The sequence below is a fragment of the Rheinheimera sp. NSM genome, assembly GCF_052380015.1.
Taxonomy (GTDB): domain Bacteria; phylum Pseudomonadota; class Gammaproteobacteria; order Enterobacterales; family Alteromonadaceae; genus Alishewanella.
Genome location: NZ_JBQTCI010000001.1, coordinates 805193 through 860604, shown reverse-complemented (window position 1 = coordinate 860604; position 55412 = coordinate 805193). Strand labels below are relative to the sequence as shown.

General features: G+C 52.1%; 59 protein-coding genes (2 of these 59 running past the window's edge). 31 read left to right on the top strand and 28 right to left on the bottom strand.

The genetic code is table 11. The features are described 5' to 3' along the window. The 6 genes from argB to metB all read right to left on the bottom strand — a co-directional run. Nucleotides 1-477: the 5' portion of an acetylglutamate kinase gene (argB, locus tag ACTZWV_RS03840; protein ID WP_444785265.1), read on the bottom strand. 294 nt of this gene lie to the left of the window's left edge; only the first 477 of its 771 coding nucleotides appear in the window; the start codon lies at nucleotides 475-477; the stop codon falls past the left edge of the window. Next, complete coding sequence (gene argC / locus ACTZWV_RS03835; RefSeq protein WP_444785264.1) at nucleotides 470-1525, bottom strand: N-acetyl-gamma-glutamyl-phosphate reductase; 1056 nt, start codon at nucleotides 1523-1525, stop codon at nucleotides 470-472. The genes argB and argC overlap by 8 nt, the downstream gene beginning before the upstream one ends. A 139-nt stretch (nucleotides 1526-1664) precedes the next feature. Then, nucleotides 1665-4676 (bottom strand): diguanylate cyclase, encoded by a 3012-nt coding sequence (locus ACTZWV_RS03830; RefSeq protein WP_444785263.1) that lies wholly within the window; start codon nucleotides 4674-4676, stop codon nucleotides 1665-1667. 163 nt (nucleotides 4677-4839) lie between these two features. Beyond that, nucleotides 4840-5736, bottom strand: coding sequence for a methylenetetrahydrofolate reductase (gene metF / locus ACTZWV_RS03825; protein WP_444785262.1), 897 nt, complete (start codon nucleotides 5734-5736; stop codon nucleotides 4840-4842). 16 nt (nucleotides 5737-5752) lie between these two features. After that, nucleotides 5753-8191: a bifunctional aspartate kinase/homoserine dehydrogenase II gene (gene metL / locus ACTZWV_RS03820; protein WP_444785261.1), complete on the bottom strand. Its 2439-nt coding sequence runs from the start codon at nucleotides 8189-8191 to the stop codon at nucleotides 5753-5755. 6 nt (nucleotides 8192-8197) lie between these two features. Further along, nucleotides 8198-9463 (bottom strand): cystathionine gamma-synthase, encoded by a 1266-nt coding sequence (gene metB, locus ACTZWV_RS03815; RefSeq protein WP_444785260.1) that lies wholly within the window; start codon nucleotides 9461-9463, stop codon nucleotides 8198-8200. A 181-nt stretch (nucleotides 9464-9644) separates the two neighbouring features. On the opposite strand from metB, the gene metJ reads away from it, so the two are divergent. Next, the gene (metJ, locus tag ACTZWV_RS03810; protein ID WP_008217699.1) at nucleotides 9645-9980 is read left to right on the top strand and encodes a met regulon transcriptional regulator MetJ; all 336 of its coding nucleotides are present in this window, start codon (nucleotides 9645-9647) and stop codon (nucleotides 9978-9980) included. A gap of 73 nt (nucleotides 9981-10053) precedes the next feature. Here metJ and rpoH read toward each other — a convergent pair whose 3' ends face one another. From rpoH to ftsY, 4 genes are all read right to left on the bottom strand, one after another. Further along, the gene (gene rpoH, locus ACTZWV_RS03805) at nucleotides 10054-10905 is read right to left on the bottom strand and encodes an RNA polymerase sigma factor RpoH (RefSeq protein ID WP_305552431.1); all 852 of its coding nucleotides are present in this window, start codon (nucleotides 10903-10905) and stop codon (nucleotides 10054-10056) included. Nucleotides 10906-11029: 124 nt separating this feature from the next. Next, nucleotides 11030-12013 carry a permease-like cell division protein FtsX gene (gene ftsX, locus ACTZWV_RS03800; protein WP_444785259.1) on the bottom strand — a complete coding sequence of 328 codons (984 nt, stop codon included), beginning with the start codon at nucleotides 12011-12013 and terminating at the stop codon, nucleotides 11030-11032. Continuing rightward, nucleotides 12010-12696: a cell division ATP-binding protein FtsE gene (gene ftsE, locus ACTZWV_RS03795; protein WP_173499388.1), complete on the bottom strand. Its 687-nt coding sequence runs from the start codon at nucleotides 12694-12696 to the stop codon at nucleotides 12010-12012. Before ftsE ends, ftsX begins: the two co-directional genes overlap by 4 nt. A gap of 2 nt (nucleotides 12697-12698) precedes the next feature. Beyond that, on the bottom strand, nucleotides 12699-13844 hold the full coding sequence (gene ftsY, locus ACTZWV_RS03790) for a signal recognition particle-docking protein FtsY (protein ID WP_444785258.1): 1146 nt from the start codon (nucleotides 13842-13844) through the stop codon (nucleotides 12699-12701). An 82-nt stretch (nucleotides 13845-13926) separates the two neighbouring features. Between ftsY and rsmD the strand changes: the two genes are divergently transcribed. Beyond that, nucleotides 13927-14550: a 16S rRNA (guanine(966)-N(2))-methyltransferase RsmD gene (gene rsmD / locus ACTZWV_RS03785; protein ID WP_444785257.1), complete on the top strand. Its 624-nt coding sequence runs from the start codon at nucleotides 13927-13929 to the stop codon at nucleotides 14548-14550. A 30-nt stretch (nucleotides 14551-14580) separates the two neighbouring features. On the opposite strand, the gene ACTZWV_RS03780 is transcribed toward rsmD, so the two are convergent. The 3 genes from ACTZWV_RS03780 to ACTZWV_RS03770 are packed head-to-tail and all read right to left on the bottom strand — an operon-like array spanning nucleotide 14581 to nucleotide 16847. Continuing rightward, nucleotides 14581-15195: a YjaG family protein gene (locus ACTZWV_RS03780; RefSeq protein ID WP_444785256.1), complete on the bottom strand. Its 615-nt coding sequence runs from the start codon at nucleotides 15193-15195 to the stop codon at nucleotides 14581-14583. Beyond that, entirely contained in the window at nucleotides 15176-15529 is a 354-nt protein-coding gene (locus ACTZWV_RS03775; protein ID WP_444785255.1) for a putative signal transducing protein, read from the bottom strand. The genes ACTZWV_RS03780 and ACTZWV_RS03775 overlap by 20 nt, the downstream gene beginning before the upstream one ends. A 1-nt stretch (nucleotide 15530) precedes the next feature. Then, nucleotides 15531-16847 carry a hypothetical protein gene (locus ACTZWV_RS03770; RefSeq protein WP_444785254.1) on the bottom strand — a complete coding sequence of 439 codons (1317 nt, stop codon included), beginning with the start codon at nucleotides 16845-16847 and terminating at the stop codon, nucleotides 15531-15533. Nucleotides 16848-17053: 206 nt separating this feature from the next. Between ACTZWV_RS03770 and ACTZWV_RS03765 the strand changes: the two genes are divergently transcribed. Genes ACTZWV_RS03765 through ACTZWV_RS03755 form a run of 3 tightly spaced genes read left to right on the top strand, consistent with a single transcriptional unit; the run spans nucleotide 17054 to nucleotide 19611 of the window. Then, nucleotides 17054-17443 (top strand): DUF2721 domain-containing protein, encoded by a 390-nt coding sequence (locus ACTZWV_RS03765; RefSeq protein WP_444785253.1) that lies wholly within the window; start codon nucleotides 17054-17056, stop codon nucleotides 17441-17443. Between the two features lie 30 nt (nucleotides 17444-17473). Beyond that, nucleotides 17474-19000 carry a DUF3369 domain-containing protein gene (locus tag ACTZWV_RS03760; protein ID WP_444785252.1) on the top strand — a complete coding sequence of 509 codons (1527 nt, stop codon included), beginning with the start codon at nucleotides 17474-17476 and terminating at the stop codon, nucleotides 18998-19000. A 17-nt stretch (nucleotides 19001-19017) separates the two neighbouring features. After that, a complete protein-coding gene (locus ACTZWV_RS03755) occupies nucleotides 19018-19611 on the top strand; it encodes a DUF4136 domain-containing protein (protein WP_444785251.1) in 594 nt (197 codons plus the stop codon). A 29-nt stretch (nucleotides 19612-19640) separates the two neighbouring features. Here ACTZWV_RS03755 and ACTZWV_RS03750 read toward each other — a convergent pair whose 3' ends face one another. Continuing rightward, nucleotides 19641-20225 carry a DUF3833 domain-containing protein gene (locus ACTZWV_RS03750; protein WP_444785250.1) on the bottom strand — a complete coding sequence of 195 codons (585 nt, stop codon included), beginning with the start codon at nucleotides 20223-20225 and terminating at the stop codon, nucleotides 19641-19643. A 138-nt stretch (nucleotides 20226-20363) separates the two neighbouring features. On the opposite strand from ACTZWV_RS03750, the gene ACTZWV_RS03745 reads away from it, so the two are divergent. Genes ACTZWV_RS03745 through ACTZWV_RS03735 form a run of 3 tightly spaced genes read left to right on the top strand, consistent with a single transcriptional unit; the run spans nucleotide 20364 to nucleotide 22430 of the window. Then, nucleotides 20364-20924 carry an RNA polymerase sigma factor gene (locus ACTZWV_RS03745; RefSeq protein WP_444785249.1) on the top strand — a complete coding sequence of 187 codons (561 nt, stop codon included), beginning with the start codon at nucleotides 20364-20366 and terminating at the stop codon, nucleotides 20922-20924. Next, entirely contained in the window at nucleotides 20899-21546 is a 648-nt protein-coding gene (locus ACTZWV_RS03740; RefSeq protein WP_444785248.1) for a hypothetical protein, read from the top strand. The genes ACTZWV_RS03745 and ACTZWV_RS03740 overlap by 26 nt, the downstream gene beginning before the upstream one ends. Continuing rightward, on the top strand, nucleotides 21543-22430 hold the full coding sequence (locus tag ACTZWV_RS03735) for a hypothetical protein (protein WP_444785247.1): 888 nt from the start codon (nucleotides 21543-21545) through the stop codon (nucleotides 22428-22430). The genes ACTZWV_RS03740 and ACTZWV_RS03735 overlap by 4 nt, the downstream gene beginning before the upstream one ends. A 233-nt stretch (nucleotides 22431-22663) precedes the next feature. Here the strand turns inward: ACTZWV_RS03735 and ACTZWV_RS03730 are convergent, their stop codons facing one another. Then, nucleotides 22664-23287 carry a flavin reductase family protein gene (locus ACTZWV_RS03730; protein WP_444785246.1) on the bottom strand — a complete coding sequence of 208 codons (624 nt, stop codon included), beginning with the start codon at nucleotides 23285-23287 and terminating at the stop codon, nucleotides 22664-22666. Between the two features lie 105 nt (nucleotides 23288-23392). On the opposite strand from ACTZWV_RS03730, the gene ACTZWV_RS03725 reads away from it, so the two are divergent. From ACTZWV_RS03725 to ACTZWV_RS03710, 4 genes are all read left to right on the top strand, one after another. Beyond that, entirely contained in the window at nucleotides 23393-24025 is a 633-nt protein-coding gene (locus ACTZWV_RS03725) for a 2OG-Fe(II) oxygenase (RefSeq protein ID WP_444785245.1), read from the top strand. Nucleotides 24026-24044: 19 nt separating this feature from the next. Next, nucleotides 24045-24440, top strand: a complete 396-nt coding sequence (locus tag ACTZWV_RS03720) for a hypothetical protein (RefSeq protein WP_444785244.1) — start codon at nucleotides 24045-24047, stop codon at nucleotides 24438-24440. 62 nt (nucleotides 24441-24502) lie between these two features. Further along, on the top strand, nucleotides 24503-25732 hold the full coding sequence (locus ACTZWV_RS03715; RefSeq protein WP_444785243.1) for an efflux RND transporter periplasmic adaptor subunit: 1230 nt from the start codon (nucleotides 24503-24505) through the stop codon (nucleotides 25730-25732). 11 nt (nucleotides 25733-25743) lie between these two features. Further along, nucleotides 25744-28857 (top strand): efflux RND transporter permease subunit, encoded by a 3114-nt coding sequence (locus ACTZWV_RS03710; RefSeq protein ID WP_444785642.1) that lies wholly within the window; start codon nucleotides 25744-25746, stop codon nucleotides 28855-28857. Between the two features lie 190 nt (nucleotides 28858-29047). Here ACTZWV_RS03710 and ACTZWV_RS03705 read toward each other — a convergent pair whose 3' ends face one another. Genes ACTZWV_RS03705 through ACTZWV_RS03695 form a run of 3 tightly spaced genes read right to left on the bottom strand, consistent with a single transcriptional unit; the run spans nucleotide 29048 to nucleotide 30927 of the window. Beyond that, nucleotides 29048-29488, bottom strand: a complete 441-nt coding sequence (locus ACTZWV_RS03705; RefSeq protein ID WP_444785242.1) for a DUF192 domain-containing protein — start codon at nucleotides 29486-29488, stop codon at nucleotides 29048-29050. Continuing rightward, nucleotides 29489-30361 carry a 4-hydroxybenzoate octaprenyltransferase gene (gene ubiA / locus ACTZWV_RS03700; RefSeq protein ID WP_444785241.1) on the bottom strand — a complete coding sequence of 291 codons (873 nt, stop codon included), beginning with the start codon at nucleotides 30359-30361 and terminating at the stop codon, nucleotides 29489-29491. Continuing rightward, nucleotides 30358-30927 (bottom strand): chorismate--pyruvate lyase family protein, encoded by a 570-nt coding sequence (locus ACTZWV_RS03695; protein WP_444785240.1) that lies wholly within the window; start codon nucleotides 30925-30927, stop codon nucleotides 30358-30360. The genes ubiA and ACTZWV_RS03695 overlap by 4 nt, the downstream gene beginning before the upstream one ends. A gap of 142 nt (nucleotides 30928-31069) precedes the next feature. Between ACTZWV_RS03695 and ACTZWV_RS03690 the strand changes: the two genes are divergently transcribed. Next, nucleotides 31070-31465 (top strand): flagellar basal body-associated protein FliL, encoded by a 396-nt coding sequence (locus tag ACTZWV_RS03690; protein ID WP_444785239.1) that lies wholly within the window; start codon nucleotides 31070-31072, stop codon nucleotides 31463-31465. A gap of 16 nt (nucleotides 31466-31481) precedes the next feature. Here ACTZWV_RS03690 and glpG read toward each other — a convergent pair whose 3' ends face one another. Together glpG and glpE are read right to left on the bottom strand one after the other, a co-directional pair. Further along, nucleotides 31482-32297 (bottom strand): rhomboid family intramembrane serine protease GlpG, encoded by an 816-nt coding sequence (gene glpG, locus ACTZWV_RS03685; RefSeq protein WP_444785238.1) that lies wholly within the window; start codon nucleotides 32295-32297, stop codon nucleotides 31482-31484. After that, the gene (gene glpE, locus ACTZWV_RS03680; RefSeq protein ID WP_444785237.1) at nucleotides 32290-32616 is read right to left on the bottom strand and encodes a thiosulfate sulfurtransferase GlpE; all 327 of its coding nucleotides are present in this window, start codon (nucleotides 32614-32616) and stop codon (nucleotides 32290-32292) included. The genes glpG and glpE overlap by 8 nt, the downstream gene beginning before the upstream one ends. A 177-nt stretch (nucleotides 32617-32793) precedes the next feature. Between glpE and ACTZWV_RS03675 the strand changes: the two genes are divergently transcribed. The 8 genes from ACTZWV_RS03675 to ACTZWV_RS03640 all read left to right on the top strand — a co-directional run bounded on the left by ACTZWV_RS03675 (nucleotide 32794) and on the right by ACTZWV_RS03640 (nucleotide 40767). Continuing rightward, on the top strand, nucleotides 32794-33384 hold the full coding sequence (locus ACTZWV_RS03675) for a LemA family protein (protein ID WP_444785236.1): 591 nt from the start codon (nucleotides 32794-32796) through the stop codon (nucleotides 33382-33384). A 17-nt stretch (nucleotides 33385-33401) separates the two neighbouring features. Then, nucleotides 33402-35249: a M48 family metallopeptidase gene (locus ACTZWV_RS03670; protein WP_444785235.1), complete on the top strand. Its 1848-nt coding sequence runs from the start codon at nucleotides 33402-33404 to the stop codon at nucleotides 35247-35249. Nucleotides 35250-35383: 134 nt separating this feature from the next. Next, nucleotides 35384-35848 carry a hypothetical protein gene (locus ACTZWV_RS03665; RefSeq protein WP_305552404.1) on the top strand — a complete coding sequence of 155 codons (465 nt, stop codon included), beginning with the start codon at nucleotides 35384-35386 and terminating at the stop codon, nucleotides 35846-35848. A gap of 89 nt (nucleotides 35849-35937) precedes the next feature. Further along, entirely contained in the window at nucleotides 35938-36810 is an 873-nt protein-coding gene (locus tag ACTZWV_RS03660) for an HDOD domain-containing protein (RefSeq protein ID WP_444785234.1), read from the top strand. A gap of 4 nt (nucleotides 36811-36814) precedes the next feature. Next, on the top strand, nucleotides 36815-37762 hold the full coding sequence (locus tag ACTZWV_RS03655; protein ID WP_444785233.1) for a tRNA-dihydrouridine synthase: 948 nt from the start codon (nucleotides 36815-36817) through the stop codon (nucleotides 37760-37762). A gap of 105 nt (nucleotides 37763-37867) precedes the next feature. Further along, on the top strand, nucleotides 37868-38995 hold the full coding sequence (locus ACTZWV_RS03650) for an NAD(P) transhydrogenase subunit alpha (protein ID WP_444785232.1): 1128 nt from the start codon (nucleotides 37868-37870) through the stop codon (nucleotides 38993-38995). 35 nt (nucleotides 38996-39030) lie between these two features. Beyond that, nucleotides 39031-39345, top strand: a complete 315-nt coding sequence (locus ACTZWV_RS03645; protein WP_444785231.1) for an NAD(P) transhydrogenase subunit alpha — start codon at nucleotides 39031-39033, stop codon at nucleotides 39343-39345. Between the two features lie 3 nt (nucleotides 39346-39348). After that, nucleotides 39349-40767: an NAD(P)(+) transhydrogenase (Re/Si-specific) subunit beta gene (locus tag ACTZWV_RS03640; RefSeq protein WP_444785230.1), complete on the top strand. Its 1419-nt coding sequence runs from the start codon at nucleotides 39349-39351 to the stop codon at nucleotides 40765-40767. A 40-nt stretch (nucleotides 40768-40807) separates the two neighbouring features. On the opposite strand, the gene ACTZWV_RS03635 is transcribed toward ACTZWV_RS03640, so the two are convergent. Together ACTZWV_RS03635 and ACTZWV_RS03630 are read right to left on the bottom strand one after the other, a co-directional pair. Further along, on the bottom strand, nucleotides 40808-42244 hold the full coding sequence (locus tag ACTZWV_RS03635) for an aminotransferase-like domain-containing protein (RefSeq protein ID WP_444785229.1): 1437 nt from the start codon (nucleotides 42242-42244) through the stop codon (nucleotides 40808-40810). 16 nt (nucleotides 42245-42260) lie between these two features. Continuing rightward, nucleotides 42261-42869, bottom strand: a complete 609-nt coding sequence (locus ACTZWV_RS03630; RefSeq protein ID WP_444785228.1) for a LysE family translocator — start codon at nucleotides 42867-42869, stop codon at nucleotides 42261-42263. Nucleotides 42870-43216: 347 nt separating this feature from the next. On the opposite strand from ACTZWV_RS03630, the gene ACTZWV_RS03625 reads away from it, so the two are divergent. From ACTZWV_RS03625 to ACTZWV_RS03610, 4 genes are all read left to right on the top strand, one after another. Beyond that, entirely contained in the window at nucleotides 43217-46195 is a 2979-nt protein-coding gene (locus ACTZWV_RS03625; protein WP_444785227.1) for a di-heme oxidoredictase family protein, read from the top strand. Between the two features lie 160 nt (nucleotides 46196-46355). Further along, nucleotides 46356-47771, top strand: coding sequence for an Mbeg1-like protein (locus tag ACTZWV_RS03620; RefSeq protein WP_444785226.1), 1416 nt, complete (start codon nucleotides 46356-46358; stop codon nucleotides 47769-47771). Between the two features lie 97 nt (nucleotides 47772-47868). Further along, nucleotides 47869-48597: an ankyrin repeat domain-containing protein gene (locus ACTZWV_RS03615; RefSeq protein WP_444785225.1), complete on the top strand. Its 729-nt coding sequence runs from the start codon at nucleotides 47869-47871 to the stop codon at nucleotides 48595-48597. Nucleotides 48598-48751: 154 nt separating this feature from the next. Next, the gene (locus tag ACTZWV_RS03610; protein WP_444785224.1) at nucleotides 48752-48997 is read left to right on the top strand and encodes an EF-hand domain-containing protein; all 246 of its coding nucleotides are present in this window, start codon (nucleotides 48752-48754) and stop codon (nucleotides 48995-48997) included. A gap of 136 nt (nucleotides 48998-49133) precedes the next feature. Here ACTZWV_RS03610 and ACTZWV_RS03605 read toward each other — a convergent pair whose 3' ends face one another. Further along, nucleotides 49134-49235 (bottom strand): GrpB family protein, encoded by a 102-nt coding sequence (locus tag ACTZWV_RS03605; RefSeq protein WP_444785641.1) that lies wholly within the window; start codon nucleotides 49233-49235, stop codon nucleotides 49134-49136. A 426-nt stretch (nucleotides 49236-49661) separates the two neighbouring features. Here ACTZWV_RS03605 and ACTZWV_RS03600 point away from each other — a divergent pair, with 426 nt between their 5' ends. Beyond that, nucleotides 49662-49883, top strand: a complete 222-nt coding sequence (locus ACTZWV_RS03600; protein ID WP_444785223.1) for a hypothetical protein — start codon at nucleotides 49662-49664, stop codon at nucleotides 49881-49883. A gap of 162 nt (nucleotides 49884-50045) precedes the next feature. Further along, nucleotides 50046-50753 (top strand): PepSY domain-containing protein, encoded by a 708-nt coding sequence (locus ACTZWV_RS03595; RefSeq protein ID WP_444785222.1) that lies wholly within the window; start codon nucleotides 50046-50048, stop codon nucleotides 50751-50753. On the opposite strand, the gene ACTZWV_RS03590 is transcribed toward ACTZWV_RS03595, so the two are convergent. After that, on the bottom strand, nucleotides 50750-51340 hold the full coding sequence (locus ACTZWV_RS03590; protein ID WP_444785221.1) for a YqaA family protein: 591 nt from the start codon (nucleotides 51338-51340) through the stop codon (nucleotides 50750-50752). The genes ACTZWV_RS03595 and ACTZWV_RS03590 overlap by 4 nt on opposite strands. Nucleotides 51341-51539: 199 nt before the next feature. On the opposite strand from ACTZWV_RS03590, the gene ACTZWV_RS03585 reads away from it, so the two are divergent. Next, nucleotides 51540-52229, top strand: coding sequence for a hypothetical protein (locus ACTZWV_RS03585; protein WP_444785220.1), 690 nt, complete (start codon nucleotides 51540-51542; stop codon nucleotides 52227-52229). 15 nt (nucleotides 52230-52244) lie between these two features. Here the strand turns inward: ACTZWV_RS03585 and ACTZWV_RS03580 are convergent, their stop codons facing one another. Continuing rightward, the gene (locus ACTZWV_RS03580; RefSeq protein ID WP_444785219.1) at nucleotides 52245-52538 is read right to left on the bottom strand and encodes a CcdB family protein; all 294 of its coding nucleotides are present in this window, start codon (nucleotides 52536-52538) and stop codon (nucleotides 52245-52247) included. Beyond that, the gene (locus ACTZWV_RS03575; RefSeq protein WP_444785218.1) at nucleotides 52538-52768 is read right to left on the bottom strand and encodes a type II toxin-antitoxin system CcdA family antitoxin; all 231 of its coding nucleotides are present in this window, start codon (nucleotides 52766-52768) and stop codon (nucleotides 52538-52540) included. The genes ACTZWV_RS03580 and ACTZWV_RS03575 overlap by 1 nt, the downstream gene beginning before the upstream one ends. An 89-nt stretch (nucleotides 52769-52857) precedes the next feature. Between ACTZWV_RS03575 and ACTZWV_RS03570 the strand changes: the two genes are divergently transcribed. The 3 genes from ACTZWV_RS03570 to ACTZWV_RS03560 are packed head-to-tail and all read left to right on the top strand — an operon-like array spanning nucleotide 52858 to nucleotide 54097. Continuing rightward, complete coding sequence (locus tag ACTZWV_RS03570) at nucleotides 52858-53103, top strand: Rho-binding antiterminator (RefSeq protein ID WP_444785217.1); 246 nt, start codon at nucleotides 52858-52860, stop codon at nucleotides 53101-53103. 38 nt (nucleotides 53104-53141) lie between these two features. Next, nucleotides 53142-53573 (top strand): hypothetical protein, encoded by a 432-nt coding sequence (locus ACTZWV_RS03565; protein ID WP_444785216.1) that lies wholly within the window; start codon nucleotides 53142-53144, stop codon nucleotides 53571-53573. Continuing rightward, complete coding sequence (locus ACTZWV_RS03560) at nucleotides 53546-54097, top strand: DUF6843 domain-containing protein (RefSeq protein WP_444785215.1); 552 nt, start codon at nucleotides 53546-53548, stop codon at nucleotides 54095-54097. Before ACTZWV_RS03565 ends, ACTZWV_RS03560 begins: the two co-directional genes overlap by 28 nt. A gap of 159 nt (nucleotides 54098-54256) precedes the next feature. Here ACTZWV_RS03560 and ACTZWV_RS03555 read toward each other — a convergent pair whose 3' ends face one another. Beyond that, complete coding sequence (locus ACTZWV_RS03555) at nucleotides 54257-54802, bottom strand: hypothetical protein (protein WP_444785214.1); 546 nt, start codon at nucleotides 54800-54802, stop codon at nucleotides 54257-54259. 127 nt (nucleotides 54803-54929) lie between these two features. Next, nucleotides 54930-55412: the 3' portion of a hypothetical protein gene (locus ACTZWV_RS03550; RefSeq protein WP_444785213.1), read on the bottom strand. Its footprint extends 69 nt past the window's final position; the window shows 483 of its 552 coding nt (coding positions 70-552); the start codon falls outside the window, past its right edge; its stop codon occupies nucleotides 54930-54932.

Genomic DNA, 55412 nt, shown 5'->3' with positions numbered 1-55412 from the left:
AGCATTTACATTTAATAATTGCCCTTGCTCACCGTGGCCAATTGAGCTGAATACCGGCGTAAAGCCGCCAGCCAGTATATTTTGCAGTAAAGTGCCGTCTTGCGGTTTAGCCACACCAACAGCACCCAATTTAGTATTTAATTCAAAGCGGCAGCTGTTACCGGCAGACAGCGTTAACCCGACCGGTTTTAAGCCCTGCAATGCAGCACGCGCCACCATATGGGCATTTACCGCGCCGGCTAAGGCACCGGTAATCACCGGCATTTGCTCAGCCGGTGAAATACGCTGGCCATCGAGTTTTTCAGTATGAAACCCAAATTTGGCCAGCCACTGATCAACCTGATCGCCACCGCCATGCACCAGCACCATCGGATACTGCTGCTTTAATTCGGCGCACACTGCCAGCAAAGCATCCAGCGCGCTGTCGTCCTGCAACAGGCGGCCGCCCATTTTCAGTACCAGAGGCGTATTATTCATGGCTCACCCCGGCATGACTCACTCCGGTAAATAAGCCCGCCGTTTCCGGCTTAGCAAAACGCACATTAGCTGCTTGCATTGCCTGGGCTGCCGCACCTTTTAACAGGTTATCGATGGCCGACACCACCACTAACTGCTCACCATCCTGCTGCCAGTGAATATCGCAATACGGCGTACCGGCGACATCAGCTACATTGGGCGAATGCGTAACTAACCGCACTAACGGCTTACCGCTATAGGCGTGAGTGAAGGCAGCAGTTACCTGCTCTGGCGTAACACCGGCTTTTAGCGTTACTACGCTGGTAGCCAGAATGCCGCGTTTAAAGTTACCCAAATGCGGCGTAAACACCACTTTGCGGCCCAGGTTTTGCTCTATTTCCGGCCGGTGCCGGTGTTTAAAAAAGCCATAAGCATTTAAGCCGACTTCACAAAATGAAGTGCTCAGTGCAGCCTTGCGGCCGGCACCGGAAACACCGCTGGTAGCGTTGATTACAGGAATACAGTTATCTGCCACCAAACCGGCTTTAATCAGCGGCAACAGCGCTAAAGTACAGGCAGTTGGGTAACAGCCGGGTACCGAGATTAACCGTGGCAAAGGCGTGCTCTGCCATTCCATTAAGGAATACACCGCCTCCTCTAACAATTCAGGATGCTGATGTTCATAGCCATAATACTGCGGATACAGCTGCGGTTGCTTTAACCGGAAGGCACCGGATAAATCCACTACATCTATACCCTGCGCTAACAACAGCGGTGTTACCGCTTCACTGGCTTCATGCGGCAGGGCTAAAAAAGCCACATCAATCTTGCCGTTCAAGCCTGCAGCCAGCTCATCCGTCCACGGCTGAACCAGTATGTCCAGTTGCTGTTTATAGCGTGGGTAAAGTGAAGAGAACGGCTCTGCCGCCCGGCCAGCCGACGCATAGGCGCCCACCAACTCAAAATAAGGGTTGCGCGCTAAAATTACCGCCAGCTCAGCACCGCTGTAACCGGCAGCACCTAATACAATGCTGCGTACTAAAGAAGAAGATTTGTCAGTTGATAACATCGGATACGGCTCTCGAACAGTAAATAACGTATAGGTATAGCACGAAACAGCCGCTAGTGTAGAACGGCCACCATGCACTTTCAAGAATTATTATTCTATTTTTGTGAATTTTTATACAATTAAAAATTGGCTACTACGGCTATACCGCAATGTCGATCCGGTTACGGCCACTTTGCTTGGCACGGTACAACGCACTGTCTGAGCGCGACAGCAGTTTATCGTGCTGTGCTTCACCGGCAAAACCGGCAATGCCCATACTGACGGTAATATGCAAATCAGCGGCAAGAGTACTGCAATCTGTTTGCATTATCGCCAGCCGGATCCGTTCACAAATATCCTTTGCAGCATGTACAGAGGTATTGGGTAGTAACACGGCAAACTCTTCGCCGCCCCAGCGTGCTACGGTATCGTCTTCACGGCAATGGCGGCAAATAGTATCAGCGACTAACTTCAGCACTTCATCGCCAATGCTGTGGCTAAAAGTATCATTCACCAGTTTAAAGTGATCAATATCCAGCAACACCAGACACAGCGGCAATTGAGTGCGCCTGGCTCTGGCGCACTCGCGCGCCAGCGACTCATCAAAAGCCCTGCGGTTAGCCAAACCGGTTAGGGCATCCAACCTGGCCTGCAAAGCAAACTCCTGTGCCTGGCGCTTTATTTGCTCCAGCAATTCGGAGCGCTCTTTATCAACGGCGCGCAAATGGTCAGTTTGTTGTTGTAGTTCAACGGTCTTCTCTGCCACCTGCCAGCGCAGCAGCTGTTCACGCCGGCGCAAGGTGTTAAGACGCCAGCGCAGCAGAATGCCGGCGAATAACAAGCCGGCCCCGGCAAAAATCAGCCAGAAACCGGGCCGTTGCCAAAAATAGGGGGCAATAACAAAACTAAAGTTGGCTTGTTGCGCACTCCATTCGCCCTGCGGATAAGATGCCCGCACGCTGAATTGATATTGTCCGGGTGGCAGGTTGGTGTATTCAGCGCTGTTATTACTGCCGCGTTCAACCCAATCAGCGTCAAAGCCGTGTAGTTTGGTGCGGTACTGAATGCGTTGCGGCATAATATAACCCAAACCGGCGAACTGCAGCTCTAAGCGATTGGCGCCGGCAGCTAACCGCAGCCCTTGCTGCAACGCCACGGTTACGCCGTTTACTTTCAGCGCCTCTATTACCACCGGCGGTATATTGGCGGCAAAACGCTTTAATGCCGTGGGTTGTACCGTACTGGCACCCTTGGATGTGGCAAACCAAAGGCTGCCATCTGCAGCCATTGCCGCGGCCGGCATCGAACCACCGTTGGCCTGGGCACTTTGCATACCATCGCCTTCACCAAACAGTTGATAATCCAGCGAGCTGCGTTTGGCGGCCAGTATCTCGCTAAGCTGGCTGCGTTCAAAGCGCAAAATACCGCGGTTGCTGCTCAGCCACAGGTTGTGTTGCCGATCTACCACTGCCTGAAACACCTTATCAAGCGGCAAACCGACATTACGCCCCAACATTTGCAGGCTGCCGTTGCTGAGATCATAGGCTACCAAACCGCGATCTGTGGCCATCCACAATATCTCCGTCAGGGGATCAGGCGTAAAACCAAAGGCGTATTCAGCGCCGTCCAACGCCGGCAGATCCAATACCGAAATCTTGCCGTCAGGGTGACGTATGGCCACACCACCACCGGTGCCGATAAACAGCCGGCCATCTTTGTGCAGATACAATGCCATCACAAAAGGCGCCGGCAAGCCCTCTGCTGTCGCGAAGTTTTGTATATCGCCTTGTGCAGAGAGGTAGTTCAGCCCCTGACCGCTACCGAACCACAAGCCACCGCCGGCGTCCGGTAAAATGGCGCGAATTTCGTTCGCCAATAAGCCTGAAGTTCTGTCGTATTGGCGCACCACGCGGCCATCGCGCCACTGCAACGCACCATCAGAATAAGTGCCGACCCAAACAGAGCCGTCTGCCGCTTCTGCCAGGCTCAGCACCGATTGGCCACGGCTGGCCTCTGCCAGATTAATATGCTCAATGCCTGTGGCTGAGTAGCGGCTGATCCCCTGGCTGGTGCCTATCCAGACGGAACCATCAGAGTGCGGCATCACAGCGCGCACATAGTCACCCACCAGGCCATTTTCAGCTGTATAGGTAACAAAAGGTGCATCCCGCAAGCGGAATAAACCACCGTTAGTGCCAACCCAAACACTGTTTTCCCGGTCAAGGTATAACGATAAAATGCGGTTGTTCGGCAAACCACCGGCCATACTCAGTGTTTCCAGCCCCAACTCGCTGTAACGCAACAAACCGCGATCTGTAGTGCCAATCCACACTTGTTTGTCCTGGATCAGTAAGGTTGATACCGGCATATCCGCCAAACCGGCAGCAAACAGCTCTACTGTGCCCTGTCGCCAAATATACAGACCGCGCTCAGTGCCAATTAACACACTGTCACCATACTGTTTAAGCACAAACACCGGCACTGCCGGTAAGCCGCGGACCGGCATAAACCGGGCCTGTGCCGCCGCGGTATCCAGCCACATTAAACCCCGGCCGGAGCCAATCCATAAGCGGTCATGGCTGTCTGTCAACACGCTGTGGATCACGTCGCTGGCTAAACCATCAGCAACTCTGTACTGCGTTCTGCGCCCATCCGCAGTTTGCTGAAACAGCCCCTGGCCTTCAGTGCCCAGCCACAAACTGTCATTGCTGCTTTGTGTAACAGCATTGATCAACACATCAAACGCCGGCCAACTGTACCAGCCGTCGGCCGAGCGACGGCTTAAACCGCCACGGGAGCCGGCCAGCAGCAAATTGCCGTTGCGGTCTTTAGTCAGGGTACGGATGCCGGAGTCCGGCAGGCCGGTCAGCTCGCCACGGCCGAACATGTCAAATTCACGGCCGTTAAAGCGCGTAGCACCTTCCCAGGTGGCTATCCATAAATAGCCATCAGTGGTTTGATTAATACTGTTGATGGTGTTGTGCGGCAAACCGTCGCGGGTGGTCCAGTTTTCCTGGAAATAATCAGCTAAGCGAGCCGGTGCGGCGACGCTGCTATAAACGAAGAAAATATTGCCGCAAATCGCAGCCAATAGCAGCAACAATCGCTGCTGCCGTAAAGCAAATTGTATCGTTCGGGCCATTACCTTAGCCACGGCGGTTACTTCTGACATCTCAGCGCACCCCTGGTCCTTCAGCATTTGCTAATGCAAATTTTTTCCTGCAGCTTACCGTAATTCACGGCAACCGCCAATCAGACTATAAACGAAAGTGCGTGACATTTGATACCAACAGGCGGGAATAATCACGCCCGCCTAAAGCGGGCGTTTGGCTTTATTAAGCAACTTGTGGTCTGACACCAAGCAAGTGGCAAATCGCATAGCTCAGCTCGCTGCGGTTAAGCGTATAAAAATGGAAATGATCGACGCCTTCACGGCTTAATACTTTTACCATTTCCATGGCAATATTTGCGGCCACCAGATTACGCGTAGTGGCATCGTTATCCAGACCGTCATAGGCTTTATGCATCCAATGTGGTACAGCTACGTTAGTCAGGTCAGCGAACTTCTTCAGTTGCTGGAAATTGGTTACCGGTAAAATGCCGGGAACAATATCAACATCAATGCCAATGGCGGCACAGCGGTCGCGATAACGCAGAAATTTTTCAATATCAAAGAAAAACTGCGTAATAGCACGCGATGCACCGGCGTCCACTTTACGTTTTAAGTTCAGTAAATCAAACTGGGCATTAGGTGCTTCCGGGTGTACCTCCGGATAAGCTGCCACTGAGATATCAAAATCAGCGACAGAACGCAGTATTTCAACTAAATCTGCGGCGTATAAATCCGGCTTTGACGTACTGCCAGGCGGTAAATCACCGCGCAATGCCACTATATGGCGAATACCGTTCTGCCAGTAATCTTCGGCAATGGCAATTAAATCGTCCTTAGTGGCATCAACACAGGTTAAATGCGGCGCGGCAACTAAGCCGGTGCGCTGTTTAATCGACTTGATAATATCGTGCGTGCGGTCACGCTCGCCGGAGTTAGCACCGTAGGTAACAGAGACAAAAGACGGCGCCAACGGCGCCAGCCGTTCAATCGACTGCCACAGTGTTTGTTCCATCTGCGGCGTTTTTGGCGGAAAAAACTCAAAACTGACGTTAACCTTGCCTGCAACATCCTGCAGGTTGCGATTTATTGCTTCTAAGTATTGTGCATTTGCAAATGCCATAACGACTCTCTTTCTGTTACGTCAGTGGCGCCGGCGTTGCGGCCGGACCAATAAATTGATTAATCAGTTGCGCCAAATCTGCATGAAGGCCGCCGGCCGTGACCACCTTACCGGCGCCGGGGCCTTTTAACACCAGCGGGTTACTGTCATACCACGCAGATTGGATCGCAAAAACATTGTCACAAGGCGCTATAGCGGCCAGCGCATGTTGTGGCGATACGGCCTCAAGTGCCACTTTGGCCACCGGTTTACTGTGCTGCATGGCTAAGCTGGCAACATAACGCAGCACCTTGCCTTCAGCCTGAGCTTTGGCAAACAATGCTGCTATAGCGCTGTCCAACTGCGCACGTTGTGGCCAGAATTCCTGCCAACTGCCCTGCTCCAGCCCGGCGGGTAACAGAGGTTGCAAGGCAATATCGTCCAGCTCCAGCGCAATGCCCAGTTCCCGCGCCAGCACCAGTAGTTTGCGCTGTACGTCCTTACCGGATAAATCATCACGCGGGTCCGGCTCGGTTAACCCGGCTTGCTGCGCTTCGAGCACAAAATCTGAAAACGGTTTGCTGCCATCATACTTACATAATAACCACGACAGGGTGCCGGAAAAAATACCGCTGACTTCAGTGATCCTATCACCGGCGTTCAATAATTCCTGCAAGGTGCGCTGCACCGGAATACCGGCGCCGCAGGTGGTGTTACTCAGCCATTGCCGCTGATGCTGTACCAAGGCGTGCTTGATCTGCCGGTACTCAACACCAGGCAAGGTTACGCCTTGCTTATTGGCGCTGATAATATCGCAGCCGGCCGCAATTAACGCCGGATATAACTGTGCGAAGTCGCGGCTGGGGGTAATATCCACCAGCACTTTGGGCGCCGGCAACGCCTGTAAATAAGCGCTTAATTGCTCTGCGTGCCAGCTATCGCCGGCGGCCAGGGCTGTTTGCCAGTCAGTAATGGCTATGCTGTCCTTCAGCGCAGCACGGCGTGAGTTCAACACCCCGGCTAAATTCAGTTTAAGTTTAGTGGCACAGCGTTGCTGCTGCGCTGCCAGCATGGCGAGAAACTCAGCGCCAACATTACCGGTACCGGCGACAACGATCTGTAACTCCGGCTGCACCATTGGCTGTACCAGCGGCGCAGGCTGAATTAAATACTGATGCAGTTGCTCCAGCGCCTGTGCCGGCAGCGGCTTCGCCAATAACCAAATCAGCTGCTGTGCGCTTTCGTAGCGGTGCAGTACGCCGCGCTGCTGCAACAATTGTTCTGCCGGCTCAGTATGCGCAGAACTTTCTGCCTTTAACCAAGCCAGCGCATAGTAACGCTGCGTATCCCACACCGCATGAATATTTAATCCGGCCAGGTAGTCCAGCGCCTGCTCAGCGCATACGGCCGGCAATAACCAACACAAATTGTCGCCTTGCTGCGGCAGCGCAATCACCGGCTGTTGCAATTCCAACGCCAGCTGTGCTGCGCTGACAGCGATATCCTGATGCAGCGTCAGCAAGGTAACGTTATCCAGCTCGGTAATAAAACCCTGCTCAGCACTTTTCTGCTGAGCATTTTCCTGTTGAGTACTATCTTGCTGTACCACACGACAACCGGCGTGTTCCGGCTGATAGCTGCTGCGCACCCGCAACGCCGTTGCCGTGCCGGTTAATGGAGACAAGGTGCGGGCATGCAGCACCGGGTTACCCAGCTGTGCTAACTGACAAGCCTGCTGCCAGCTTACCTGCCGGTACGGCAACGCTGTCTTTACCTTGCGCGGGTCGGCGCTGTAAATGGCTTTTACATCGGTCCAGATAGTGACGTCGGCAGCGCTGAGCAGCGCGCCTAATAAAGTAGCAGAATAGTCACTGCCGTTACGGCCCAGCGTAATGCTGCGGCCTTTTTCATCGCGGGCAATATAGCCGGTAACCACATGCACGGTATCAGGCTGCGTCAGCTCTGCCAGCAATGTGGTCGATTGCAGCCAGTCCGGCTGATGCTGTTTTAAGCGCAGAAAATCGCGCGCATCCAGCGCAGCGGCGTTAAGCCCACGTTGTTTCAGCACTTCACTTAATAACAAGGCCGATAAGCGCTCACCAATTGCCAGTACATCATTTGGCTGCTGTTGTACCAGCGCATCCGGTACAGCGGCCAGCCATTGCAGCAATTGTCCGGTGACCGCTGCAGCGGCATCTGCTGCTAATGTCTGCGTAACCAAAGCACTCAGCTGAGTTTGCAATGCCGCTAAGGCGGCGTCGCGCGCTGTGGTATTCTCTGCGGCGGCAATAATGGCCAGCAAGGCATCAGTAGTACCACCCGGAGCCGATACCACTACCCACAGTGCCTGCTGCCGGTTTTGCTGCAGCAGAATATCGGCCACTGCGGCAAAACGCTCTGCACTGGCTAAGCTGCTGCCGCCAAATTTATGGACCTGCGCTGCCGCGCTGTGTTGTGCTTTTACTTGAACGTGCATAATTAATTACCAAAAAGCGCTAAATGCCGGATTTAACCGAAACTGCTGTTGTTGTTCAGGCTCTTGCTTTACAGCACCACCGGCCTTGCCGGTGCTATCGGCCTGCTGGCTGGCCTGTGCCACCGCATTAAAGGCCTGCTGTAAATCTGCCAGTAAATCATCGCTGTTCTCAATACCTACTGACAAACGGATTAACGTCGGGCCTATACCGGCGGTTTGCTGCGCTTGCGCATCCATAGAGGCATGCGTCATGCTGCCCGGATGGCAAATCAGGCTTTCAATACCACCAAGCGACTGCGCCAGCGTAAATAAACGCAGTGCAGAGAAAAATACCGGTAACAAAGCTGCATCGGCGGCCAAGTCAAAACTGCACATGGCACCAAAGCCGCTTTGCTGCGCGGCAGCAATAGCGTGGCCCGGATGCTGGGGTAAGCCCGGGTAATATACTTTTGCCACCAGCGGTTGCTGTGCTAAAAACGCGACTACCCGCGCGGCATTGTCTTGCTGCAGACGAATACGCGGCTCCAGCGTACGCAAGCCCCGTAGCGTCATATAACTATCAAAGGGCGCGCCGGTAATACCAAGGCAGTTGGCCCACCATTTTAACTCGTCACCCAGCTGTTGGCTGTTGCACACCAACACACCACCAACAATATCGCTGTGGCCATTAATGTATTTGGTGGTGGAATGCACCACTATATCGGCGCCCAGCGCCAGCGGTTGCTGCAGTACCGGTGATAAAAAGGTATTATCTACCACCACCAGCGCCCGCAGTTTCTTCGCCAGCAGGCATACTGCACGCACATCGGTAATTTGCAATAACGGGTTAGACGGCGTTTCCAGCCAGATCATTTTTGGCCTGGCTGCGCTGATTTTCTCTGCCCAGCCCGGTTGCTGGAAATTTACCACTAACAACTTAAAGGCTTTTTTGCGCTGGGCTAAGTTGGTGAATAAGCGGTAGCTGCCGCCATAACAGTCATGCGGGATCACTAAGGTATCGTCCGGTGTTAATAATTGCAGCGCCAACAAGCATGCTGACATGCCGGTACTGGTGACAATAGCCTTAACACCACCTTCCAGCTCGGCCAGGGTTTCGGCTAATAAATCCCGTGTTGGGTTGTTTGAGCGTGAGTAATCATACTGGCCCGGTTGCTTAAAGGCGGTTAATTCGTAGGTTGAGGTTAAATACAACGGTGGTGTAACCGCTGAAAAAGCCGTGTCCTGGGCAATACCGGCTCGGGCAGCGATAGTTGCGGCATGACGCTTTGACATGATGAAACCTCATTTAGATGTTTAGACGTCTAAAAGTATAATGATAGAAAAACAGATGTCAAACCATTTAGCCGTCTATAATGATTATTTGTTGCACACTATTTGACTGAGCGGCATAACACGATAGAATTTCGCCACTTGCGCAAGCAATACAACATAATGACTAATACAAGGTAACCATATGGCTAAGTGGAATGGGGAATATATTCACCCGTACGCGGAACACGGTAAAAAATCAGAGCTGGTAAAAAAAATCACCGTATCTATTCCGCTGAATGTTTTAAAGGTGCTGACTGACGAACGCACCCGGCGCCAGGTAAACAACCTGCGACATGCAACTAACAGCGAATTATTGTGTGAAGCGTTTTTGCATGCGTTTACCGGCCAGCCACTGCCTGCCGATGAAGACTTACGTAAAGACAACCCGCACCAAATTCCGGCCGAAGTGCGCCAGATCCTCACCAGCATGGGCAAGCCTATTCCTGTGATCATCGAAGCAGACAGCGACGAAGAATAAAACTTCGCTACTGCAGACATAAAAAAACCGCCAACCGGCGGTTTTTTTAGCACTTTAAAACGGTGACTCAGGCTTAGCTCATAGCCGCCTGCAGCTTTTTCATCGCATTCTTTTCTAACTGACGTACACGCTCAGCAGATACGCTGTAACGATCAGCCAGCTCTTGCAGTGTCAGCTTGTTATGGTCCAACCAACGGGCCCGCACAATGTCCTGGCTACGGTCGTCCAGGGTGCGCATGGCCGCTTGTAACCGGTCTACGGCAGCATTGTCCCACTGATCTTCTTCTACACGGTGGGCTAAATCAGAGGCTTTATCCTGCAGATAATAAGCCGGCGCCGTATAAGCCGCTTCGTCGTCATCGTCCGGTGCATCAAACGGCATATCGTAGTTACTCATACGTGATTCCATCTCACGCACTTCATGCTCCGCAACACCCAACGACTCTGCTACGTTTTTCACTTCTTCCTGGTTAAACCAGCCTAAGTGTTTCTTCGCTTTACGCAGGTTAAAGAACAATTTACGTTGCGCTTTGGTAGTGGCAATTTTTACGATGCGCCAGTTTTTCAGCACATACTCATGAATTTCGGCTTTAATCCAGTGCACAGCAAAAGATACCAGGCGCACACCTACATTAGGGTCAAACCGCTTTACCGCCTTCATCAGGCCGATATTGCCTTCCTGAATTAAATCGCTGACCGGTAAACCGTAGCCGGAATAACTGCGGGCTATGTGCACCACAAAACGCAGGTGCGACATAATTAATTGCCGTGCCGCTTCTAAATCACCGTGTTGGTGTAAGCGTTCAGCCAGGCTGCGCTCTTGTTCAGCGCTAAGCATGGCGATGGAACTGACAGCATGAGTGTAAGCTTCCAGACTACTGCTGGCCGCTACCGGTAGTGACATCATTTCTGCTGTATCGCTCATTTGAGTGTCCTTGCTTAACTAAGTGCATCGATATTAGCACTCTTTGACAGAGAGTGCTAATTTTAGTTGCTGCAGTTTTTAGATCTGCTTATTCTAAAAACTGAGGATTAATAATTAAACGCTATTAAGGGCCGGTTGGTTCAATGGCGCTGATATGCCGCCGTACCGACAGGTAAGAACCGCTTAAACCCAGCACTACGGCCAGTAACATTAAGCTGAAAAACTCACTGACGCTAAGCGCCATTAAGCGAAACTCGCTACCGTATAACGAGGTAACACTGACAATGGCGCCCTGTAGCCACCACAACATGGCCTCAACAATCAAAAACGCCAGCAAGCCGCCAAACACGCCATACCAAATACCGCTGTATAAAAACGGCCGCTGAATAAAGGCGTCGGTGGCGCCTACCAGCTTCATTACTTCAATTTCATCTTTCTTGTTCATTATCGACAAGCGGATAGTATTGCCGATGATCAGCAGCACAGCCCCCAGCAGCAAGATTGCTATTACCAGCACGGCCTGGCGCAATAAGCTGACAATAGCATCCAACCGGGTCAGCCAATCAATATCCAGCTTGCCGAATTCCACGATGCGCTCTTTTGATAGCCGCTCCAGCAATTGCCGCGCGCTGTCGGCCGCGGTATTTTTCGGTAGTACCAACAACACATCCGGCAGCGGGTTATCCGTTAAATAGTTCAATGCGGCACCAAAGCCTGACACCTGGCCAAACTCTTCCAACGCTTGTTGCTTGCTGATATGGCTTACCCGCGCTACGGCATTATCTGCCTGCAGAATTTTATGCAAGCTGCTGATTTGCGTTGCGCTGGCGTCTGCTTTAATAAACAGGCTAATCTCCGCCGCCTGGGTAAAGCTGTCACTAACCTGCTGCACATTCTTTACCAGCAGGTGTAAGGTGGCCGGCAGTGTCAGGCTCACACCTAATACGCCAATAGTCAGAATTGATGCCGACGGTGTACGCCACAGCTCACCAAGGCTGAATAAGGCCTGGCGCACATGATTAACCCAAAACATTATAAAGCGGCGGCCGGGGCTGATTTTATGCGCTGAGGCGCCGCTGGTTACCCGGCCGGAAAACAAAATACTCATAGCGGGTCCTCCTGATACTGCAGCAGGCCGTCGTTAATCATCTTGCCTTGTTTTAACGTTAACGTGCGGTACTTCATCCGTGCCACCAGGCCCAGATCGTGCGTTGCTACCAATACCGACACGCCCACCTGATTAAAGGCTTCAAACACCCGCATAATATCTTTGGATAAATCCGGGTCAAGGTTACCGGTCGGCTCATCGGCCAACAACAGCGGCGGCTTGTTGACAACAGCACGCGCTATACCCACCCGCTGTTGCTCACCACCGGATAAGGTGTGTGGCAGGCAACGTACTTTGTCCAGCAAGCCCACTTTATCCAGCGCGGCATGCACCCGCTTGACCATATCTTTACCGCTGAAGCCTTCAATTACCAGCGGCAACGCCACATTGTCAAATACGGTGTGGTTCATCAGCAAACGGTGGTTCTGGAAAATAATACCCACGTCGCGGCGCACATAAGGGATATGGTTACGCCGGATCCGGCTTAAATCGACATCATTAATCAGCACGCGGCCGACACTGGGACGTTCAATCAGGCTGATCAGTTTTAACAGGGTACTTTTACCGGCGCCGGAATGGCCGGTTAAAAACGCCATTTCACCTTTTTCCAGTTTAAAGCTGACGCGATCCAGCGCAACAAAGCCGCCGGGGTAACTTTTACTGACCTGATCAAACTCGAGCATAGTTAAAGGTCCCGGTTAAACAGCGCGCGGATAAAATCCTGACTGTTAAACACGCGTAAATCGTCGATACCTTCGCCAACACCAATGTAGCGCAGCGGTACTTTAAATTGATCAGCAATGGCAAAAATAACCCCGCCCTTCGCGGTACCATCCAGCTTGGTTAAGCTGATCCCGGTCAGTTGCACTGCTTCATTAAACACCTTAGCCTGATTCAGCGCATTTTGGCCGGTACCGGCGTCCAGTGTCAGCATCACTTCATGCGGTGCAGTCGGGTCTATTTTCTGCAGTACACGGACAATTTTTTTCAGCTCTTCCATCAGATGGGCTTTGTTCTGCAAACGCCCGGCAGTATCGGCAATTAATACATCTGCCTTACGCGCTTTGGCAGCCTGATAGGCATCAAATATAACCGAGGCACTGTCGGCACCGGTATGCTGGGCAATAACCGGAATGTGGTTACGCTCACCCCAGACCTGCAATTGCTCTACAGCGGCAGCGCGGAAGGTATCGCCGGCGGCCAGCATTACAGATTTACCCTGTTGCTTAAACTGCTGCGCCATCTTACCGATAGTGGTGGTTTTACCTACACCGTTTACACCGACCATCAAAATGACAAAAGGCCCGCTAGCCGTTACCGGTTGCAGCGGCTGCTCAACATCTTTTAGCAACGTTGCCATATCCTGCTGTAATTTTTCAAACAGCAGGCCGGAGTCTTTCAGTGATTTACGATCGGCATGTTGCTCCAACTGACGGATCAGCTTTTGCGTGGTATCTACGCCAACATCTGCCAGTAACAACTGGGTTTCCAGCTCTTCGTACAGCTCATCATCTATTTTGCGGCCACTGAATAAGCCCGCCAGGCCAGAGCCTAAATTTTGGCTGGTTTTTGCCAGGCCCTGCTTTAAACGGGAGAAAAAACCGGGTTTCTTTGTTGTGTCAGTGTTGTCGGCCGCTGCAGCAGGTGCAGCTTCAACCACAGCCTCAGTATTGATAGCCGGCGCAGTATTAACCGGCGCTGCCGTTGCAGTGTCTGCGCTATCGTCGCTTTGTGTAACAACGCCTGGCTCCGGCTGCTCTGCAGCGGTGTCGGCGGCGCTGTCATCTTTACCAAAGCCAAGCCAGGAAAACAGTTTATTTTTTTTGCTCATAAGCCCAAGTGTATGCAGATAAAAACTAAGGTAAACTTGGCCGTTATACTAACACCTTTGTGTTAAAGGCAAAACGGATTAGATGAAACAAGCAAAAAGCAATGTAAAACGCCAGGGCGTTAACAGCAAACGCCTGCCGGCTGTCAGTGGTGCGCCAGGTGAGGTGCGGGTAATTAGCGGTAAATGGCGCGGTCGCAAACTGGCGGTATTAAATGCTGAGGGTTTACGCCCCACCACAGACCGCGTAAAAGAAACCCTGTTTAACTGGTTAATGCATGATATTAACGGCGCTGTAGTGCTGGATTGCTTTGCCGGTAGCGGCAGTTTGGCCATAGAGGCGCTGTCTCGCTATGCTGCCGGTGCCACCCTGGTGGAGCGCGACAGCGCTTTGGCCAGGCATCTTAAACAGAATTTGCAAAAGCTCAGCTGCGACAGCGCCACGGTAGTTAATCAGGACTGCCTGAGCCTGCTGTCGGCCCCGGCTACACAACAATACAGCCTGGTGTTTATTGATCCGCCGTTTCGCAAAGGCCTTGCCATACCTTGCTGTCAGGCATTGCAGCAACAGGGCTGGCTAACGGATAACGCGTTAATTTATCTGGAAACCGAGAAAGAACTGGCGCTGACAGAGATACCGGCCGGCTGGCGTTTGTTAAAAGAAAATATTGCCGGCCAGCTGGCTTACCGGCTTTATCAGCGCGGCTAATATGTACCAGCCAGTACCGCGCCGGGCAGGTTATTCTGCGCCGTCGAGTTCCATGCCCAGATTGGTCAGGCCCTGCTGTTTTACCCAGTTTTGCAGCAGTTGCCGTTCTTCACGGCCAAACTGTTTAATCGCCGCCACTAACTCAATCAGTTCGGCCAGGCAGTCCATTTCGTATTGCATCAACGGATGTTCACGGACAATTTTTTTCAACTCAGCTTCAGTAGTAATATCATCGTCGATGCTGTCATGCTCAATTAAGCGCGCCACGGTGGCCTGAGAGATTTTCGCTACATTAATAAATTCGCCGGCGTCCTGCTGGGCAATGCCGCTTAGCATCATATCCAGTGCAGTGGCACAATCTACCGCCGGGTAAACGCCAAAAATATCAAAGTCACTGACTTGGGGCGTAATAAGCTCCAGCTCTTCCGACAACTTTTCGAAATTAATTTTGGCTTTTTTAACCGTTAGCCACTCCCACACCAGGGTTAAAATATGCCGCGGTAGTTCCGCATCGCCGGTTTGGCTAACTTCGGCAAACAACTGATAGTTAGGTAGCATACGTTCGAGCAAGGTGGCAGCAACTGCGGCCTGCTGATAGAAAGTCAACTCGCGCATGGCTTGGAAATTATTGGCTTTTTGTTTCATCTTTGTCCTGAAGACATGACCAGCACATATCGAAACTCTGATAGTTCAGTTCGCCGCAGCTGCATAGCCACTGCGCCGGCTCATGTTGTAGTTGTTGTAAATAGCGGCTGATTATACGTTGTGCGGTGGCAAATTGCTGCTGTGGAACCCAAAGTTGTACACCGACGTCGTTCAGAGGCAGCTCACCGGCAGCGCCGGCCAGATACTCGCCGCTTAGCCTTACGGTTACTGCCGCTTGTTGCAACAAGCCCTGCACCAGCCCGGCTTCAAAAGTGTTTGCCGCCTGGTACAGCCGCAGCCACTGCTGCACATCCGCCGGGTGCAGCAGCTCCACGTTAGCCGGTAACCTGCAGTTGTTTTTGCGCGTATTCAAACTTCAGTTTGAATTCCATCATCCGCTCTTCCAGCGCCTGTACTTGTGCCTGATGCGTTTCCTGTTGCTGCTGCAACTCGGTACGCAGGGTACGGATCAGCTCACGGCTATTGTCGGCTTCTTGTTGTTGTTTTTGCTCTGCGGCAAACTGGCGGTTTTGTGCATGTTCCAGTTGAGCTTCCAGTTTCTGGCTTTTTTGCTGTGTCTGCTGATGTTGCTCAGTTAAATTCACATAATCGGCCTGCAATTTGGTTAGATCAGAGCCCAGATCACCACTTTGCTGCTGTACAGCTGCCAGTTGTTGTTGAGATTCACTAACCTGCTGCTGCGCTTCGGCTAATTGCTGCTGCAACTGCTGTTGCTGCGCACTCAGCTGTTCGGCGTGCTCTGCTGCCTCTTGCTGTAATTGCTGAATTTTTTGTTGCTGCAATTCCTGCGTTTTTTTCCGGTCCTGCACTTCCTGCTGCAACCTGGCTATAGCCTGCAGCTTATCCTGCTGAGAATGCTCCAGCTCTGTGAAGTGCTCACGCTCGGCGGCAAAATCATCAGCCTGGGCGGCCAGTTGCTGCTGCAGCTGCTCCAGTTGTTGCTGATACTGCGCTTGCAAATCATTGATCTGCTGCAGTTGTTTCTGTTGTTGTTCGGTCGCCAGCTTTAATTCGGTTTTGCTTTGCTGCACTGCCAGTTTCAGTTCATGCGCGGCGGCTTTTGCCTGCTGCGTATCGGCTTCGGTGCTGGCCAATTGTTGTTGCAACTGGCTGATTTGATGTTCAGCCTGCTTCAGTTTTTGCTCTGCTGCGCCGTTGTCGGTACCGGCTTGCTGCAAACCGGCTAACTGCTGTTGCAACATTTCTAACTGCTGATGCTGCGCATCATACTGTTGCTGCGCCGCTGCATATTCTTGCTGTACCGCAGTGAACTTCGCCGTTGTTGTTGCCAACTCGTCGGTCAGTAACTGATGCTGCTGGCGTAACTTAGACAGCTCCTGGTTATCGGCGCTGGCCACCGGCACAGCCAAATCCAGTTGTTGCTTGGTTTGCTGCCAATCTTTAAACAACTTTTGGTAAGCTTGTTCCTGTTCAATTAAACGTTGCTGCCATTGCTGCTGGCTATCGGCCAACACTTTGGCAGCAAACTGCTGTAGCTGTTGCTGTTGGGTAGTTAACAGCTGGCTGGAAAAATCGACCAAACTGGCTTCCAGCTGTTGTTGTGCCGCTTGGGTTAATTCGGCAATAACTTGCTGCTCGTTTTTATTATTGTTCTTTTTCACTGCATTCATTATCAGCTCTCGCTTTACTCCGGCAGCGCTTGCGCTCAAAGGGCTGCAACCGCTACAACGTCAACAGATTAGTTAGTCCGGCTCACACATTATCACGTATTTACGCCATGACATACTATGCCGGTATTTAGTGTAATATGACTTGCCACTGATAGCTAACGCTATTGAAACTCCGCCATTTAATTTCTCATTACAGGAACTTAAAGATGATGGACCTGACGACACCCGCGCTGCTGTTTCCGGCTATTTCGTTGCTGTTATTAGCCTACACCAACCGTTTTTTGGTGCTGGCACAGCTGATCCGCGAGCTAAACCAACGCGAAGGCGACAATGTGCGCGATTTGGCCAAACGGCAGATTTCCAATTTACGTAAGCGCATCGTGCTGATCAAAACCATGCAGGCCTTTGGTGTGCTGAGCTTTGTATTGTGTACTGCAGCCATGTTTTGCTTATTTATGTTATGGCAAATTGCCGGCCAGCTGTTGTTCGTTGTCAGCCTGATTAGCTTATTAATCAGTCTGCTCTATTCTTTATATGAGATCCAAATCTCGTGTGACGCGATAAATATAGAACTGGAATCACTGCAAAACGGCTGACCCCCGTTGATGCCGGCACCGGATGACAATATGAGCAACGACGACTTTCTGTTTAATGAAGACATCGCTGACAGTAGCGACAGTGCTGCCGTGAACACTGCGCCGCCCTGGTTGGTGCTGGTTGTCGATGATGACAGCAGCATCCATCAGATAACCTCACTGGTGCTGAACAACTTTGAGTTTGAGCAACGACCACTGCTATTACTGCATGCTCACAGTGCCCGCGAAGCAGAACTGATGATTCAGCAACAGCCGGATATCGCCCTTGCAATCATTGATGTGGTGATGGAAACCCAGCATGCCGGGTTGGAGCTGGTGAAGTATATCCGCCAGCAGCTGAATAACCGCCGCATGCGTTTGGTATTGCGTACCGGCCAACCGGGCGAAGCACCGGAAGAACATGTGATTCGTGATTACGACATCAACGACTACAAAAACAAAACCGAAGTCACCGCTATTAAGCTGAAAACCCTGCTTTATGCCGGGCTGCGCGCTTACCGCGATATTTGCATTATTGAACAGCACAAAGCAGGGCTGGAAAAAATTATCGGCTGTACTACCAGCTTTTTGCAATGCAGCTCCTTAAAAGAGTTTGCTTCGCTGATCCTCGGACAAGTGGCCTTTTTGCTCGGGTTGGAGCGCGAGCAAATTTATTGCTGCGCCGCGATTAACAGCGCCAATCAGCACAACTTGGCGCTGGATGTGATTGCCAGCAGCAGCCCGGGTGGCGTTAAAGGCTTGTCGGCAGAGGTTATTGAAAAAATCACGCAAGTGCAGCAACAAAAGCAGTCGTATCATGGCGCAGATTGCTTTATCGGTTATTTTACTACCCATAAAGGCAATGAAAACTTCCTCTATGTTAGTAAAAGCAGTAAGTTAGAACAAAGCGATCATCACCTGTTAAGCTACTTTTCGCATAATATCGCCATAGCCTATGAAAATATCCGCTTGCGCGAGCTGATGCGTGACAGCCAGCGTGAGTTGTCGTATATCCTCGGCGAAGCAGTAGAGAAGCGCTCAAAGGAAACCGGCAGCCATGTAAAACGGGTGGCCAATTACAGTTATTTGCTGGCGATTAAAGCCGGCTTATCTGAGTACGATGCCGAAGTGATCAAGCTGGCGTCGCCACTGCATGATTTGGGTAAAATTGCCATTCCGGACCATATTCTGAATAAACCGGGCAAACACGACGCCGACGAATGGGCTATTATGCTGCAGCATGCAGAGTTGGGTTACCAGATTTTACAACATTCCACTAACGAGATCCTGCAGATGGGTGCCATCATAGCGCAGCAGCATCACGAAAAATGGAACGGTAAAGGTTATCCTCAGGGCTTAAGCGGGCATAACATTCATATTGCCGGCCGCATTACCGCGCTGGCCGACGTATTTGACGCCCTGGGCAGCGACCGTTGCTATAAAAAAGCCTGGCCGCTCGACGAAATTATCGAACTTATCCGCCGTGAAAGAGGTCAACACTTTGATCCTGCGCTGGCAGATATTTTATTAAACAATCTGGATGCCTTTGTTGCCATACGCGACGCCTACCCGGATTAAGCCATAGGAAGATATATATGCTAAGCCAAACCCTGAAACGTCTTATTATCGCTTGCACCGTAATTACCAGCCTGGTGATTGCCGGCTGCGCTACCGGGCCAAAAGTACGCAGCGATGCTGCGGCAAACATTAACTTCAGCAGCTACAAAACCTTTGGTTTTATGCCGGAGCCAGCCACCGACAAAGCCGGTTACGCCACCTTGGTTACCCAGCATTTTAAAGATGCGATCAGCGCAGAAATGACCGCCCTGGGTTATCAGTTTGCTGAAAGCAACGCCGATTTGCTGATTAACTTTAATTCTAATGTAGAAAGCCGCACCGACGTGCGCTCTATGCCGTCTGCCAATTTCCACTATGGTTACTACCATTACCGCCGTGGCATTTACGCCGGCTTCCCTATCTACACTACCGATGTTGACACCGTGCATTATAAAGTGGGCACGGTAAACATTGATGTGGTAGATGCGGCGAAAAAGCAACTGATTTGGGAAGGCGTGTCTGAAGGCACCTTGAAAAGAAAAGACTTAGAGCAACCCAAGCAAGCTATCGCCAATGTGGTTGGGCTGATTTTCCAGCAATATCCTACCCGTCAAACGATACCGCAGTCCTAACACTGCGGTAACTCGTCCGGAGGTGGAGATTAGAATGTAGTACCCGGCACCATCCGTTGTATTTTTTCTTGTAACGCCGCACAGTCGGCGTTTTTATTTTGCTGCTGAATAGACAACGTTAGCTCGCCCACCGTTAAACCAAATTTGTGTAAAGTGGTGCGGTTAAGCAGGTTTTCATTGTCAATTAAGTACAGCCAGTCTTTTACTTTTACATCCAGCGTATCGCCGTCATACGGAATGCGCAGCGTATACTCCCAATACAGCGTGTTCCCGGCTAATTGCCCGCTGGCTTCACCCACTACGTCGCCGGCACTGCCACTAATGCTGCCATCGGCATTTTGCTGTAATTGCCAGTGCCGCTGCTCAATACGGCCGTCACTGAAGTAAAACAGCTCGTACAAATTGCCGTTACTGCCCTGCCAACTGCCACACAGCTCAGCGGTAAAGCGCACGCTTTGCTTGCCTTGCCAATCATGTAACACGCCCCAGGCGCGGCTTTGGCCCTGAAAGAACTGATCCAGCTTTAACAGCGGGGTCTCGTTGCTATACTCCGACACCGACTGACTGCAACCCGACAACATAGCCGCAATGGCTATTAACGCAAATTTTTGCATAACACCTCCTCTATTGAACAAACTTACGGCAGATAACACTGGGCAGCTCAAAAAAATGCAAAAATACTTTGCCGGCGGCAAACTAAATTTGTTGTCGGTCCGACTTAACAGACAAAACCAGCAGAGAATAACAATATCGTGTTTAAACGCAGTGACGAGAGCTTAATTGCCAAAGCGTTAAATGGCGACCAACACGCCTGGCAGCAACTGGTAAACCGCCATCAAAGCGCGCTGTTTTACTTTGGCCTGCGTCTTCTGGGCTCGAAAGAAGACGCCAGTGACCTGTTACAGGATGTGCTGATGGTACTGTGCCGTAACCTGGGCCAATACCGCGGCGACAGCAGCTTTAAAAGCTGGTTATTTGGTATCGCCAATTACCGCGCCATGGACATGCTACGTAAACGTAAGTACAGCGACAATGATGACGCTTTGGCAGAGCTGCCGGACGACGCGCCGGAGCTAAGCCAACAACTGGCCAACAACCGGCAGCAACAACAGGTACGTAAGCAGTTACTTACCTTACCACCAGAACAACGGCTGGTGATGGAGCTGAAGTTCTATCAGCAATTTACCTTTGATGAGATTGCCGGCCAATTGGCAATTTCCAGTAACACCGTTAAATCGCGCTTTTATGCCGCGCTGGATAAATTACGCCTGCAGTTGGAGGACGACCATGTCGAACAATCAGCAAATTTTTGAACACTGGCTTGAGGGTAAAATAAGCGCTGAGTACTGTGCGCAGCAACTGCAACATGATCCGGTGTGGTATGGCCGGCTGCAAAATGCCCTGGCACTGCAGGCTGATGCCAACTTGCCGCAGTTTGAAGCCATCCCCGCCGTGGACAGTAGCGCCCTGTTTGCCAGCCAGTGGCAGCGGCCGGCACCCAAACGCAGCTGGTGGCCGCAAGTCAGCCTGGCGTTATCGTGCGCCGCCATGCTAATCAGCTTGTCGCCGGCGCAATTACGCCTGCAGGATGGCAGCCTGACCCTAAGCTGGCACAACCCTAAGGCTGAAGTGGAAGCAGCCGTCAGCACAGCACTGACAGCCTATCAGCACCAGCAGCAACAATGGCTGGCGCAGCAACTGGATTTTCAGCAACAAAACACCAGCTCGCAGTTGGTGCTGTTAAAAGACTACTTACAGGATGAACTTAAACGCGACCAGCGCAGCGATATGCTGCAACTGGTGGAATACCTCAACCAGCAACGCCAATCCGACTGGCAATACTGGCAGGAAAACTATCAACCGATGCAGGCCGGTTACCGGCCTGCCGACAGCTACTATTTAACCCCAACTGACAGCGGAGTGGTAAAACCATGATTGCATTACGTCGTACCTCATTACTTGTTGCAGCTTGTGCTGCTGTTATCAGCCACAGCCCGCTGCTTGCTGCAGAAGTCAGTCCGGCGCTGAAGAAAAACGCCGATATCTTGCAAACTATCTTGCACACTGCCTTTAAAGAAGGCGAGTCAAGCCGGTTATCGTCGCTGCAGTACAGCTACCTGTCTGGTCAGGGCTTACTGTTTCAGGCCAATTCGGTCCGCAGTAGCCGCCATGTGTTTCACTTTAGTGGCTCTGGTGCCGCACCGGTAGCACCAATGCCACCAATACCGCCGCTGCCCAATACTGACTTTGAGTTTGAATTTGACAGTGAAGAAATTGAACGCCTGACCGAAGCCGCACAGGATATGGCCGAGCAAATGCGTGATCAACACCGGCAAAGCTACCGCATTGCCGAAAAACAGCGGGCGATAGAGCGTGAGCTACGCGATGTAGAGCGGGAAACCCGTGATATTGAATTTAATAAATCGCTCAGCAAGCTGGATAAAGAACAACAGCAAGAACTGGAAATGCTGAAGCAAAAAGCTAAATTGTTACAGGAAAAACGCGCAGAAGTGGAAAAAGAAGCGTCGTTAACCCGCAAACAATTAGAAGAGCAACGGGCTAAGCAATTGGCCGAACAACAGCAACAAACGGCGGCCATGGTAAAAACAGTTGGCGAAAAGTTCAGCCAGGTACTGTGTGATTATGGTGCCAGCTTGCGCGATATGCCCGATAGCGAATATGTTACGCTGCAGGTTAATAATCGCGGTAACGAAGGCCGTTACTACTGGGTGGTAAAAAAAGCCGATATTAACCAATGTATGACCGGTAAAATTAAGGCGAAAGATTTACTGGCTAAAGCCAATAGCTACCAGTTCTGATATTTGCCGACACCAATACTACCGGTCAGCTAACGAACCGGCTTGCCCACGCCAACGCGCCGTGAACCCATCCCTGGGGGCTCGACTATGAACTTCATCCATGAAGTTCATCCTGCGGACCAGCATAGCTGTTCAAATTCGCTCCCGGCGAATTTGTCAGCATCCATGCCTTCAACGGTTGGCTTAGGGCAAGCCGATTCTCACTGAGGTGCCAGGATTTAAACCTACGTGTATCAAACCTTCGGCCGGTACATCTGAAACCGCGTTGCTGCATCTGCCACAAAGTAATCGGCCGGGCCACCGCCGCGCAGTACCGGCTGTGCTGCTGCCGTATCGTAAATGCCGTCTACCAGTAAATGCCGCGCAATATGCACGCCGACCACTTCACCAAACACCATCCAGGTGGTGATCTTACTGCCATCAGCCGCGGTTAACTGTAATACCTGGCTTAGCTTGCATTCAAAGGTTACCGGACTTTCGGCCACATGCGGCACCTTAATAAGGTTCGAGGCTTTGGCAGTCAAACCGGCCAGGGCAAATTCATCTACTTCCGGTGCCACAGCAGCACTGGTCTGGTTCATCGCTTGTGCTAAAGGTTTAGTCACCAGATTCCAGCAAAACTCGCCGCTTTGCTCAATATTACGCACCGTGTCTTTGTAGCTGGTGCTGGCAAAGCCAATAATCGGCGGCGTGTAATTAAACGCATTAAAAAAACTGTACGGCGCCAGATTTAGCCGGCCTTCGCTGTCTTGTGAGGAAATCCAGCCAATCGGCCGCGGCGCCACCAGGGCATTAAAAGGGTCGTGCGCCAAGCCATGGCCTTTGGCCGGTTCATAAAAATAGATACTGTCGGACATTATTATTTGCAAAGTTAACCTGGGGGCTGCCAGCCTAACAAAATCTGCTATGGCTGCGTACGCTTTTCAGCGACAATAGCCATAACTTTTCTGCCGAGCCTTGTTATGTCCGGTTCTGTGTTAGCCAGCGATGCGCTGAATTTCGATGCCATTATTGCCGCCTTTTATCAGCATGGCTGGGTTTGGCTGCCAAATTTTCTCAGTCATGAGCTCAATGCTGCCTTGTTGCACGAAGCGCAATATGAAGCACAGCTGACACCGGCTGGCATTGGCCGCCTCGGCGATCATCAGCTAAACCAGCAAATCCGCCGCGATGCTACCCAGTGGTTTGATGGCCAAAGTGCCGCCCAGCAACAGTATCTGGCGTTAATGGCCCAGCTGCAGTTGGTATTTAACCGCCGCTGTTTTCTCGGCTTGTTCGACTTTGAATGCCACTTTGCCCGCTATAACCAGGGTGACTATTACCAAAAACACCTCGATGCCTTTAGCGGCCGTTCTAACCGCGTACTTACCACCGTAAGCTACTTAAATAGCGTAAGCGCCGGTGGCGAGCTGGCGCTGTATGATGAACACGACCAACTGATAGACAAATTTCTTCCCACCGCCGGCAGCCTGGTGTTATTTGAAAGCGAGCGTTTCCCGCATCAGGTGCTACCCGCCATCGATACCCGCTACAGCATTGCCGGCTGGTTTCGCAAAAATACCAGCATTAACGGCGTGCTGGACCCGGCAAGTTAAAACGCCTATGATTAGCGCCATGCGCACTGTATTCAGTTATTTGCTATTGCTTATGTTGGCACTATCCGGCCTGACCGGATCGGTGCAAGCTGCGCATGCTTATACCCTGGCCGATGCTCTAAGCCATAAAACGACTCAGCCGCAAATTGCTGACACAGAGCATGACATGCCGTGTCACAGCGCAAAAAAAGCCGCCGTTGCAGACACTGTAGCCGACACTGAGCACGACTGCTGCGACCAACCTCAGCACCAATGTAAAGGCGATTGTTGTGCCAAGCATTGCGCCACCAGCGGTGCCTTGCTGGCCACTGAATTATTCCGCTATATTCGTCCCGATAACGCTATTGCACAGCAAAGCGTGCGCCTGCCGCAGTGGTTATTTGCCGAAGATCCGCCGCCACCGATAAACGCCTGAAACCGCGCCACCGTTAATGCCGTGCTTTAGCACGCCGCCAGGTTTTGTTTCAGGAAAATTATATGCATAAGTTATATTTACCCGCTCTGCTGGTGTTACAGGCTGCGTTTAGCCTGTCCGCTCAGGATCACAGTGAGCATCAGCTGACAACTGCTGATAAGCCGACGGCACAGCACAGCGTATTGCCGCAAGCCAAACCCTTGTATGTCTGCCCGATGCACCCGCATATTCAGCAACATGAAGCCGGCAACTGCCCGATCTGCGGCATGGATTTAGTGTTGCAGCGTCAGCAAACAAGTTCTGTCGTCGCAGTAAACGGCGCCATGCAACAGGCGCTGGCTATCCGCACCGAAGCGGTCTCAGCGCGTACCTTGTGGCGTTTTATCGAAACCTTTGCTCAGGTGCAATACCCGGAAGATGCCATTCACCACAGCCATATCCGCGCCGAAGGCTGGATAGAGCAGCTGTATGTACGCAGCCTTGGCCAACGCGTTAAGGCCGGCGACAAGCTGTTTAGCTACTACGCGCCGGATTTACTGGTAGCCCAGGACGATTATCTGCAGGCGTTATCGGTTAGCAAACAAAATGGTGAGCGCAGCAGCAGTTTGCTTAAACGTGCCGAAACCCGGTTGCGTCTGCTCGGCCTGACCGATAAAGACATTACTCAGTTGCAGCAAAGCCGGCAAAGCCAATATCAGATCAGCGTGTACGCGCACCAGGACGGCGTGGTAACCATGCTCAATATACGCGATGGCATGTACATTAAACCCGGCGACACCCTGATGGAGCTTACCAGCCTGAACCGCGTCTGGCTGCTGGCCGACGTACCCGAAGCACAGCAAAGCTGGCTGTTTGACGGCATGAGCGCCGAAGTGGACATACCCTCACAACAGGTTAGCGCCATTGAAACCAAGGTTGACTACATATACCCGGCATTGGATGCACAAAGCCGCAGCAGCAAGGTGCGCCTTAGCATGGAGAACAGCAAGCAGCTGTTAAAACCCAATATGCTGTTGCCGGTGCGGCTGTATGGCGGGCCGCTTAAAGATGTGCTGAGCATACCGCGCGATGCAGTGCTGCTAAGCGGCAACAGCAGCCGCGTGGTGGTGCAGGATGGTGATAACTTCAGTGTGCGGCAAATTAAAACCGGCAGCAGCGCTCAGGGCTATGTGCAGGTATTATCCGGTCTGCACGAAGGCGAGCAGGTAGTGGTATCCGGCCAGTTTTTACTGGATGCCGAAGCCAGCTTAAGTCAGTTGCCGCCAGGCACAGCTGACAACCATAAGCATTAGGAGAAGGCGTGATGATTAAAGCCATTATCCGCTGGTCAGTGCAAAATTCGCTGCTGGTGCTGCTCAGCACCCTGGCGCTGGCGTTGTTTGGCTATCAGGCCAGCCAGCGACTTAAACTCGATGCGCTGCCGGATTTATCCGACGTCCAGGTCATTATTAAAACCAGCTACCCGGGCCAAACGCCGCAAACCATTGAGCAGCAAGTTAGTTATCCGTTGTCAACAGCCTTGCTGGCCGTGCCCAAAGCTAAAGCGGTACGCAGCTTTTCGATGCCAAACGACAGCTACCTGTATGTCATTTTTGAAGACGGCACCGATCCCTACTGGGCGCGTTCACGGGTACTGGAATATCTGCAAACCGTTAGCCTGCCCGCCGGCGCTAAAGCCAACTTAGGCCCGGATGCCAGCGGCGTCGGCTGGATTTTCCAGTACGCACTAACTGCGCAAGGTGCTGATATTTCGCTGGAGCAACTCAGCAGTCTGCAACAATTTTACCTGACCCCGGAGCTGCAAAGCGTCGCCGGCGTAGCCGAAGTCGCCAGTATTGGCGGTATGGCCCTCACTTACCAATTGCAGCTGGAGCCACGCTTAATGCGGGCCTATAACGTCACGCTGGCACAGGTGATCAGCGCGATAAACAGCCATAATCAGCAACAAGGTGGCAGCATTATAGAAGTGGCCGAAACCGAGTTGCTGGTGCAGGCCGGTGATTATATTCAGTCACTGCAGGATTTAGCCGCCGTGCCGCTGGGCGTGCGCAACAGCGCCGACTACCCGTTAACCCTGGCCGATATCGGCACCGTGCAACAAGTGCCGGCAGCGCGCAGGGGCATTGCCGAGCTTAACGGCGAAGGCGAAGTGGTTGGCGGTATTATTGTTATGCGCCATGGCGAAAATGCCCTTAGCACCATAGCAGCGGTTAAACGCAAACTGGCTGAGCTGCAAAACGGCCTGCCCGAAGGGGTTGAGCTTGTAACGGTGTACGACCGCTCGGAGCTGATTGAAAATACTGTCAGTAATTTAAGCCGGAAGTTGCTGGAAGAAATGGCCGTAGTGGCGCTGGTGTGTTTATTGTTTTTGCTGCATGCCCGCTCCGCTCTGGTTGCCGTGATAAGCCTACCGCTGGCACTACTGGCGAGTATTTTACTGATGCAGTTGCTGGGCATAAACGCCAACGTAATGAGTTTAGGCGGTATCGCCATCGCCATCGGCGCCCTGGTCGATGCGGCTATAGTAATGGTAGAACACGGCCATAAAAAGCTCGAACAGGCCAGAGCCGATGGCAGGCAGCTGAGCAAAACCGAGTTTCGCCAAACCATTATCGATGCCTGTCTTGATGTCGGCCCGGCGCTGTTTTTTTCCTTGCTGGTGATCACTGTCAGCTTTTTGCCGGTGTTTATGTTAGAAGCCCAGGAGGGCCGTTTATTTGCACCGCTGGCTTACACCAAAACCTTTGCCATGGCATCTGCGGCTGTGCTGGCGATTACGTTAATTCCGGTATTAATGCTGTACTTTTTACGCGGCAAACTTCCGTCTGAGCACAGCAACCCGTTAAGCCGGGTCTTGATAGCGCTGTATACGCCGCTGCTAAAGCTGTGCCTGCGCTTTCCGACAACCCTGGTGCTGCTAAGCGTGCTGGCGCTGGCATCCAGTCTGCTGCCGTGGCAGCGTTTATCCAGCGAATTTATGCCGGCCTTTGCCGAGGGCGACTTATTGTATATGCCCACCACTTTACCTGGTTTAAGCCCGGCCACGGCAGCGAAACTGCTGCAGCAAACCGACCGCTTAATCAAAACCGTGCCCGAGGTGGAAACCGTGCTGGGTAAAAGTGGCCGCGCTAATACTGCTACTGATCCGGCGCCGCTGACCATGCTGGAAACCAGCATTAAGCTTAAACCGCAAAGCCAGTGGCGCGCTGGTGTTACGCTGCAGGATATTATTGCGCAGCTCGACGCTGCTGTGCAGGTGCCGGGGCTTACCAATGCCTGGCTGCCACCGATTAAAACCCGCATTGATATGTTGTCTACCGGCATCCGCACTCCTGTTGGCGTTCGCGTCAGCGGGCCGGATTTAACGACTATCTCAGAGGTAGCACAGCAGCTTGAAGCCGACATTAAGCAGCTGCCGGGCAGCCGCTCGGTATTTGCCGAGCGCGCAGAAGATGGCCTGTACCTGCAAATCAGCCCGGATTTAAAACAACTGGGCCGCTATGGCATCACCTTAACCGAACTACAGCAATACGTTGCTTTTGCCATTGGCGGTGCGCCGGTAGCGCAAAGTATTCAGGGCCGCGAGCGCTACGATATCAGCCTGCGCTTCCCGCGCGACTACCGCAGCCACCCGGATGATATTCGCAAACTACCGCTGCAAAGCCGCGATGGCGCTTACCTGCTGCTGGAACAGGTGGCTAAGGTAGAAGTGGTAAATGGCCCGGTGATGATCCGCGCCGAAAACGCCCGCTTAACCAGCTGGGTGTATATCGACTTACCCGCTGAAACCCAGCTTGGCGCTTATATCGCACAGCTGCAACAGTTGCTGGCAGAGCAACGTTTTCCGCCACAAGTTAGTGTGAGTATTGGCGGCCAGTATGAATATATGCAGCGCGTAACACAGCGGCTGCAGCAACTGGTACCCTTTACTGTGCTGTTAATTGTGATTTTACTGTACTTAACCTTCCGCCGCTTTAGCGACGTGCTGTTGGTACTGGTGACCTTGCCGTTTGCCCTCAGCGGCAGTCTGTGGCTACTGTATCTGCTGGATTATCAGCTGTCGGTAGCGGTTGCTGTGGGCTTAATTGCGTTAAGTGGTGTGGCAGCCGAGTTTGCTGTGGTGATGCTGTTGTATTTAAAGCGGGCAATCGACGATATCAAGCCGCAAAATCAGCAGCAGCTATGGCAGGCTATTATGCAGGGCGCGGTGCAACGGGTGCGGCCCAAAGCGATGACAGTACTGACGATAATTGTCAGTTTATTGCCGATTATGCTGGGCAGCGGCGCCGGTAACGAGGTGATGCAGCGCATTGCCGCGCCAATGCTGGGTGGCATGATAGCGGCGCCACTGGTGTCGATGCTGCTAATGCCGGTATTGTACTTCCTGATGCTGCGAAGAACATTGCCGGTAAACTGATACTGAAACAAAGCAGAGATAGTTGCCGATAGCGCAGCCACAGACTTTTTCGCGTTAGCGAAGGCGGATAACAAATTCGTCCGGAACGAATTTGGTCAGCGCAGCTGGTCCGCCTGGTGAAAGGCAGGATGCCCGTAACCCCACTGTGGCGAGCAGAGCGGCAACTATCTCGTACTACGAAGCTGGTAAGTTAGTTCTGGTGTTGCGGCAGCGCTACCTTTTGCCCTACCACCACGCCATGTTTAGCAAACCAGCCACGTGGCATTTCCAGTGCAGCAATCACCGGCTGCTGCGACGGCACTGCTGTGGTATCAAAGGGCTCAAGCGTAATCAGTTCGGCGATAGTCCAGTCCGCGCCAATATAAGCCACATCCAACGCCATAGCAGTATTGGCCATCCACAAAGAGATTGCCGTTGGCTCACGATATAGCAATAACATACCCGGGTCGGCGCTTTGCTGAAACATCAGGCCCTGAGCACGTTTTTGTGGTGTATCAGCCAACTGCACGTCAATAAGCGTATCGCCCACCTGCAACGGCACCAGGCTAAAGCTTTCCCGCGGCTGCTCTGCAGCACAAGCCATTAATGGCAGCAGCAGCGCCAGCATTACAAACAATCGGTTTATCATCATTTATCCCTGCAACAGGTAGCTTAAAGCAATGCCGGCAAATACCAGCATGCCAACGTAGTGGTTATGCAAAAATGCCGCGAAGCAGCCCTGGCGGCTGGCACGGGCGATGCGATATTGATACAAAAAGCAGGCGGCAGCACCCAACAGGCTTAAATAATATACCCAGTGCAGCTGCGCCAGATAACCCACTGCCCCCAACAGCAACAGTGTCAGCAGTTGCAACAGCGCAATAATGGGTAAGGCATAGCGGCCAAATAAAATGGCGGTAGATTTAATGCCCACTTTGACATCATCCGGCCGGTCGACCAGTGCATAGTAAGTGTCGTACGCTACTGTCCACAGTAAGTTAGCCAGATACAGCAACCACAATAGCGGCGGCAACTTAAGCTGAATCGCCATAAAGGCCATCGGCATGCCCCAACTGAATGCCGCACCTAACACGACCTGCGGCAAATGCGTGTAGCGCTTCATAAACGGATACACCGCCGCCAGCAGCAACGCGACCAATGACAACAACACCGTTTGCCAGTTTAAAAACACTAACAAACCAGCCGACAACGCCAACAACAGCACAAACAACTGCAAAGCTTCTGTGCCCGTTACCGCCCCACTGGCCAGCGGCCGATGCTGAGTGCGCTCCACTGCGCCATCCCAATGCCGGTCAGCGTAATCATTAATCACGCAGCCGGCAGCACGCATTGTTACCACGCCAAGGCTAAACACCAACAGCAAATGTAATGGCGGCACGCCCTCTGCAGCGAACCACAGCGCCCACCAGGTCGGCCACAGCAGTAAATAAGTACCAATCGGTTTTTCCAGCCGCATCAGCTGCAAATAATGCCGCCGGTTACGCCAGCTTAACGCCGGGCTCATAACGGAGTTTCATCCAGTAACGCCATCGCCGGTAAAAACGCTTCAGCAACCAGTAACGGCAAGCCGCTTAGCGTAAACACCGAGCGTCTGGCATAGCAAGGCGCAGCTATTGATAGCTGTGGTAAAGCAATATCCAGTTGAGTCGCTTCAATAATGCCGCGACGTAAACCCGGCTGCTGAAAAATATAATCACCCAGCGGCCGCTCACCTAAATCTGCCAGAGGCCTTAACCTATCAATAGTGCATTGCGGCAACCAGCTTTGCGCGTAAACACAAGGCTGCCCGTTGCACCATAGAATTACCTCACGCAACTGTGCAGTATGGGTTTCCGGCAATAAAGGCTGTAAAAAAGCCGGCAATGCACAGCGCTGTTCGTTAAGGACCTGCACCCGAAACTGCCGGCTGTGCCGTTTTAACCGCGCCGTTAGCGAAGCGGGTTCTAAGATCCATGGTGCCAACTGTGGCGGTAACGGCTGCGAGCCGGCAGCCTGCCAATCAGCATTAAGTGAAATAAGAGGTGTCGTCACAAAAGCACATTCTGTACTGAATAAGTCTGGCGGCATCATAACAACTCTGCAGTGTTTTTTCAGCCGTAATAAGCACAGAAAACGGCTTACCGCTGACAGCGTTAGCTGGTAAAATGCCCTGCTTAACGCTAAGGTTAGTGTCCTTGCTGGCCTATTTTTTTATCAACCAAAAGTGATACTTATGATCAAAAGCCTGTTGCTTAGCCTGCTGCTGTTAGCCACCTTGCCAGCGTTGGCACAGAATCAACCGAAGGAAATCGTCTATTACGGCTTCGACCCGGATATTGTTACCAACTATATTTCCGGCAACCGCCGCAGCTTAGGTTATATCCGCGTCACGGTTGAACTGATGATCGAAGACAAACAGTACTTACCGGCCATAGAGCATCATGAACCGTTGATCCTTGACATTATTATCGGCATTTTCAGCAAGCAGCCGGAAGACAAAATTAAGTCGTTAACCGGCCGTGAAGAAATCCGCCTGGCTATTCTGGACAAACTGCAACAAACCATGAAAAAGGAAGCCGGTGAACCCATGATCCAGGATCTGCTGTTCACCAAATATCTGTATCAGTAATAACCATTAACGCTAATTAACGCGCGGGCCTGTTACGCAATAACCAGGCCCAGGCCATACCGGCAACCAGGCCACCCAAATGTGCCCAATTGGCCATACTAACCCACAACACGTCAAAGAAACCCAGCACCAGCCACAGCAACATAAAACCAATTAAGCCGGGGCTTATCTGCAGCCCCTGCGCCGGATTCAGCCGGCCGGCAATCCAGAAATAGCCGAACAACCCATATACCACGCCGGACAAACCACCAAAATGCGGGCTCACCATAAAATACTGCGCCGCATTAGAAATCAGCGCTACTGACAAGGTCAGGTTAAGCAATAAAGCTGCCCCCAGCCGCTGCTCAAACCGGCTGCCAAGATAAAACCACCACGCCAGATTAAACACCAGGTGGGTTAGCGAAAAATGCAGCAGCATCGGTGTAAACCAACGCCACAGCTCGGTGGGGTTACTCAGTTGCAGCCAGCCGCTACTGCTGCGCCAATCCAGCTGCTGCCAGCCATACACCAACAAACACAATAGCAGCAGCAACACGGTAAGCGGTGCCTGGCGCCATAACAAACCCGGGCTGAATTGCGGAAAAGCCAGCCCCGGACTAACGGTCACCGGCTGGCTCAGCTGCCAGGCCGCTGCCTGATAACGCGGATGGCCGGGTTGTTGCAAAAACTGCGCAAACTCCTGCTCAATACGGCCCAGCTGTTCAGCCTCTGCATACAGCTCTGCCAGGTCGGAGCGCACCACTACGGCGCTGACGTCTAACCCCTGCGACACACAATAGCCGGCAAACAACTGTGCCGCCTGTGCCGAATTCAACTCAGCAAATTTATGCACTATCACTGCTCACTACAGGTTGCTGCTGACGCCAGCTCTCTACGCCGCCGTCCATACTGTATACCTGTTCAAAACCTTGTTGCGCCAAATACTGCGCCGCGCCCTGGCTGGAGTTGCCGTGATAACACACCACCACCACCGGCTGGTCAAACTCAAATTGCTGCATAAAACCGGTTAAGCTGCCATTGGTTAAATGATAAGCGCCGTCTATATGGCCGGCGGCAAAGCTTTGTTCATCACGGATATCGGCAATGACAATTTTGCCGGTAGCCAGCAACTCTGCGGTTTGTGTAACAGAAATATGTTGAAAATCGCTCATACTTACCCCTTAGTTTCAGCGGCAATATGATACCGCAGCCCGACCAAATTAGCAGCACCCTGGCGGAACAACGCAAATCACCGTACTTTAGTGTTAGTTTGACAAGAAACGCTGGACACTGATTAAACTATTGTTAACAATAGCAACCAAAGTTACCCCTCTAATACCGGAGTTAGCATGACCAGCCTGATTATTCTGGCGATCCTTGTTGCGATAGTGTTCTGGGTTATCAGCATTTTCAATAATCTGGTAAAACTGAAAAACCGCTTTCAAAACGCCTTTGCCCAGATTGAAGTACAGCTTAAACGTCGCTATGACCTGATCCCCAACCTGGTGGAAACCGCTAAAGCCTATATGGCACATGAGCGCGACACCTTAGAAGCCGTGATCAACGCCCGAAACGCCGCCTTAGCCGGTCTGAAAGTAGCCGCCAACAACCCCGGCGATGCCGGCGCTATTAACGCGCTGGCCGGAGCCGAAGGCGCGTTACAAAGCGCAATGAGCCGCCTGAACGTGGTAATGGAAGCTTACCCGGACTTAAAAGCCAATCAGAATATGATGCAGTTATCTGAAGAGCTAACCAGCACGGAAAACCGCGTTGCCTTTGCCCGCCAAGCGTTTAACGATGGCGTAACTGAATACAACAGCTACAAGCAAAGCTTCCCGCCGGTTATTTTTGCTGCCAGCTTTGGCCATGCCGCCGATGCTAAATTGCTCGAATTTGCCGACAGCGCCGCTATTCAGGCTGCGCCTAAAGTCAGCTTTTAAACGCTAACAGGGCAAATATGAGCAGTAATTTTTTTGCCCAGCAAGACCTGGCGCGGCGCAATACCCGCGTACTGGTTGTGCTGTTTAGCCTGGCCGTACTGATGTTACTGCTGCTAACCAATATCGTCGCGCTGGTTAGCCTTGGTTTTATTGATCCCGGCTTTTTCTCCGCCCCCCGCAATTGGCAAAGCCTGCCCTGGCATCTGGTGGCTTGGGTTAGCCTGGTCGTGCTGGCTGCTGTTGGCATTGCTGTGCTAATAAAATGGCAGCAACTAAAAGCCGGCGGCAAGGTAGTTGCCGAATCACTGGGCGGCGTGCGCTTATCACCCGATAGCAAAGAGCCGTTGCAACGGCGCTTACTTAACGTGGTAGAAGAAATGGCGCTGGCTGCCAATACCCCGGTGCCGGCGGTGTATTTATTACCCGAGCGTGGCATTAATGCCTTTGCTGCCGGCTACAGCCCGGCAGATGCGGTAATAGGCGTAACCCAAGGCTGCCTGGAACAACTGAACCGCGATGAGTTGCAAGGCGTAGTGGCGCATGAGTTCAGCCATATTTTAAACGGCGATATGCGGATGAATATCCGCCTGATTGCGATCTTAAACGGCATCTTATTTTTGGGCCATATTGGCTATTATATGTTGCGTGCCGGCAGCAGAGGCAGTGCCATCCGCGCCGGCACCAGCCGCAATAATAAACAAAATGCCAGCGGCCTGTTATTTCTGGCTCTGGGTTTAGTCGTCATCGGCTATATGGGCTCGTTCTTCGGCAATCTGATTAAAGCTGCCGTCAGCCGCCAGCGCGAATTTCTGGCTGATGCCTCCGCCGTGCAGTTTACCCGCAATCCGCGCGGTATTGCCGGTGCGTTAAAAGCGATTGGCAGCCACAGCAGTTCCAGCCAAATCCGCAGCCAAAACGCCGATGAAAACAGCCATTTATTTTTTGGTGAAGCCATCAGCCGTTGGGCGGCTATTTTTGCTACTCATCCACCACTGGCAACACGGATTAAACGGCTGGAACCGCATTGGAACGGCAAATTTCCTACGCCACGCGGCGCACAAACCGCTGCAGAAGCTACAACAGACAGTGAAGCCGCTCCGGCCAAGCCAACCAATGCCGAGCGCTTACAGCAAGCCTTACCGCTGTTGCTCTTGCACAGCAGCCGGCAAACTGAACCGGCCACTGCCCTGGTCTGCTGTCTGTTACTGCAACAGGACGACGGCATACGCAGGCAACAGCTGCATCTGATCAAAGAAATGGGCTCTGCCACTTTGTTGCAGCAAGTTGACCAGCTCTGCGACGCCGTAGCCATGCTAAACGAAGTACAACAGGTACAACTGTTGCAACGGCTGGTGCCGGCATTGAAAAGCTTAACTGAAGCGCGCTTTGTGCAGTTCGAACAACTCTTGCAAGCACTGCTGCAGGCGATACCGGATGCCGGCCTTACGCCCTGGCTGGTCAGTCAGTTCGTTGAGCACAGCGTGGCCGTGCAATACGACCAAACACAAATAGTACGCAAAACCTCGGCTAAACCGCTGGCACAGTTGCAGCCGCAGGTATTGCCGTTACTGGCACTGATCAGCAGCGTGGCCGGCAACGAAGCGCAGCAGCAACAAGCCTGGCAGGCGGCACTGGCGCAATTAGCGTTAGCCGCCGACACCGCCAAACCGGCTACCGACTTAGCCGCACTAAGCCGGCATTTGCCGCTGTTGCTGGCTGCCTCGCCGCTGGTTAAACAGCAACTGTGGCAGGCGATAGAGGCCTGCGTACGGGCGGATCAATTGATTGTGCAACAGGAAAAAGCCCTGCTGCTGGCATTAGCGCTGCTGCTGGAAATCCCTTATCAGGCTGAAGCAGATAATTAATGCTGCCAATACAGGCTATTAGTCGTTAAAGCGCCGGCGATGGTCGCTAAGCTGTGGATTATTAGCCGCTACCCTTTAGCATTGCCGTTATTTCAGGTAGAATTAGCGCCCGTTTTTTCAGCAGGAATAGCGTCATGACCGATAATCGATTGTTTCTGATGTACGATACGTCATTTGACGAGATGGATGCTGAAGGCAGCCCCGGTTTTGGCTACGTGCTGGTCTTTAACGAGCAGGACGCCGAACAATATCAGGCCGGAGAAAACCCGTCTTGCCCCGCCGTATCAATGTTATTTACTGACCATGCTGATGAGAGCATCAGCGGTGATCTGCTGGGTTGGGCCCATCTGGATGCCGAAATTTTCCAACAATTTCCGCTCGGACACTTTTTGCTGTTAATGGAACAGGCTGCTCAGGTCGCTATTAATGCTTATCGCCAGGTAGGCCAAGTGCCGGACCGGTTAATTGCCCAGCATTTAGATGACGAAGAACTGATTCAGTTTGATGTGCAGTTTAATGACTTGCAGCTTACCGAGCAGCAAACCGAGCAACAATTAGCCCAGCAATTAATGCTTGGCCGGCCCTATCTGGATTCATAACAGCGCGGCTGTGTAAAACAGCTTTGCATTTCACTGTGGCGGCTTTTACTATAGCCTGGCAGTCAGCAGTTTATCCCGGAGAAAGCGTTATGGCTCATGCCATTGATATGTCGGCAATTGAACAAGCGTTAAACGGCTTTACCATACCGCCGCAACCGGAAATTCTGCAGCATATTCAACAACAGCTGGACTCGCCCGAGCCCAGCATTAAGCGCATTGCCGCGTTGATTAACCTCGACATCGGCATTGCCGGCTTTACCTTAAAAGTGGTTAACTCATCGTTTTTCGGCCTGCGGCAAAAAATCACCTCAGTAGAACACGCCTGTAAATTTCTCGGTGTTAACCGCGTGCTGAAACTGGTACGCAGCGTATTACTGCGCTTTACCCTGGCAGAAGGCCGTGACGATAAATTCAGCTTAAAGCTGTGGTCCAGTGCGCTGCAAACCGCCAATATTGCCATGACACTGGCCAAACATTTTAACTTTGCTCAGGATGTCCAGGACGACTGCTACAGCCTGGGTTTGTTTCACAACGCCGGCATCGCGCTTATTCACCAACAAACCACGCAGTACGAGCACATTATGCAGCGCGGCTTACAGGCACAGCAGGGTTACAGTGAAATTGAAGAGCAACACTTTCATACTTGCCATGAAGTATTGGGTTTTTTGATTGCCGAGTCCTGGGGCTTAACGCCACAACTGTGCAATGTTATTGCTTATCACCATAGCCCGGCATTAATGCTGGAGTCTGACTGCGACACAGAAAAGCAGCTGTTTGCGCTGTTAAAACTGGCCGAGCATTTCGCCGGCGAAAGCCGCCAGCTGTTTGACATTAATCTTGACCCGGAATGGGAGCAGTACAAAAGCGCCATGCTCGAAGTACTGGAAATAGAACTATTGCAGCTGCCGGAGTTGGCAGAACTACTGCACCGGCAGAAGATCAACACGGTTTATTCGGTCTGATATTGTGCAAATAATTCTCGCGCCGATGGAAGGCGTGGTCGATGCCCTGATGCGCGATATGTTGACGCGGATTGGCGGTTACGATTTATGCATTACCGAATTTATCCGCGTGGTAGACCAAAAGCTGCCGGCCCGCGTTTTTACCCGTTTATGCCCTGAGCTGCTCACCGGCGGTAAAACCTTTGCCGGCACGCCGGTACGGGTACAATTGCTGGGCCAGGACCCGCACTGGCTGGCCGAAAACGCCGTACGCGCGGTCGAATTGGGCTCGCCGGGCGTCGATTTAAACTTTGGCTGCCCGGCCAAAACGGTGAATAAAAGCCGCGGCGGCGCTGTGCTGTTAAAAGAAACCGAACAGTTGTACCGTATTGTTAAAGCCGTACGCGATGCCGTGCCAACGCCATTCCCGGTCAGTGCCAAAATCCGCCTCGGTTATGATGATACCTCACTGACGCTGGATAATGCTGCTGCGATAGCCGCTGCCGGCGTCAGTATGCTTACCGTACATGCCCGTACCAAAAGCGATGGCTACCGCCCGCCGGCTTACTGGCCGTGGATCGCTAAAATTAAACAGCAAGTGAGTATACCACTGGTGGCCAATGGCGAAATCTGGAACGCCACTGATGCCGCCCTGTGCCGGCAACAGTCGGATTGCAGCGATATTATGCTCGGCCGCGGCGCGCTGGCACTGCCCAATTTAGCCCGCACTATCCGCGATGCTGATGCCGTTATGCCTTGGCCACAGGTACTTGAACTGCTAATGCAGTATTCTGAATTTGAAATGTGCGGCGATAAAAGCCAGTACTACAGCAACCGGATTAAACAGTGGTTCAGTTACTTAAAACTGCAGTACCCGCAAGCCGCCGACTTATTTGTGCAATTACGCGTGCTGCGTAAAAGCAGCGATATTCTGCATACTCTGCAACAGGCGTTGCGCAGCCCTGCAGCATAACCCACCTTATAAACCGGCGAAATGTCAGCCATCATTGCTGACAATCCGGTAAAGCTTGTAATAAAGACTATACTCCTCAAACAGTTAGTTTAAGGAGAACGCTTTATGTCAATACAGGTCGCCGTGCTGCAGGAAAGCCGGCCGGGAGAAAAACGCGTAGCCATGGTACCTGCCGTGGCCGACAAACTCAGCAAACTCGGCTGCAGCATCAGCATGCTAAGCGGCGCCGGCCTTGGCAGTAAACTGCCCGACAGCGCTTATGCCGGCGTTACCATCGCGAATAGCGAGCAGCAATTGCTGACCGGTGCTGCTATCGTACTGGCCGTGCAGCCGCCAACCCCGGCGCAAATTGAATTGCTGCAACCGGGCACTATTTTGCTCAGTTTTATTTACCCGCATAAAGAGCCCGACCTGACCCGTTTATTACGTGATAAACACATCACCTGCTTTGCTATGGAGCAGGTACCGCGGATCAGCCGCGCCCAGGCGATGGATGCCTTATCATCTCAGGCTGCGCTGGCCGGTTACTACGCTGCGCTGCTTGGCGCCACTAAGCTTGCCCGCATTCTGCCGATGATGACCACCGCAGTGGGCTCTATCCGGCCGGCACGTTGCCTGGTTATGGGGCTGGGAGTCGCCGGTTTACAGGCGCTGGCCACCGCACGGCGTTTAGGCGCCATTACCGAAGGCTATGACGTACGGCCGGAAACCAAAGAGCAGGCCGAGTCGTTGGGCGCCAAATTTGTCGATACCGGCGTTGATGCCCGCGGCGAAGGTGGCTATGCGCGCGAGCTGACTGCAGAAGAAAAAGATAAAATTGCCGGCGTAGTCACGCGGCATATTCAACAAGCCGATATTGTCATTACCACAGCAGCCATACCGGGCCGGCCGTCGCCGAAACTGATTAGCAAGGCGCAGGTCGATGGCATGAAACTGGGCGCGGTAATTATTGATTTAGCCGCTGAAGGCGGTGGTAACTGCGAATACAGCGTACCCGGGGAAACCATCGAACAGGGCCAGATCACCATAGCCGCACCGTTAAATGTGCCCTCGATGCTGGCCGAACACGCCTCAGAGCTGTACGCCAAAAATCTGCTGAATTTATTGCAGCAGTTCATTATTGACGGCGAAATTAAGCTGGATTGGGATGATGAAGTACAGGCCAAAACTGTGCTGACGCATCAGGGCGAGATCAAACCGGCAGCAGTAAAAACTGCACTGACAGCAGAATAATAAACTGTTATTAATCAAAAATATTGGGGGATCTTATGGACTACACCACCACCATCTTAACCGGCTTTGTCGCGCTGTATATCTTTATGCTGGCCGCCTTTACCGGTTTTGAAATTATCGGCCGCGTACCGGCCATTTTGCACACGCCGCTGATGTCCGGCTCTAACTTTATTCACGGTATTGTCGTGGTCGGCGCGCTGTGGGCGCTGTTAAACGCCAGCTCGTTACCCGAGCAAATCATCGGCTTTCTCGGCGTGCTGTTAGGCGCAGGCAATGCCGCCGGTGGTTATGTGGTCACCGAGCGCATGTTGCAAATGTTTAAACCCTCAAGCAAAACCAGCAAGGAGTAAGGCATGAACGCAGCTTTACTCATCGACAGCAGCTATTTTATCGCCGCCTTTTTGTTTATTTATGGCTTAAAGCGTATGTCGTCGCCGCTAACGGCCCGCTCCGGCATTGTCGTTGCCGGTATCGGCATGGTGCTGGCTGTGCTGGCCAGCTTTTTATACACCCTGGATGTCAACGAAGCCGCCAAACCGCACCTTAGCACTAACCTTACGCTGGCGCTGATTGCGCTGGCACTGGGCCTTGGCTGGGCGTGGCGCAGTGGCAAAAAAGTGGCGATGACTGAAATGCCGCAAATGGTGGCACTGTATAACGGCATGGGCGGCGGCGCAGCCGCAGCGATAGCAGCAATAGAACTGATTGGCTATAAAACTCACGGCAGCATCTCACTGAGTTTGGCCGTGCTGGGCGGCTTAATTGGTGCAATGGCGCTGTCGGGTTCTCTAATCGCTTGGGCAAAACTGGATGGCCGTATTAACGGCTCGCTGCGTTTTAGCGCGCTGCAGCTGGTCAATGGCAGCCTGTTGTTAGTGCTGCTGGCGATTGGTGCTTACATTATCTGGCACGGCGGCGTGGTGGCCTGGCCGGTATTTGCTGCTTTCTTTGCGCTGGCGCTGGTTTACGGCGTGATGATGACAATGCCGATTGGCGGCGCCGATATGCCGGTGGTGATCTCCTTGTACAATGCCTTTACCGGTTTAGCCGTCGGCTTTGAGGGCTATGTGCTGAATAACCCGGCGCTGATGATTGCCGGTATGGTAGTCGGCTCGGCCGGCTCTTTGCTGACACTGCTGATGGCCAAAGCAATGAACCGTTCAGTCGCCAATGTGCTGTTTTCCAACTTTGGCGCCGTAAGCGATGAAGATCAAGCTGATATTGCCGGCAGCCAGAAGCCGATCGATGCCGGTGACGCCGGTATTAATATGCGCTATGCCGGCAAGGTGATTATTGCACCCGGTTATGGCCTGGCCGTAGCCCAGGCCCAGCATAAGCTATACGAGCTGGTAAAACTGCTGCAGGACGCCGGGGTCGAAGTAAAGTTTGCCATTCATCCGGTAGCCGGCCGTATGCCGGGCCATATGAATGTGCTGCTGGCCGAGGCCGGGGTGCCGTACGACATTATCTTTGATATGGAAGATATTAACGGCGAGTTTAAAGAAGCCGATGTTGCCATCGTCATTGGTGCCAATGACACGGTAAACCCGGCGGCACGCACCAATAAAAGCTCGCCGATTTACGGCATGCCGGTGCTGAACGTCGATATGGCCAAACAGGTGTACGTGGTAAAACGCGGTCAGGGTAAAGGTTATTCCGGTGTCGAGAACGCACTGTTTTACGCCGACAACACCCAGATGGTATACGGCGATGCGCAAAAGGTGATGGTGTCGATGATCCAGGCGATTAAATCACTTGGCGGCGGCCATTAGGTAGCCGGCGCGGCGTTGAACCGCGCGGCCGGTCCTTGCGCTACTGTTGCAGTTGCTGCCGGCACAGCTGTGCCAGGGTTTGCAGTGCCCGCTCCAGCCGGGCATCTTGCGCTACCGCGCAGTTTACGCGGATAAAGTTGCTGTAGCGCGCACTGCCACTTAGCGGCGTCGGTGAAAATATTGCACCGGGCGCTATGCTGATTTTTTCCGCCAGCGCTTGCTGTGCTAACAAATAGCCATCAATGCCTTGCGGCAGCTCAACCCACAGCACAAAGCCGCCCTGCGGCTGGCTAACGCGGGTACCAGGCGGAAACAGGCGACCGATACTGCTGCTGATACGCTGCACCGCCGCCTGATACAATGGCCGCACCTGGCGTAAATGCCGCTCAAACCGGCCGCTTTGCAGCAGCTTTGCCACCGCTAGTTGCGGCAGCGCTGCGGTACTTATATTGCTGATAAACTTCAGGTATTCCAGTTTCGCCGTGTGTTGGGGTGCTATTACCCAGCCCAGGCGTAAATCCGGCGACAGCGTTTTGGAAAAGGTGCTGCAGTAAAAAATATCCTGCTTCGGTGCCAGCGCTAAACAGCTGGCCGGCCGCTGGCCGTTAAAGCCCAAATCACCATAGGTATCATCTTCTATCAGCGCTATGCCATGCTCAGCCAGCAGCGCGGCGATACGTTTTTTGTGGTGATCCGGCATCAGGCTGCCCAGCGGATTACTGTAGTTGGCGATCAGCACGCAGGCTTTAACCGGCCACTGTGCCAGCGCCTGCTGCAGCGCATCGGGGTCAATACCGTTTTGGGCGTCAGTGGGCAGTGCCAAGGCTTTTAAACCGGCAGCTTCCAATGCCTGCAGCAAACCATAAAACGCCGGCGACTCTATCACTACCACATCGCCCGGTTGGGTTATGGCCTTTAAACTCAGCATCAGCGCTTCCTGGCAACCATTGGTAATGATCACATCCTGCGGTGATACCACAGCACCATGTAACGCCATGCGCCTGGCTATTTCACGGCGTAGTTCGGCTGCGCCGCGGCTGGCTTCGTAGTGCATTAAACGCGCCGGCTGCGCTTTTATCACCTGTTGCAACGCTTTTTGCAGTGCGTGTTGTGGCAGATACTCTGCGGCAGGCACTGCCGCCCCCAGCCGCATATAGGCCGGGTCGGCGGCAGCCTTAGACAACGTCAGCGCCATTTGCTGGCTGCTGACCACACTGGGTGCAGCTGCATGCTGCAACGGTGCGCTGCTCAACGGCGGCGGCTGATAGCGCGCTTTAACAACGTAGCCGCTGCGGCTGTTCGCCTGAAGGTAGCCTTCGGCTTCCAGTTGCCGGTAACCGGCCACCACAGTAGATACACTCAGCGCACGGCGTTTGGCCAGCTCACGTACACCCGGCAGGCGCTCGCCACAGGCATATTGGCCCTGCTCTATCTGTTGCTGCAGTTCGCTGGCCAGTTGTTGATAACGAAAGCTCACATTCGCTCCTTTGCTGTTAAAAAGCCTGCAGCGCCTGCCATAGCGGCGGTATCACCGACAGAGCCAGCAAGGCGCCCATAGTGCGGTTAAACCAGCGCCGTTGCTGCGGCGCCGTTAGCAGCCGCTTTAACCCGGCACCAAACAGTAACCAACTGCCGGTGCAGGGCAAGCCAACCAGTAAAAACACCAGCGCAATCAGCGCCAGTTGCTGCCAGTACACGCCGTGCAGGCTGGTAAAAGCCGCAATGGCGCCGGTGATCATCACCCAAGCCTTGGCATTAACCCACTGAAACAACAACGCCTGGATAAAACTCAGTGGCTTGCTGTTACCGGTGTTAATTTGTACCGGCTCTGCCGTGGCAATTTTCCACGCCAGATACAGCAAATATACCGAGCCAATCAGCTTAATCAGCTGATGCAGCAGCGGTTGTTGTTGCAACACCAGCCCGGCGCCTAAGCCCACGGCGGCCAGCATCAGCAAAAAACCCAGCTGAATACCGGCCAGATGCGCCAGGCTTTTCTGCACACCGTAGTTAACGCCGGACGACATAATCATAATATTGTTCGGCCCGGGCGTAATGCTGGTAGCAAAGGCAAAAAATACTAAGGTCCAAAATAATTCCATGCTGCACACTCCTGCTTGCTTGTATTCAGCCAGCACAGTAGCGCGCACCCGCAGCAGAAAATATACACAGTACCGCGCAAAAAAAGCAGTACAGATAAGATAAAAACAAAAATAAAGCAGTACAGCCCGGATGATTGTTACATGCCAGTCACTACATGCCGGCCACTAATGCCCGGAGCTGCGGCGCCAGGTCACACCAGCTGTGCGATAAACAATTAATTACATAAAACATTAGGTTACTGCTTCATAGTTATGCCCTTTACCGTCGCTTAGTAAAAAGTCACTTAATAAAAACTCGCTTAATAAAATAGCCTGGCTGTTATAAGTATCTATTTGGGGTAATTGTTATGAACCGTTGTTCTGTGAATAAATCTGCCGCAAAAAAGCCGGCATCACCGGCCTGGTTGCTGATGCCGCTGCTGGCGTTAGCACTAACGGCTTGTGGTGGCGGCAGTGACAACACTACGCCTGAGGATCCGCAAGCAGGTACGCCGCCGGTGGTATCACCGCCTGTTACCACACCGGATCCCGGAGCGGACTTACCGGAGCCGGCACTGGAGACAGCGCCCGGTGCCGAAACATCCCCCCTACCTAAAGCGGACGGCCCCTCTCTGCCGGCACCACCGGCAGGACTAAGACTCAGCGTGGCTTATGATAAAAGCGGCCCTTCTCAACCTGTTGCCGGTATTACTGTAAGCTCATCCGGCGATGAAAATGCTAATAACACCGCAGATAAAGCAACCGATGGCGATTTAACCAGTCGCTGGGAAAGCGCCTGGAGCAATACTGCCGACGCTGACAACGCCTGGATACAGTTTGATTTTGGCAGCAAAACCGCCATTGGTTATATCAAGCTGTACTGGGAAAATGCTTACGCTGAAGAGTACGCCATTTACATCTCTGACGATGCAGAGAACTGGTATCAGCTACGCTATATCGTCGGCGCCAAAGGCGGCACCGAAGAATTCTTTAATCTGGATATCGATGTCCGCTATGTTCGCCTGCAAGGTATCAGCCGCCACACGCAGTACGGCTATTCCTTGTTTGAAGTGGAGTTTAAAACTCCGGGCAGTGACACTTCGATGCCTGTGCTGAATACCTCCTATGTGCCCTACCCGCTAAGTGGCAGCGGTCGCCAGCCACTGCCTGCTCCGGCTGAGCCGGTTGAAAGTGTGCGTTTTACCCTGGCTGATGGCACCCTGGTAACACGGTTTGGCATGGTCGGCCGCTCACGCCATGCCCGCGAGCGCGGCGAAGAATGGAACGAAGTGGGTTTTGGCCTGAACGAAACCGTCGACGCTCAGGGCAATCCTGCCGATAAAGGCCCGGGCGCGCATTTAAACTTTATTGCCAACTACTTTAAAAACCGCACCTGGGGTGTGGAATTTATTGATAACAGCAATGTCGCCGGCGTTAGCGCGCCGAAAATTATCGTTAACCAGTATTATCAGCAGGCGCAAAAAGGCGGTGGCCACTCTTTTGTGCGGCGTTTTGATGAGCCCAATGTTACCGGCTTTGGCTGGATGAGCCCTGGCGATTTACTCGATGATTCTACTTATCTGAGCGACGGTGCACCCTGTCCGGTAATGCAAAAACCGGCCAATGGCGTGCTGTTAAACCCCGACAGTGGTTATAACGGCGTTATCGGCGCTAACGATGGCTGCAGCGTGGTGTTTGATACTTACCCGGGCCACAGAGCGCTGTCTGCCAATGCCGATGGCGTACTGGTGCCAAACGGCAATAACGTCGCGGCGCGGGCGCTGAAAAAAGGCGATATCATTGAGTTTACCGGCTCGTTCTTTTCCACCCGTGAAGCCATGGATGCGATTGGCGATAACGGCGCCTTTCGTTATTACACCAACGAGCTGACCTACGTAATGGGTCAGGGCCTTCGCCCCTGGTATGGCGTGCAACCCCGGTTAATGAACGAGCCGTTGCCCGACAGCACCCTGCAAGGCGGCCTGGGCTCGGTGTCGTACGATTACGCCGACAATGCCAGCTTTATTTTCCAACAGCCACACAACAATATTGGTATGCAAAATATTCAACGCTTTATGGAAGGACGGCGCTGGTTACACACTAACTTATGGACCGGCGAGCACAACGAAGATGGTAATGACCGCAATGACGATGGCCGCTACCTGCAAGGCCAGCATTTTAACCAGTCATCCTGCTTTAACTGCCACGTTAGTAATGGCCGCAGCGTAGCCCCCACAGTACGGAACCAACGGCTGGATACGATGGCAATACGCACCGGCGCTACCGGTACCGACACCAACGGTAACTATCTGCCGCACCCGATTTACGGCCAGGCACTGCAAATGAATGCGCGCTCTACCAGCACCGGAGCGGTGCAAAACTGGGGCAACGCCGCTGTGATTGCCGGTTTTAGCAGCAAAAATGTACAACTGGCCGATGGCACTGTGGTTGAACTGCGTAAACCGGAAATCGCTTTTGAAGGCCCGGTACCTGACGTTTACTCCGTGCGCTCAGCTCAGCCATTAATCGGCATGGGGCTGCTCGAAGCCATTGCCGATGAAACCATTTTAGCCAGGGTGCGCACCTCGCCCGATGCCGATGGCGTGCTGGGAACAGCCAACTATGCTTATGACCCGGAAACCGGCGACGTGCGTTTAGGCCGCTACGGCTGGAAAGCCGGCAAAGTCAGCCTGCGCCACCAGGTGGCCAATGCCGCCTTACTGGATATGTCGGTAACCTCGTCCATTTACCCGAACCGCGATTGTCTGGCCGGGGCTGCGCACTGCGACGCAGCCAGCGGCACAGAGCCCGGCTTGCCGGATGAAGCGCTGCAGTTAATGACAGAATATCTGCACCTGTTAGCGGTACCGGCACAACGCAGCCTGGTCAGCGGTTTTCCACAAGGTGTGTCACCCATGGCTTATCTGGATGTTGAACCGGCAAAAATTGCGCAGGGTGAGCAGGTATTTAAAACCATCCGCTGTAACGCCTGCCATGTCAGCGAAGTGCAAACCAGCGCCCGCTCAGCGTTTGACGAAGTGCGCAACCAAACTATCCGGCCTTATACCGATATGCTGTTGCATGATATGGGCGAAGAGCTGGCCGATAACTTTGCCGAAGGCTTAGCTGGCGGCAGCATGTGGCGTACACCAGCGCTGTGGGGCATTGGCTACACCAAATACGTCGCAGCAGGCACACCGGTGGGCTATTTACACGACAGCCGCGCCCGTACGTTAACCGAAGCCATTTTGTGGCACGGCGGCGAAGCTGAAGTAATTAAAAACCGCTTTGTTAATTTACCCACCGCAGAGCGCGAAGCCCTGCTGGCCTTCTTGCAGTCACTGTAAAGCATCTGCCGGCGCTGGATACCAGCGCCGCGCTATTCTCAGCACACAGGCACGCTATTGCCGAAACTCTGTTTGACAAGGCCCTGCATGATTGTAAGAATGCATTACTGTAAATTTATTGTTTAATAAAGCAGCATTTTTATAAACATAAGGTGGCAGGATGCTGGACAGACACTACGACGGCGTAATACTGCAAGACAAATGGGGTAAAACCTATCTGTGCAGTAATTGCTTACTGGCTTACGCTGATTTGGGCGAAGACTGTCTCAGCGAAGTAAAAGACCTGCAGTTTGGCCGCTATTTCCTGCACGACCTGGAACCACATTGGAACCAACGCGAAATTTGGGCGCAAATGTACCGCCATGCCAAGCCGTGGCAATGTGATTTGTCGAAACTGACAACCTTTCAGTTGCGCGATGCCTTGATAAAGATGTTCGCCGCCGATGAAATGCGCGTATGGCAACTTACCGAAGGCTGGGGCCAACCACCGGAAGATAACGGCATAGGCGAAGGCGGCTTAGCACCAGCGACCGGTAGCAACGACAGCCCGGCTCCGGCAACCAGAACAGCTAAACCCGGTGGTGCCGTAGTACCGGAAGAAGCGGCAACAGCAGGCATAGCTAATCACCATTCTGCGACCTTACCTGACACTGCATTAGACAGAGTTCAACTACGCCAGTTGCGTTATCAGCAACGGCAATCATTACTGAGTGACACCGCAGGCATCCCGGACGTACAACAGGCTCACGAGCGGCTTAGCTTTAATAACGACAATATTTTGCGGGCAGAAGCTGCAGAATACGTATATAAAGTAGATGAGTTTAATCGCGGCGCTCTGAACGTGCTGCCCGAAGCACCGCCGGGTCTGGAAATTATAAATCCGGAAGATATTGGTTTAACGCAAGCTGATTTTACAAATAAACAAACCGGATTTGGTGCAGCCCTGTTCAAATCGGAGATCAATGGCGAAACCATGCTCACTTACCGTGGCACAAATAACGCTGTAACCGGTAAAGAAGATTGGCTAACCAACCTTAAGCAAGGCAGCGGCCTGGAAACTGAACAGTATAATCAGGCAATGCGTTTAGCCACTCAGGCCGAAGATATTTATGGTAGTGACTTCTCCATAGTTGGCCATTCACTTGGCGGAGGCTTAGCATCTGCCGGCGTTGCAGTAACAGGACAGCCTGGATACACCTTTAATTCTGCAGGGTTACATCCTAAAACCGCCAGTCGGCAGAATGGTTTATCATTAGCAGACACCGCTAAGCTGATTACCACCCAGGCAGTCAACGGAGAAATATTAACCATGGCACAAAGTTTAGGCGCTAAAGCTGTTATAGCCGGAGCTGCCGCCGCAATTGGTGGCCCAATAACAGGACTACTTGCAGCCATAGGTATCACGGCTTTTAGTGCCTTACCTAAAGCATCAGGTACTATGCTCGATCTACCCAGTGTTAAAGGCGGAAATCCGATTACACGACACGGCATGGATCAGGTTATCCAGGGTATAGAAGCACAAAAAGACGAGGATATTAAAACCCTCTCCAACTTCTCACAGGCTTACAATGGCTAATTTGAAAGTGCTGCTCTTTGCCGGATTAAAGCTGTTACCCGTTTTAATGATTGTGCTTGTTGGCCTGCTTAGCAGCTGCAAGTCTGAAGGAAAAAATATGAAAGCCGAATTATTTTTTAATGCTGATATGGTAAAGCTGCTGCATGCCATCCAACGCAAGGATGCAACCACGGCAAGATCAATGCTGGAACAAGGTGCTGAGCTGAATACCCATGGCGATGAAGGCATTACGCCTCTACTATGGCTTATTATGCAAAAAGACGCGGCGGCCGTTGAGTTGGCCCTGCAGCTGGGTGCTGATGCAAATTTCCCTGCCATGGTAGAAATAAACCGTGAAGGCCCTAAGCCGGCCCAACCGTTAGCCATTTTGGCCGGTGACGGCGACAATAAGTTATTCAGCTTATTGTTAAAATACGGCGCCAACCCTGATTCAAGAGATGAGTCTACGGGGCACCCGGCAATATTCGGAACTATCGGCCATGACAACTGGCTGCAGTTTAATCTGTTGCTGGAGCATGGTGCAGATGTGAATGCTACAGATGGCAGTAATAGTAACAGTGCCCTGTATGCTGCCGATTTAGGTAAATATGATTTTGTCTACAAGCTGGTCAGCGAAGGCGCATCTGCTACGCAGCCGTCAACAACCGGGGCATCAGTCGCATGGCGCGTGCATTTGGCAATTGAGAAAAACGCAAAAAACCCGGCATTTCGGGTAAGCGAAGATACCCATAAAACTAAAGCCTTACTTATTGAGCAAGGCGTTACATTTCCACCAGCGTCGCCAAAAGATGTCAGAGAAAACCTAAGCAAGGGTCTTGTTCACTGAAGTATGAGTTCTTTAAGTTCTCCGGGGCAGGCTCCGAATATTGACCATGCGCACAAATCAAAACCCATTGCTTCTGCTGAGCTCCCGGCATAGACAGGCATTTCTGCGCGCAGTACACTAAGGCTGAATATGATTGATATACAAGGCAATACCCGTGAATAGAGAAACGTTGTCTGAACAACAAATTGCAGCAATAAAAACCGAATTCGAATTTTTTGACCGCGACGGCAATGGCCGTATTGATTTACCCGAGTTTATCGAGCTGTTAACGGTGCTGGCGCCAAAAACCAAAGTCAGCCATGTTGAAGAAGGTTTTAAGCTTGTCGACACCAACAATAACGGCTATATCGACTTTGCTGAATTCTTAGAGTGGTGGCAAGACTGCTGGTGGGAGTATTAAGCGACAAGGCACGGCTACTGTCGTGGGCCGGGGCCACTCAGCTAACGGTTGGTTAAGCTGCACCTTTCAATGCGCTCAAGATGAAACCGGTTTTAGCCGCAGTATAGGCTTCTCTGTCTGAGCGGAATGCCCTCGCCTACAACTGTTTATTCTGCTCATAGCGCTGTGCCAGCTCCGTATTGGCACGAAGCATATCGCGAAATGCCAGCCGTCGCTGCCACTCCGCACTACCTCGTATGGTAACAGTGCCACTTCCTCGTGAATCGCCCGGTCCAGCGATTCCGCTTCATCCATCACCGGCAACTCCTTAGCCGCTAAGCTTTTATGTATGGCAGGATTTTTAGTAAAAAACGCTTATCAGGCCGGCCTTAAACTCCTGTCGGGGCATTATCAAATTGTAATCTGTAGCGCCGCGCTTAGTATGCATTATTTTGCATTAGCTATCATCGCATCACCGGCAGCCAATACCCTCCTGATAAAGCCATTCGCACAGTTACCGGTTCTGACGAACTAATGGTCAAATTTGCCAAAATCTTTATCTCTCGTTTAACACCACAATATAAGCAAACCACAAGCAACTGATTTATATCAATTTAAATTGTGGCACAGTGTATGAATAGCTAGTGTAGAAATACGCCATGCTTAACATGAAAAGGATTAGCATATGAACAGAACCATCGTCATTATCTTGTTAGTTGCCTTAGGTATTTACTGCTTTCCAACCTTAATCGGCTTAGTGGCAACAGCCTTTGGTATTGCTGTTGGCGTGGCAGCTACCCTGTTTGGCATTGGCATATCGCTGCTGTTCAGCGTATTGCCATACCTTATCCTTGGCTACCTGGTCTGGTGGCTGGTGCGCGACAACCGCAGTCGCCGCCACAGTTAAACACAACCCAAAGCAAAAGGGGCAAAGCGCCTTTTGCTTACCATTTGTCAGTGGCAGCTGCGGCCGGCATCACTGTTTGGCCCTGCTGCAACATTTTGCTGCTTTACAGCAATGGCAATTTTCTGCTTTTATAGTTAACCGATTAGCACTGAAGTAGAACCAATGCTGAAACTGTGCCGTACCCTGCATAATTGGCTGGGCCTTATTCTGGTTGTGCAAATTACCTTATGGTTTTTCAGTGGTCTGGTCATGGCCATTCTACCGATAGAACAGGTACGCGGTGAACACCTGCGTCAGGTTGTCAGCACGCAGTGGCAGCAAGCGCAAGTCAGCCCGTTACAGGTTTTGCAGCTGCATAGCCCACAGGCCGGCTTTAGCCTTAGCCAACGCCTTGTTTGGCAAGATAATCAGCTGAGTGCCTCACCGGTATATCTGGTGGATGACGCCGGCGTCCGCTTTCGCTACAGCGCGATAACCGGCCAACGGCTGGCAGAGCTGCAAGAGCACGACATTCGCCAACTGGCACAGGCGCAATACCATGGTGCAGGTACGCTTGAGTCGGCGCAGCTGCTGCAACAGCCGCCACAGGAAGTACAAACCTTAGCGGCGCCGCTGTGGCAACTGCAGTTTGATGATAGCGACAACAGCCGCTTTTATCTTGACCCGGCTACCGGCGCGGTGCTGCGGGTGCGCACCGATAGCTGGCGCTTGTTCGACTTCCTCTGGATGCTGCACATTATGGATTACACCGATCGCAGCAATTTTAATAACCCCTTGCTGATCAGTACCGCAGCGGCATCCTTACTGTTTACGTTAACCGGTTTAGTTATGTTGTGGCAGCGCTACCGGCCAAAGCGGCGGGCGCGCTAAACAGCGAATGCAAACCACAGCCAGATACCTGCCAGCACCAGCAAAGCAGCGCCAATCTGGCGTGAATATCTCTTCCATAGCCGCATTGCAGCGTCCCCCGCAAAGTGCACCAACAGTACCAGACCGTAATAACGCACCGACCGTGACAGAGCGACGGCAAGTAAAAACAGCATAAACGAATAGCCTGCGGCACCGGCAGCCAGCATGGCAATTTGTAAAGGGGTTGGCGTTATACCTACCGCTAATACCGACATAAAGCCGTTACTGCGTATTTGTTCAGCGAAGCTGTCATAGGCCTGTACTCCACCGAACAGGTTGATCAAGGTGTCGCCCCATTGTTCCATCGCCAAAGCACCAAGCCAATAACCCAGCGCTGCGGCAGTAATGTTGCCGGCCAGGGCTACAGTGGCAATAGTCCAGCGCTGCCGCGACTGGCTCAGCATCCACGGAATTAAAATGGTTTCAATGGGTATAGGTATAATCAGCGTCTCCAGCATTGACAGCAAAAATAGCAGTGGCAGCGCATAAGCGGCTCTGTCCAAGCGGTCCAACCAGGTTTGCGCCGACAATTCGTCCGGGTTCAGCATCGTTTAAAGAAATCCTTATTAAGCAGAGTTTTGCATAGCGTAATCGCAGGGTGAATAACAAACCTTAGTAAAAAAATATTACTTTACCCTGAACACGTTAAAACTTAACACTTAACTGCAATTTGGTTGCAATCAGTTACACTTCCCGGTTTGCCGGCGCGCTAACATTCTGGCTACTCCATAGCTGAGGAATAGCTTGATGAAGATTAGCACCCTCCCCCTGCTCGCGGGCAGCCTGTTACTGCTAAGCGGCTGTGATATTGAATACGGCACCTTGCCGGCACACTATTATGATTTTCGCGATGGCGCTCAGCAGTGGCAGCCGGGCTTTTCTGATTACCCCAGCGATAACGCCGATATCTTTGAACTTGAAAGCGGTATCCGTACCCTGCCAACAGGCTTTTCCGGCACAGGTTTTTATCTGGCCGGCATGAACCGCAGCGACGATTTGTTTATGTATATTAAAAGACAAATAACCGGGCTGGAGCCCTCCAGCCGCTATCAGCTGTCGGTTTCGGTGCGCTTTTTAACTGATGCCGGCGCAGATTGCGTTGGTGTCGGCGGTGCGCCTGGTGAGTCGGTTTACCTAAAGTTTGGCTACGCCGCTACAGAGCCAAAGCAAGCCGGTTACTACTTAAATGCCGATAAAGGCAACCAAAGCCAGGACGGCAGCCAGGGCCGCGTGATCGGCAATATTGCTGCAGCGGATATAGGGTGTGACGGCCAAAAATTTGCCGGCAAAACCGTTACCGGAGGCGGCAAGACACCGCTGCAATTTACCAGCAATGCTGATGGCACTATCTGGGTATTTATCGGCACCGATTCCGGCTTTGAAGGCTTAACCCGGCTGTATTATCAAGAGCTGGACCTGCGCATCAGAGCCATTTAGCAGCAACCGGTCACCTCAAAAGCCGTCAATCAGCAGATCAAGGCCTGCTTTGATTTGCTGACGGTAAATTTGTAAATCCACTGCAGTGGCTTTTAAGCGCTTTGCTGATACTGAGGCAATATCAAGCAAGTCGATAAAACATGCTTGCTCATCGAAAGTGACCGGTATTTGGAATTGTGTTAACAAGGCAGCATTTGTTTGTGGTTTAACCACTGCCACCAGCAACACTTCGATATTGTGAAACAGCGTATTAGTCAGCACCACAACCAACTGCTGCTCTATGCGGGCAACACTAAATTGCTGCAGCACTATATCTGGCCCAACCGCTCAGCAAAAGTACCGTGCTCTGCAACTTGCTGGTTATAGGCTGCTATAGCGTCAGCATTTTGTGCCTGCCACAGGTCAGCTTTAGCCTGGCTTACGGCTTTGCGCAAAGCCTGCTCCAATACCAGTGACGGGCTGATGTTTAATGATTTAGCCTCGGCCAGCAAAGCCGCATCGACAGAAGTATTGCAAGCTGCTTTTGTAGTATGGTTCATACTTAAGCCCCGCTGTTATGTAATTAGCAGCAGTATAGCGCAAATTCTATGCGCAGATAACCTGCGCAAACCTGTTGCCGGAGTCTGAAATGCTCAAATGTGACTTACATGATTATATTGAAATCGTCTGTCTGTACCATTATCCGCTAAAGCTAACGCTAAGCACCGGTGCTGTGCTTAGCGGCACTGCGGTGACCACCCGCTATAACGACCAGCGGCAGGAATGTTTGGTCATCAGGCAAAACGACAATGACGAACCGGTGTTGCTGGAGGATATCGCACTGCTTGAAGTCACTGTAGCTAACCCGCATTTGCAGCAAGTAAGATTTAAATAATTGCAGTGCAATTAGATATCAATGAGTGATAATACCCAATGTCTGCATTAACTAAAACCTGCCTGGTGGTGCTTCATACGTTGGCAGTGGCTTTTGCCCTGTTTTACCTGTGGCTGTTGCAACAACATTATGCTGCTATGCAACAAGCTGCACTGGTCGAAATACAATACGGCACCGCATTTTTACTGCTACCACTGATCTTGCCGCTGCTGCACCTGATGAGCATTGCTGAGCGACGTTACAATACAAAAGTTGCAGCGCAAAAAGCGCGCAGAATGCAAAGCAGATTGTTTCTTTTGTTGGTGTTAGGTTTACCTCTTGCTGGTTTTTTAGCCAACCAACGGCTGCTATGGCAGTTAAAACAACACGGCTATCAACCATGCGAAGCCGTGCATTATGGCAGCCGTGCAATATTTACCACCTATAACAAGGATGTTGCTTTATGCCCGGTTTCTTCAGCGCCACGTTAATTGCAGTAGTACGCAAACGCTGCCCAAGCGCATTATTTTTATGCTACTTACTTACCGCCTGCAGCGAAGCTGTGCAGCAGCGCGAGGCTGAGCACTATATTCTGCCGGCTAATTATGTCGGCGCATTTTATGTTATTTTTGATCAAACCAACGGCGAGCCCTTGCAGTATCAACACGACGCCCGCCAGTATCAGATCCCGGCCAATGGCGTATTGTTAACACAAGCCAAGATTAGTGAGGGCGCCATTGCCGCGGATAAACTGCGCTTTTTTCGCCAGGATTCGCCAGAGCAGCTGACAGATATAACAGCACGCTGGTTAACCAGCATAGATACAGAGCAAGCGTATCAGGACAATACCACTTACATTTTCGGTGGCGGGCCGAGCGTATACAGCAGCTCAGAGCTTAAGTGCGATATCTACTTTCGCGGCTTTCATATCGGCACTAAAAGCCAGATCCTCGATAAAGTAAACCACTTTGATATTGAGAGCTTTATTCAGCAAAATAACCCGGGGTGCAATTAATCCGGTAATACCGCAAGTTTCATACGCACAGAAACTGCGCATCTTTTTATTGTTAACAACGTAATTCCACTTCCAAAGCCTGACCCTTAGGATTTCTCGCGTCACCTGATGCCTGGCCGTAGTAACTGAGCCCTGCTATTAACCGGCAACAGCATGCTTCTAACGTTTAGCCGGCTCCGGCACTAAGACGTTAAACCCATGGGCGCTATTCAAAAATGCTTCCACTCCCGGCTCCAGTTGTGCCAGCGCCGCATAATGCCGCTCAACTACCGCAGGCGGAACACAACCCCGGGTTAGATGGAGACTGTCAGCCGGGGGTAAAGAAACCATTAAAACCGTCTGATTTTTTTGCGACACCAGCAAAGTAGAGCTGCTCAGGCTATCGCCCAAACTGTTTTTAAGTTTGATAGAAAGAGATTTATAGCTGTAGCCCGTATCACTTTGATGTGAAATCAAGACTACCTCTGTACCAGGTAGCTGAGCCAGTCTGGTGTAAGCTGTCAAATCGTCAGTTCCCTCATCTGCAAACCGCACTGAAGCCGGTGTCGTATCCGGCTCATCTTCCGCCGGTGTTTTACGGTAACCGTTATCGGCTAACGCGGTATAACCTGACGGGATATACCAGGTACAGCCGATAAAGTCATGGCTGGTTGCGCCAGCATTAAATACGGTAGTCAGTAAAACAGCGCAGAGCAATGTTTTCATAGTGTTATTACCTTTTGGGCCTTATCCAGAAAAATCGGGTAGAGTATAAGTATTGAGCAGGTACTGCAACAACTGAGAAAAACTCCCTGACAAACAGCGTGCGAAGCTTGAGCGATGGTAGCGGTGTTCATCGGTCGCAGCTACCAGCCGGGATCTGATGGATTATAGTGTTAGTCTCACTACCATCGTGCTGCGTAATCACCAACTGATCACCGTTCTGCTGAAAACTAAACTGTCCCAACCAATCCTCCCGGCTGATTGGCACCAGGGTGTAAAAACCATATTTGCCACGGCACAGGTAAGAAAAATAATGATACGACTTACCTATCGCCCCGGTATCAGCGGTATAAAGCTGAATACTACCGTTGGCACTGTAAAAGCCTGACTTATCACCCAGCGTCAGATACAGCAAGCACACCAGCGCCAGCATACATCCATGCAGTACACCCAGCACGATCACTATTACTTTCATAAACTTAATCGCACCAACCACATGCGAGTGGTACAACAGCACCAAGCCAATCACAGTAAACAGCAATTTTACCGGTATCAAGTAAACGCTGACTTTGTACATCAAGGCCGGGCTGTGCCACTGAAGGCCAAAGACGTT

Bases quoted from the DNA above. Each gene is read 5' to 3' on its own strand.
- argC (WP_444785264.1), bottom strand. From the start codon at position 1,525: ATGTTATCAACTGACAAATCTTCTTCTTTAGTACGCAGCATTGTATTA.
- ACTZWV_RS03630 (WP_444785228.1), bottom strand. From the start codon at position 42,869: ATGGAATTATTTTGGACCTTAGTATTTTTTGCCTTTGCTACCAGCATT.
- ACTZWV_RS03620 (WP_444785226.1), top strand. From the start codon at position 46,356: ATGCTGGACAGACACTACGACGGCGTAATACTGCAAGACAAATGGGGT.
- metB (WP_444785260.1), bottom strand. From the start codon at position 9,463: ATGTCAAAGCGTCATGCCGCAACTATCGCTGCCCGAGCCGGTATTGCC.
- ACTZWV_RS03735 (WP_444785247.1), top strand. From the start codon at position 21,543: ATGATTGCATTACGTCGTACCTCATTACTTGTTGCAGCTTGTGCTGCT.
- ACTZWV_RS03740 (WP_444785248.1), top strand. From the start codon at position 20,899: ATGTCGAACAATCAGCAAATTTTTGAACACTGGCTTGAGGGTAAAATA.
- ACTZWV_RS03660 (WP_444785234.1), top strand. From the start codon at position 35,938: ATGGCTCATGCCATTGATATGTCGGCAATTGAACAAGCGTTAAACGGC.
- ftsE (WP_173499388.1), bottom strand. From the start codon at position 12,696: ATGCTCGAGTTTGATCAGGTCAGTAAAAGTTACCCCGGCGGCTTTGTT.
- ACTZWV_RS03730 (WP_444785246.1), bottom strand. From the start codon at position 23,287: ATGTCCGACAGTATCTATTTTTATGAACCGGCCAAAGGCCATGGCTTG.
- metJ (WP_008217699.1), top strand. From the start codon at position 9,645: ATGGCTAAGTGGAATGGGGAATATATTCACCCGTACGCGGAACACGGT.
- ACTZWV_RS03575 (WP_444785218.1), bottom strand. From the start codon at position 52,768: ATGAACCATACTACAAAAGCAGCTTGCAATACTTCTGTCGATGCGGCT.
- ACTZWV_RS03720 (WP_444785244.1), top strand. From the start codon at position 24,045: ATGCGCACTGTATTCAGTTATTTGCTATTGCTTATGTTGGCACTATCC.
- ACTZWV_RS03595 (WP_444785222.1), top strand. From the start codon at position 50,046: ATGCTGAAACTGTGCCGTACCCTGCATAATTGGCTGGGCCTTATTCTG.
- ACTZWV_RS03555 (WP_444785214.1), bottom strand. From the start codon at position 54,802: ATGAAAACATTGCTCTGCGCTGTTTTACTGACTACCGTATTTAATGCT.
- ACTZWV_RS03725 (WP_444785245.1), top strand. From the start codon at position 23,393: ATGTCCGGTTCTGTGTTAGCCAGCGATGCGCTGAATTTCGATGCCATT.
- ACTZWV_RS03615 (WP_444785225.1), top strand. From the start codon at position 47,869: ATGAAAGCCGAATTATTTTTTAATGCTGATATGGTAAAGCTGCTGCAT.
- ACTZWV_RS03705 (WP_444785242.1), bottom strand. From the start codon at position 29,488: ATGATGATAAACCGATTGTTTGTAATGCTGGCGCTGCTGCTGCCATTA.
- ACTZWV_RS03695 (WP_444785240.1), bottom strand. From the start codon at position 30,927: ATGATGCCGCCAGACTTATTCAGTACAGAATGTGCTTTTGTGACGACA.
- rsmD (WP_444785257.1), top strand. From the start codon at position 13,927: ATGAAACAAGCAAAAAGCAATGTAAAACGCCAGGGCGTTAACAGCAAA.
- ACTZWV_RS03830 (WP_444785263.1), bottom strand. From the start codon at position 4,676: ATGTCAGAAGTAACCGCCGTGGCTAAGGTAATGGCCCGAACGATACAA.
- ACTZWV_RS03560 (WP_444785215.1), top strand. From the start codon at position 53,546: ATGCCCGGTTTCTTCAGCGCCACGTTAATTGCAGTAGTACGCAAACGC.
- ACTZWV_RS03650 (WP_444785232.1), top strand. From the start codon at position 37,868: ATGTCAATACAGGTCGCCGTGCTGCAGGAAAGCCGGCCGGGAGAAAAA.
- rpoH (WP_305552431.1), bottom strand. From the start codon at position 10,905: ATGAGCGATACAGCAGAAATGATGTCACTACCGGTAGCGGCCAGCAGT.
- ACTZWV_RS03750 (WP_444785250.1), bottom strand. From the start codon at position 20,225: ATGCAAAAATTTGCGTTAATAGCCATTGCGGCTATGTTGTCGGGTTGC.
- ACTZWV_RS03755 (WP_444785251.1), top strand. From the start codon at position 19,018: ATGCTAAGCCAAACCCTGAAACGTCTTATTATCGCTTGCACCGTAATT.
- ACTZWV_RS03625 (WP_444785227.1), top strand. From the start codon at position 43,217: ATGAACCGTTGTTCTGTGAATAAATCTGCCGCAAAAAAGCCGGCATCA.
- ACTZWV_RS03760 (WP_444785252.1), top strand. From the start codon at position 17,474: ATGAGCAACGACGACTTTCTGTTTAATGAAGACATCGCTGACAGTAGC.
- ACTZWV_RS03565 (WP_444785216.1), top strand. From the start codon at position 53,142: ATGTCTGCATTAACTAAAACCTGCCTGGTGGTGCTTCATACGTTGGCA.
- metF (WP_444785262.1), bottom strand. From the start codon at position 5,736: ATGGCATTTGCAAATGCACAATACTTAGAAGCAATAAATCGCAACCTG.
- ACTZWV_RS03665 (WP_305552404.1), top strand. From the start codon at position 35,384: ATGACCGATAATCGATTGTTTCTGATGTACGATACGTCATTTGACGAG.
- metL (WP_444785261.1), bottom strand. From the start codon at position 8,191: ATGCACGTTCAAGTAAAAGCACAACACAGCGCGGCAGCGCAGGTCCAT.
- ACTZWV_RS03715 (WP_444785243.1), top strand. From the start codon at position 24,503: ATGCATAAGTTATATTTACCCGCTCTGCTGGTGTTACAGGCTGCGTTT.
- ACTZWV_RS03690 (WP_444785239.1), top strand. From the start codon at position 31,070: ATGATCAAAAGCCTGTTGCTTAGCCTGCTGCTGTTAGCCACCTTGCCA.
- ACTZWV_RS03670 (WP_444785235.1), top strand. From the start codon at position 33,402: ATGAGCAGTAATTTTTTTGCCCAGCAAGACCTGGCGCGGCGCAATACC.
- ACTZWV_RS03780 (WP_444785256.1), bottom strand. From the start codon at position 15,195: ATGAAACAAAAAGCCAATAATTTCCAAGCCATGCGCGAGTTGACTTTC.
- ACTZWV_RS03640 (WP_444785230.1), top strand. From the start codon at position 39,349: ATGAACGCAGCTTTACTCATCGACAGCAGCTATTTTATCGCCGCCTTT.
- glpE (WP_444785237.1), bottom strand. From the start codon at position 32,616: ATGAGCGATTTTCAACATATTTCTGTTACACAAACCGCAGAGTTGCTG.
- ACTZWV_RS03590 (WP_444785221.1), bottom strand. From the start codon at position 51,340: ATGCTGAACCCGGACGAATTGTCGGCGCAAACCTGGTTGGACCGCTTG.
- ACTZWV_RS03765 (WP_444785253.1), top strand. From the start codon at position 17,054: ATGATGGACCTGACGACACCCGCGCTGCTGTTTCCGGCTATTTCGTTG.
- ubiA (WP_444785241.1), bottom strand. From the start codon at position 30,361: ATGAGCCCGGCGTTAAGCTGGCGTAACCGGCGGCATTATTTGCAGCTG.
- ACTZWV_RS03675 (WP_444785236.1), top strand. From the start codon at position 32,794: ATGACCAGCCTGATTATTCTGGCGATCCTTGTTGCGATAGTGTTCTGG.
- ACTZWV_RS03770 (WP_444785254.1), bottom strand. From the start codon at position 16,847: ATGAATGCAGTGAAAAAGAACAATAATAAAAACGAGCAGCAAGTTATT.
- ACTZWV_RS03600 (WP_444785223.1), top strand. From the start codon at position 49,662: ATGAACAGAACCATCGTCATTATCTTGTTAGTTGCCTTAGGTATTTAC.
- ACTZWV_RS03645 (WP_444785231.1), top strand. From the start codon at position 39,031: ATGGACTACACCACCACCATCTTAACCGGCTTTGTCGCGCTGTATATC.
- ftsX (WP_444785259.1), bottom strand. From the start codon at position 12,013: ATGAGTATTTTGTTTTCCGGCCGGGTAACCAGCGGCGCCTCAGCGCAT.
- ftsY (WP_444785258.1), bottom strand. From the start codon at position 13,844: ATGAGCAAAAAAAATAAACTGTTTTCCTGGCTTGGCTTTGGTAAAGAT.
- ACTZWV_RS03570 (WP_444785217.1), top strand. From the start codon at position 52,858: ATGCTCAAATGTGACTTACATGATTATATTGAAATCGTCTGTCTGTAC.
- ACTZWV_RS03585 (WP_444785220.1), top strand. From the start codon at position 51,540: ATGAAGATTAGCACCCTCCCCCTGCTCGCGGGCAGCCTGTTACTGCTA.
- ACTZWV_RS03710 (WP_444785642.1), top strand. From the start codon at position 25,744: ATGATTAAAGCCATTATCCGCTGGTCAGTGCAAAATTCGCTGCTGGTG.